General features: G+C 46.9%; 29 protein-coding genes (1 of these 29 cut by a window edge). 18 read left to right on the top strand and 11 right to left on the bottom strand.

The annotated features are described in order from the left end of the window. The 4 genes from G9G54_RS22850 to G9G54_RS22835 all read left to right on the top strand — a co-directional run. Positions 1-1,843 (top strand): condensation domain-containing protein (locus G9G54_RS22850; RefSeq protein ID WP_238808343.1); only part of this gene is annotated, 1,843 nt, incomplete at its 5' end. A 166-nt stretch (positions 1,844-2,009) separates the two neighbouring features. Next, positions 2,010-13,223, top strand: coding sequence for a non-ribosomal peptide synthetase (locus G9G54_RS22845; RefSeq protein WP_165179740.1), 11,214 nt, complete (start codon positions 2,010-2,012; stop codon positions 13,221-13,223). A gap of 264 nt (positions 13,224-13,487) precedes the next feature. Beyond that, entirely contained in the window at positions 13,488-15,389 is a 1,902-nt protein-coding gene (locus tag G9G54_RS22840; RefSeq protein WP_165179739.1) for a serine hydrolase domain-containing protein, read from the top strand. Positions 15,390-15,488: 99 nt separating this feature from the next. Beyond that, positions 15,489-18,524 carry a chitinase N-terminal domain-containing protein gene (locus G9G54_RS22835; protein ID WP_165179738.1) on the top strand — a complete coding sequence of 1,012 codons (3,036 nt, stop codon included), beginning with the start codon at positions 15,489-15,491 and terminating at the stop codon, positions 18,522-18,524. 242 nt (positions 18,525-18,766) lie between these two features. Here G9G54_RS22835 and G9G54_RS22830 read toward each other — a convergent pair whose 3' ends face one another. Continuing rightward, positions 18,767-19,114, bottom strand: a complete 348-nt coding sequence (locus G9G54_RS22830) for a hypothetical protein (protein ID WP_025721144.1) — start codon at positions 19,112-19,114, stop codon at positions 18,767-18,769. Positions 19,115-19,480: 366 nt separating this feature from the next. On the opposite strand from G9G54_RS22830, the gene greA reads away from it, so the two are divergent. After that, on the top strand, positions 19,481-19,960 hold the full coding sequence (greA, locus tag G9G54_RS22825) for a transcription elongation factor GreA (protein WP_013310174.1): 480 nt from the start codon (positions 19,481-19,483) through the stop codon (positions 19,958-19,960). A gap of 131 nt (positions 19,961-20,091) precedes the next feature. Here the strand turns inward: greA and G9G54_RS22820 are convergent, their stop codons facing one another. After that, positions 20,092-20,631 (bottom strand): transcription repressor NadR, encoded by a 540-nt coding sequence (locus tag G9G54_RS22820; RefSeq protein WP_039274627.1) that lies wholly within the window; start codon positions 20,629-20,631, stop codon positions 20,092-20,094. Then, the gene (locus G9G54_RS22815; protein WP_165179737.1) at positions 20,628-21,782 is read right to left on the bottom strand and encodes an IscS subfamily cysteine desulfurase; all 1,155 of its coding nucleotides are present in this window, start codon (positions 21,780-21,782) and stop codon (positions 20,628-20,630) included. The genes G9G54_RS22820 and G9G54_RS22815 overlap by 4 nt, the downstream gene beginning before the upstream one ends. 165 nt (positions 21,783-21,947) lie before the next feature. Between G9G54_RS22815 and nadA the strand changes: the two genes are divergently transcribed. Beyond that, positions 21,948-23,054, top strand: coding sequence for a quinolinate synthase NadA (nadA, locus tag G9G54_RS22810; RefSeq protein WP_165179736.1), 1,107 nt, complete (start codon positions 21,948-21,950; stop codon positions 23,052-23,054). Between the two features lie 43 nt (positions 23,055-23,097). Here nadA and G9G54_RS22805 read toward each other — a convergent pair whose 3' ends face one another. After that, positions 23,098-24,453 carry an outer membrane protein assembly factor BamB family protein gene (locus tag G9G54_RS22805; RefSeq protein WP_165179735.1) on the bottom strand — a complete coding sequence of 452 codons (1,356 nt, stop codon included), beginning with the start codon at positions 24,451-24,453 and terminating at the stop codon, positions 23,098-23,100. Between the two features lie 231 nt (positions 24,454-24,684). On the opposite strand from G9G54_RS22805, the gene G9G54_RS22800 reads away from it, so the two are divergent. From G9G54_RS22800 to G9G54_RS22790, 3 genes are all read left to right on the top strand, one after another. Next, positions 24,685-25,005 (top strand): hypothetical protein, encoded by a 321-nt coding sequence (locus tag G9G54_RS22800; RefSeq protein ID WP_013310179.1) that lies wholly within the window; start codon positions 24,685-24,687, stop codon positions 25,003-25,005. Further along, positions 24,971-25,804: a membrane protein insertase YidC gene (gene yidC, locus G9G54_RS22795; RefSeq protein ID WP_165179734.1), complete on the top strand. Its 834-nt coding sequence runs from the start codon at positions 24,971-24,973 to the stop codon at positions 25,802-25,804. Before G9G54_RS22800 ends, yidC begins: the two co-directional genes overlap by 35 nt. A 469-nt stretch (positions 25,805-26,273) precedes the next feature. Then, on the top strand, positions 26,274-26,948 hold the full coding sequence (locus tag G9G54_RS22790) for a phosphatase PAP2 family protein (RefSeq protein ID WP_165179733.1): 675 nt from the start codon (positions 26,274-26,276) through the stop codon (positions 26,946-26,948). 42 nt (positions 26,949-26,990) lie between these two features. Here G9G54_RS22790 and G9G54_RS22785 read toward each other — a convergent pair whose 3' ends face one another. Beyond that, entirely contained in the window at positions 26,991-27,641 is a 651-nt protein-coding gene (locus G9G54_RS22785) for an undecaprenyl-diphosphatase (protein ID WP_165179732.1), read from the bottom strand. 147 nt (positions 27,642-27,788) lie between these two features. On the opposite strand from G9G54_RS22785, the gene G9G54_RS22780 reads away from it, so the two are divergent. After that, complete coding sequence (locus G9G54_RS22780) at positions 27,789-28,502, top strand: response regulator transcription factor (protein WP_165179731.1); 714 nt, start codon at positions 27,789-27,791, stop codon at positions 28,500-28,502. Beyond that, positions 28,499-29,875 carry a sensor histidine kinase gene (locus G9G54_RS22775; RefSeq protein WP_165179730.1) on the top strand — a complete coding sequence of 459 codons (1,377 nt, stop codon included), beginning with the start codon at positions 28,499-28,501 and terminating at the stop codon, positions 29,873-29,875. The genes G9G54_RS22780 and G9G54_RS22775 overlap by 4 nt, the downstream gene beginning before the upstream one ends. Positions 29,876-29,956: 81 nt before the next feature. On the opposite strand, the gene G9G54_RS22770 is transcribed toward G9G54_RS22775, so the two are convergent. Next, on the bottom strand, positions 29,957-30,430 hold the full coding sequence (locus tag G9G54_RS22770; protein WP_165179729.1) for a C40 family peptidase: 474 nt from the start codon (positions 30,428-30,430) through the stop codon (positions 29,957-29,959). Between the two features lie 353 nt (positions 30,431-30,783). Here G9G54_RS22770 and G9G54_RS22765 point away from each other — a divergent pair, with 353 nt between their 5' ends. Both G9G54_RS22765 and G9G54_RS22760 read left to right on the top strand, forming a co-directional pair. After that, positions 30,784-31,818, top strand: a complete 1,035-nt coding sequence (locus G9G54_RS22765; RefSeq protein WP_165179728.1) for a glycosyltransferase family 4 protein — start codon at positions 30,784-30,786, stop codon at positions 31,816-31,818. A gap of 5 nt (positions 31,819-31,823) precedes the next feature. Next, positions 31,824-32,567: a succinylglutamate desuccinylase/aspartoacylase domain-containing protein gene (locus G9G54_RS22760; RefSeq protein WP_165179727.1), complete on the top strand. Its 744-nt coding sequence runs from the start codon at positions 31,824-31,826 to the stop codon at positions 32,565-32,567. Positions 32,568-32,669: 102 nt separating this feature from the next. Here G9G54_RS22760 and G9G54_RS22755 read toward each other — a convergent pair whose 3' ends face one another. Both G9G54_RS22755 and G9G54_RS22750 read right to left on the bottom strand, forming a co-directional pair. After that, a complete protein-coding gene (locus tag G9G54_RS22755) occupies positions 32,670-34,013 on the bottom strand; it encodes a sugar phosphate nucleotidyltransferase (protein ID WP_165179726.1) in 1,344 nt (447 codons plus the stop codon). A gap of 62 nt (positions 34,014-34,075) precedes the next feature. After that, complete coding sequence (locus G9G54_RS22750; RefSeq protein ID WP_165179725.1) at positions 34,076-34,912, bottom strand: DUF6492 family protein; 837 nt, start codon at positions 34,910-34,912, stop codon at positions 34,076-34,078. 207 nt (positions 34,913-35,119) lie between these two features. Here G9G54_RS22750 and G9G54_RS22745 point away from each other — a divergent pair, with 207 nt between their 5' ends. Continuing rightward, positions 35,120-35,983 (top strand): YheC/YheD family protein, encoded by an 864-nt coding sequence (locus tag G9G54_RS22745; RefSeq protein WP_165179724.1) that lies wholly within the window; start codon positions 35,120-35,122, stop codon positions 35,981-35,983. A gap of 86 nt (positions 35,984-36,069) precedes the next feature. Here the strand turns inward: G9G54_RS22745 and G9G54_RS22740 are convergent, their stop codons facing one another. Then, positions 36,070-36,552, bottom strand: coding sequence for a DinB family protein (locus G9G54_RS22740; RefSeq protein WP_165179723.1), 483 nt, complete (start codon positions 36,550-36,552; stop codon positions 36,070-36,072). A 137-nt stretch (positions 36,553-36,689) separates the two neighbouring features. Here G9G54_RS22740 and G9G54_RS22735 point away from each other — a divergent pair, with 137 nt between their 5' ends. Continuing rightward, positions 36,690-37,238, top strand: coding sequence for a CGNR zinc finger domain-containing protein (locus G9G54_RS22735; RefSeq protein WP_165179722.1), 549 nt, complete (start codon positions 36,690-36,692; stop codon positions 37,236-37,238). Between the two features lie 195 nt (positions 37,239-37,433). After that, the gene (locus G9G54_RS22730; RefSeq protein WP_165179721.1) at positions 37,434-38,213 is read left to right on the top strand and encodes an ABC transporter ATP-binding protein; all 780 of its coding nucleotides are present in this window, start codon (positions 37,434-37,436) and stop codon (positions 38,211-38,213) included. A gap of 17 nt (positions 38,214-38,230) precedes the next feature. Here G9G54_RS22730 and G9G54_RS22725 read toward each other — a convergent pair whose 3' ends face one another. Beyond that, positions 38,231-39,151, bottom strand: a complete 921-nt coding sequence (locus G9G54_RS22725) for an AEC family transporter (RefSeq protein WP_165179720.1) — start codon at positions 39,149-39,151, stop codon at positions 38,231-38,233. A gap of 209 nt (positions 39,152-39,360) precedes the next feature. Then, positions 39,361-40,254 (bottom strand): oxygen-dependent tRNA uridine(34) hydroxylase TrhO, encoded by an 894-nt coding sequence (gene trhO, locus G9G54_RS22720; RefSeq protein ID WP_165179719.1) that lies wholly within the window; start codon positions 40,252-40,254, stop codon positions 39,361-39,363. A gap of 210 nt (positions 40,255-40,464) precedes the next feature. On the opposite strand from trhO, the gene G9G54_RS22715 reads away from it, so the two are divergent. Further along, entirely contained in the window at positions 40,465-41,754 is a 1,290-nt protein-coding gene (locus tag G9G54_RS22715) for a glycoside hydrolase family 27 protein (RefSeq protein WP_165179718.1), read from the top strand. Between the two features lie 227 nt (positions 41,755-41,981). Continuing rightward, positions 41,982-42,423 carry the beginning of a carbohydrate kinase family protein gene (locus G9G54_RS22710; RefSeq protein ID WP_061830151.1) on the top strand. Its footprint extends 602 nt past the window's final position, so the window shows 442 of its 1,044 coding nt (coding positions 1-442); its start codon is at positions 41,982-41,984; its stop codon lies off the right edge, out of view.

Here is a 42,423-nt window from a genome sequence, read left to right as displayed (position 1 = left end):
CATTCAGAAAGCCGTGGTCACAGCATGGGAAAACGAAGACGGACACAAGGACCTGTGTGCCTACATCATAGCTTCAGCGTCCCTGAGTTTGCCGGAGCTGCGGAATGCGCTGCAGCCGAAGCTGCCGGATTACATGATCCCGACGTATGTGGTACAACTGGATCGTTTCCCGCTGACACCGAATGGGAAAATCGATCGCAAGGCATTGCCGGCACCGGAAGCACGTCTCGAAGGAGGCCAGGAGTACGTTGCACCGCGGACGCCGCTGGAAGCCAAGCTAGCCCAAATCTGGCAGGATGTCTTGAAACTGTCCAGCGTAGGAGTCACCGACTCATTCTTTGACGTGGGTGGGCACTCCCTGCGGGCAACGACGCTAGTGGCCAAAATCCATCAGGAGCTGGACAGCCGGATTACGCTGCGTGAGGTGTTCCAACACTTTACGATTGAGCAGCAAGCTCAGCTCATAGCTACGCACGGCACAGACACCTATACGGTGATCCCTGCGGCGGCGCAACAGGCGTACTACCCGGTTTCCTCGGCTCAAAAACGACTGTACATTTTGAGCCATCTGGAAGGTGGGGATCTCAGCTACAATATGCCGGGTGTATTAACCGTGGAGGGACCGCTTCAGGCCGATCGGCTGGAGGATGCGTTCCGTCAGTTAATAGCTCGCCATGAAACGCTGCGGACTTCCTTTGAAATGGTGGAAGGCGAGGTCGTTCAGCGGGTTTACGATCAAGTGGAGTTTGCAGTAGAGCACCTGCAGGCCAGGGAATCCGAAGCCGAAGCTTATATCGAGTCCTTTGTACGCAGCTTTGATCTTCGCCAGGCACCCCTGCTGCGTGTCCGTCTCATTCAAACCGGACCAGAGCGCCACCTCCTGATGTACGACATGCACCATATTATTTCAGACGGTGTATCGTCTAACAATATCGTGCAGGAGCTGGTACAACTGTACGAAGGGCAGGAATTGGAGCCGTTGCAAATTCAGTACAAGGACTACGCCGTGTGGCAGCAACAGGAGATGCAGCGTGAGTCATACCAACGCCGGGAACACTTCTGGCTGGAGCATTTAGCCGGAGAATTGCCGGTACTGGATTTGCCAATTGCTTATCCTAGACCTGCTGTTCGCAGCTTCGAGGGTGCGATGTATGAATTTACAGTGGACGCAAATGTATCCGAGCAACTGCACCGAATTGCGGCACAGACCGGAAGCACGCTGTACATGGTGCTGTTGAGCGCCTACACCGTTCTGCTGTCCAAATACAGCGGTCAGGACGATTTGATCATCGGTACGCCGGTAGCAGGCCGCTTGTTGCCTGAACTGGAGCCACTAATCGGAATGTTCGTCAACACGCTAGCCATCCGGCATCAGCCGAGGGGCAACCAAGCGTTCCACAGCTACTTGCAGGAAGCCAGAGATCGTACGCTGCAAGCCTTCGAGCATCAGGATTATCCACTGGAAGAATTGGTGGAAAAGCTGGATGTAGCACGGGATGCAAGCCGTAACCCGTTGTTTGACACCATGTTTGTACTGGAAAATACAGAGTCGCCGGAAGCGAAGCTGGAGACGCTGTCCTTCAGTCCGTATGCTCAGGAGCATCGTATTTCCAAATTCGATTTGACCTTGTCCATGAGTGATGAAGAAGGGGAAATCAAGGGTTCGTTTGAATATTGCACGAAGCTATTTGGGGCCGACGCTATTGAGAGATTAACCAGAGATTTGATAGCGATCCTGTCCCAGATTGGAATCCATCCAGATTTGCTGTTAAGCGATATTCAGGTGAACTCGTACGAGCAACCGGAAGGCTTCTCGCCGGATTCCATCGACTTTGTTTTCTAAATCCGTTTTCTAAAATGCAATGATTTCACTTTGCGTGTGCAGAGGGCGGCGGCTTGTCCGACTGCCCTTGCCTGCAAAGTATTATTTTTCCGATACAACACTCATGTACGTAATAACGCACCATTCCAACCGGGGTAACAGGCCCCATGAAGCAGGAGGGATGTCATTGAAAGCCTTATTTGAGAAGGAAAAAAATTACTGGAGTCATAAACTGGAATCCGAGGATCATATCATCTGCCTACCATACACCAACCAGGTGTCCAAAAGTACAACTGTAACGAGTTTAAATTCCCATACGTATACGCTCACATTTCCAACTGAAATTTCCCAAAGAATATCATCTATAACAGGTGGTGCTCCATGGGCCGTGTTTATGGTCCTGCTTGCTGGAGTAGAGAGCTTATTGCATAAATACACAGGTGAGGAATGTGTGCTGCTGGGCATTCCGGTAGCCAAGTCTAGCAACGGTGCTACAAAGCCAATCAACCATCTGCTTTTATTGAAAAATGCGCTGGATTCCAGCACAACCTTCAAAGCCTTGCTGTCTCAAATCAAAACCTCTGTCGGCGAAGCTATTGAACATCAAAACATTCCTTTTTGGAACTATTCTGAATTACTTGACATTCAACGTAATGAGGATGGGAAGCCTCTTATTCACACCACAGTATCCTTGCAAAATATTCATATTTCTGATTTTTTGAATCACATACAATCTGAACTAGATTTCCAGTTTCAATGGGAAAATGAAGCGGTCTCCCTGAACGTAAAGTATAGTAGCGACCGTTATAGCGAAACGACGATTGAGCACTTTGTTGAGCAGCTGCTGCGGCTGTACACTATTGTTTTGCAGCAGCCAGAGTTGGCGATTTCCACAGCACAAGTACTGTCAGAGCAAGAAGTAGAGCAACTGGTCCATACCTTCAACGATACAACGGTGGATTATCCACATCATGCGTCTATTCATGAATTGTTCGAGAAACAGGCGAAGCAGGCACCACAGCAGGTGGCGGTAGTGTGTGGGCAAGATAGCCTAACCTATGCAGAATTGAATGAAAAGGCCAACCGACTGGCTCATTCTTTACGTAAGCAGGGAATACACACTGAGCAGACGGTCGGCATTGTAGCTGAACGCTCGATTGAGATGATTGTCGGTATGCTCGGAATTCTCAAAGCAGGTGGAGCGTATGTACCTATTGATTCTGATTACCCGGATGAGCGTGTACGCTATTTGCTGAAGGATTCCGGTGCGGACATACTGCTCGTGCAGCGAATGGAACATCGGCCCACTGATTTTAAGGGAATGGTGCTTGACCTTAGCGATGCTGCAATTTATGGACTGGATGATGCTGATCGTTACGATCCCAGTTTGCCGAATGATCACGGGACGAATACTGATCCGGGATACGTGGACTGCTTAGATCCGTTCTACTCCATTTCTACCAGTCTCGAACTTGCTTCTACGACAACCATGCAACCAGAAAACATGCAACCAAAAGCTACGCAATCAGAACAAGCAAAACAAATACAGCAGGCTTATGCAGCTGAAGAACAACCGAAAGCGAGCGCAGCTGGTCGCTTGGCCTATATTATGTACACCTCAGGGACTACAGGCCAGCCCAAAGGGGTTATGGTGGAGCACCGTAATGTCGTGCGTTTGGTGAAAAATACAAATTATGCACGCTTGAATGCCGACACGCGCATTTTGCAGACCGGGTCTGTTGTCTTTGACGCGTCCACCTTCGAAATTTGGGGTGCGCTATTGAACGGTGGACAGCTGGTGCTGGTGAGTCAGGATGTTATTTTGGACGCGCCCAAGCTCAAGGAAGTTGTCCGCAATCACGGCATTACCACGATGTGGCTGACCGCACCACTCTTTAATCAGCTATCCCAGCAGGACTTGGAACTATTTGAGGGGATGCGGGAGCTATTAGTTGGTGGTGATGTGCTGTCCGTACCGCATATTAACCGGGTATTGGAGGCCCATCCGAATCTACATATCATTAACGGCTACGGTCCGACGGAAAATACGACCTTTTCCACCACACATGCCATTACCGGCGTTCAATCGGCATCTGTGCCCATTGGTAGCCCGATCCATAACTCGACGGCATATGTCGTGGACGGTTCGATGCAGCTCCAGCCTGTTGGAGCGTGGGGAGAACTGATCGTCGGCGGTGACGGGGTGGCTCGCGGATACCGCAACCGCCCAGAACTGACGACCGAAAAGTTCATTGACAGTCCGTTCCGTGGCGGCGAACGCTGCTATCGAACAGGGGACCTGGTGCGTTGGAATGCGGACGGGACGCTGGAATATAAGGGACGAATCGACGCGCAGGTGAAAATTCGAGGCTACCGGATTGAGCTGGGCGAGGTGGAAGCACAGCTGTTGAAGCTGGAGGCAGTCCGAGAAGCTGTTGTAATTGCACATGAAGATGAGCAGGGGCAAAAGCTGCTCTGCGCATATGTGGTCACCCATGCGGAAGTAGCGACAAGTGAGCTGCGTAGTGCTTTGAGCCAGGAGCTACCGGGCTACATGGTACCGTCGTATTTTGTGCGCCTGGAGCAATTGCCACTGACGCCCAATGGCAAGGTGGATCGCCGAGCGTTGCCACAACCAGAGGGAGGTGTAAGCTCAGGCGCAGAATATGTACCTCCTCAAAATCAATTACAAGCACAACTGGCTAGCATCTGGAAAGATGTGCTGGAGCTTGAGCGCATTGGGATTAAGGATAACTTTTTTGAGGCAGGAGGACATTCCCTGCGGGCGACACATGTCATATCACTCATCTATAAGAAATTGCATAAAAATGTGCAGCTAAAGGATCTGTTCCAGCATCCGACAATTGAACAGCTGGCGCAGGTTATTGAAGCACTGGAGCAAACCACCTATGAATCCATCCCTGTTACGGAGAATAAGCCATTTTATGCGGTTTCTTCAGCTCAGAAACGGATGTATATCCTCAATCAGCTTGATGGAGCGGGAATTAGCTATAACATACCTGGTGCCCTGACTCTGACCGGTTCACTTGATCACAAGGCACTGGATAACGCGTTCCGTCAGCTTATTGACCGCCATGAAACATTGCGCACAAGTTTTGAGACCATGAACGGTGAACCTGTCCAGCGAGTACATGACGAGGTTCCTTTTTGCATGGAATTGACCTATGCTCACGGAGCTGCCCCAAAGGAAACGGATGAGCTGGTACGTAACTTTGTCCAACCATTCGATCTGGGGCAGGCCCCGTTATTCCGAGTTGGTTTGATTGAAACAGACCCAGAGCATCATATTTTGCTCATGGATATGCATCATATCATTTCGGACGGCACCTCTATAAATGTACTAATTCAGGACTTCATTCATTTATACGCAGGCGACACGCTGCCATCGCTACGCATTCAATATAAAGACTACGCCGCTTGGCAACAGAAGCAGCAGCAAAGTGAACGCTACCGGGAACAGGAAAACTACTGGCTCAATACCTTCGCAGGAGAGCTACCTGTGCTTGATCTACCGACTGATTATCCACGCCCAGCGGTGAGAAGCTTTGAAGGAGATGTGCTGGAATTTACGCTTGACCAACGACAAAGCGAAGGCTTAAAAAGCATTGCGGTGCAGACGGAATCGACATTATATATGGTTCTGTTGGCTGCCTATTCGGCTTTGCTTAGCCACTATAGCGGGCAAGAGGATATTATTGTCGGTTCGCCAATTGCAGGGCGGCCCCATGCGGATCTTGGCAGTCTGATCGGGATGTTCGTGAATACACTGGCAATCCGTAATTATCCAGAAGGCGGGAAAACGTTCCGTGATTATGTGTTGGAGGTCAAGGAAAACGCGTTAAAGGCTTTTGAACATCAGGATTATCCGTTTGAAGAGCTGGTGGAGAAGCTGGACGTAGATCGAGATTTAAGCCGTAATCCGTTATTTGATACCATGTTTGCACTACAAAACATAGAGCAAAAAGAGCAGCAGCTGGCGGGGTTGCAATTGGCATCTTATCCAAGTGAACAAACGACGGCCAAATTTGATTTGAGTCTGTTCGCAGTGGAGGATGGAGAACAAATTTCCTGTGCTCTTCAATACGGAACTCGGCTGTACAAACGGGAAACCATTGAACGACTGACTGAACATTTGCAGCAGCTTATCAATGCGGTTATAAATCAGCCGGATATCGCTCTTTCGGCTATAGAAATGGTTTCGGCCCAAGAAAAAGAGCTGCTTGTGCAGAGATTCAATGATACGGTAGCAGACTATCCGTATCCACGAGATCAAGCACTGCATGTGCTGTTCGAGGAACAGGTAGCGCAATCACCAGATCGGCTGGCCATCACCTTTGCGGACATGCAGCTTACCTACCGCGAGCTGAATGAACGTGCCGACCGTCTGGCACGCATACTCGCTTCCCATGGGATACAGCGCGGGTCCGAGCCAGAGACACAGCGAGTAGGGATTATGGCTGAACGCTCCATTGAAATGGTCGTCGGTATGCTGGCGATTTTGAAGGTCGGAGGGGCTTACGTTCCCATTGATCCTGATTATCCTGAAGAGCGTATCCGTTATTTACTGGAGGATTCCAGTGCGGGGCTGTTACTGTTACAGCGACGTGAGCAGATTCCTTTTGAACCCGGCATTCCGGTCATCGATTTGAGTGATGAACAGCGATGCAATAGCAAATCTGAATGTGATGCTCAGACGGATGGAACCATTGCGATTACAACAGGGGGATCTTCCTCCGATCTTGCGTATGTGATCTACACCTCTGGTACGACAGGCAAGCCGAAGGGCGTGATGATTGAGCACCGTAATGTCGTGCGGCTAGTGAAAAACAAAAGCTATGCCATGCTTGATGAAAATACACGTATGCTGCAATTGGGCGCAGTTGTGTTCGATGCCTCCACATTTGAAATCTGGGGAACGCTGCTGAACGGGGGACAACTGTATGTGGTAAGCCATGACACTATTCTGGATGCCTCCAAGCTCAAGCAGGCGATTGACAAGTATCGTGTTAACACGATGTTCATGACCACGGCTTTATTCAATCAGTATTCGCAGCAAGAAATCGGAGTGTTTGCGTCCTTGAAGGAGTTGCTCGTGGGTGGTGATGTGTTGTCTGTACCACACGTCAATCGTGTGTTGAAGGAGTACCCGCAGCTTCGCCTGGCCAATATTTATGGGCCGACGGAGAACACCACCTTTTCCACCATCTATGACATTACAGAACCGCAAACCCAGGCTATTCCCATTGGACGTCCAATTGATCACTCGACCGCTTATGTGGTCAATCGTTCGTTGAAGCTGCAACCTATCGGAGCCTGGGGAGAGTTGATCGTCGGTGGCGACGGTGTTGGGCGAGGATATCTGAATCGGCCCGAGCTTACGGCGGAAAAATTTATTGAAAGTCCATTCCGGTCTGGAGAATATTGCTATCGTACAGGAGACTTAGTGCGTTGGCGTGCTGATGGTGTACTGGAGTACAAGGGAAGAATGGATGAACAGGTCAAAATTCGCGGCTACCGCATTGAACTGGGTGAAATTGAAACCCGATTGTCCACAATTCCAGGTGTGAAGGAATCGGTTGTTACCGTGCGGCAGGATGATCACGGACAAAAACAGCTGTGTGCCTATTTTGCAACAGACAGTGAATTGAGCGCCAGCGACTTACGTAACATTTTGTCGCAGGATCTGCCTGGCTATATGGTGCCGTCCTACTTTGTGCAGCTCTCCAGACTGCCTTTGACGCTGAATGGCAAAGTAGACCGTAGGGCACTGCCCGCACCTGAGCACAATTTCGATACAGGTATGGATTATGTGGCACCCGAGACGGATGTCCAACAGGCACTGGCTACGGCTTGGGGAGCCATTCTTGGTATCCCGAAAGTCGGAATACAGGATAACTTTTTCCATTTGGGTGGTGACTCCATCAAGGCCATCCAAGTATCGTCCCGCTTGTTTCAGGCTGGATACAAGCTGGAAATGAAGGATTTGTTCAAATACCCGACAATTGCGGGACTAAGCACATATATTCAGCCTGTTAACCGAATAGCCGAGCAGGGCGAGGTTACAGGAAATGTAGTGCTTACACCGATTCAGCGCTGGTTTTTTGAACAGCCAACGGAAGAACCACACTATTTTAACCAATCTGTCATGCTCTATCGTCAGGAAGGCTATGACGAACAGGCACTACGGCGGGCGCTCCATCAGATTACTTCGCACCATGATGCATTGCGTATGGTTTTTAGTTTGTCGGAGAACGGATGTACAGCATGGAACCGCAGTGTAGAGGAAGGCGAACCGTACCATCTGGAGTGCTTTGACTATAATGACAGCGATGTAAACAAGCAAGATTTGGCGAAGATAATTGAAGCGAAATGTAATGAAATTCAATCTGGTATTTCCCTAAGCGAAGGTCCGCTGATGAGACTGGGGCTGTTCCGTTGCCCGGATGGAGATCATCTGCTGGTCGTGATTCATCATTTGGCGGTGGACGGAGTATCCTGGCGCATTTTATTCGAGGATTTGGCGACTGCCTATGATCAAGCCTCCAAGGGTGAACAGGTGATTCAGCTGCCTCATAAAACAGATTCGTTCCAAACATGGGCCGAGCAGCTGCACGCTTATGCCAACAGTCCAGCTATGGAACGTGAGCGAGCGTATTGGGGGAAACTTGCACAAGCGGATCCGGCTACTTTGCCGCAGGATTACGGGCATAACGAGCACGAAAAGCCATTGATTGGCGATAGTGAGTCGGTTACTGCTTTGTGGACACATGCAGAGACAGAGCAACTGCTCAAGCAGGCCAATCGTGCCTACCGTACAGAAATTAATGACCTGTTGTTGACGGCGGTAGGAATGGCATTGCAAGCATGGAGTGGAAATGATCGTTTCCTGATAAATCTAGAGGGACATGGACGTGAAGCCATTTTACCAGAGGTGGACATTACTCGAACGATAGGGTGGTTTACAAGCCAATATCCTGTTTTGCTCGATATGCCGGAAGAACTGGCACTTTCGCAACGGATTAAGCGTGTGAAGGAAGGACTGCGCGGCATTCCGCAAAAAGGGATTGGCTACGGTGTACTGAAATATTTAGCCGACCGTCAGACACAGGCACCGGAGGCATCTCCAGCCATATTTACGACAGATCCCGAAATCAGCTTTAACTATTTGGGACAGTTCGATCAGGATATGAAAGGGAACGACTTGCAATCATCCTCATATGAGGGTGGGATGCCGTTGAGCCCGACCATGGCTCGAACGTATACGCTGGATTTTGGCGGCATTATTTCGGGGGGCCAACTGGGTCTGACGATTAGCTATAGTCGTACCAGCTATAGACCGGAGACCATCGAGCGATTGGCGAAATTCCTGGAATCGAGCCTGCGTGAAATTTTGGCGCATTGCATCCATAAAGAACACCCGGAGCTTACCCCAAGTGATATTTCTTATAAAGGAATGAGTGTGGAGGGCTTGGACAGCCTGTTATCTGAAATGGGTGCTGCGGGTGAGATCGACAATGTATATGCACTGACCCCCATGCAGAAAGGGATGCTGTTTCACAGTCAGCTAGATAGTCAAGCAGCTGCGAATGACGCGTATTTTGAGCAGGTTTCTTATGATATGCGAGGTCAGATGGACATTCGGGCTTTTGCAGAAAGCCTGAATATTCTGGTTCGGCGACATGAGGCGTTGCGTACACATTTTTATTTTGGCAGAGATACGGAACCGTTGCAGGTGGTGTATCGAAATCGGGATTGCGGCTTTCAATATGAAGATTTACACCATCTGGATGAGGATGAAATAGATACCTGGGTGAAAAATTTCAAGCTACAAGATAAAGCACGAGGCTTTGATCTGCGTCGGGATGTCCTGCTGCGTGTAGCGATTTTACGTACCCGAGAAGACAGCTATCATTTTGTATGGAGCTTCCATCATATCGTCATGGACGGCTGGTGCCTGTCCCTTATAAATAAAGAAGTGTTTGAAAGCTATGCAGCACTTCAGGAGGGCAGAGTACCAGAGCTGGCACCGGCAGTGCCGTACAGCCGCTTTATTGAATGGCTGGAAGCACAGGATGCCAAGGCGGCAACCGACTACTGGAGCAGCTATTTATCCGGATATGAGCAGCAAACAGCATTACCAGCTGTAAAATCCGGTCGCAAGAGTGGAGGCAACACGGCAAGTGATTGGGTGACGGTTTTGGAACGTGAGTTGACCCTCCGGGTGGAGGAGACGGCTAAGCGATATCAGGTGACCATGAATACGTTATTACAAACCGTCTGGGGGATTGTGCTGCAAAAATATAACAACCACAGTGATGTCGTATTTGGTAGTGTCGTCTCAGGCCGTCCATCGGATATTATCGGGGTAGAGGATATTATCGGCTTGTTCATTAATACCATTCCCGTTCGCATTCTTAGTGAGGCAGGGGAATCTTTTGCAGAAGTTATGAAGAAAACACAGGAGCAGGCGCTGGCTTCTCATGCGTATGATACGTATCCACTGTTTGAGATTCAGGCATTGACCGACCAGAAACAGGATTTAGTTAACCATATTATGGTGTTTGAAAATTATCCGGTAGATGAGCAGGTCGAAGAACTGGGAAGTGACGGGCAGGATACATTCCCGATTTCCAACGTGGTGGCTGCAGAGCAGACTAACTATGATCTGAGCTTAGTCGTTATGCCGGGAGAATGCATCAAGATTCGTTTTATGTATAATGCGTTAAGTTATGATCAAACAGGCATTGAGCGTCTGCATGGGCATTTTGTGAATCTGTTGGAGCAAGTTTTGCTTAACCCGAATGTTTGCGTAGAAGAGCTGGAACTCGTTACAGCGGCGGAAAAACAACAAATTACAGGAGAGTTTAATGACACTGCCTCTGCATATCCAAGCAATCACACGATCCAAAAACTGTTTGAGGAGCAGGCAGAGCGCACGCCGGATCATATTGCTGTAGCTTTGGGTCATCAATCATTGACCTATCGGGAACTCAATGAGACAGCCAACCGTTTAGCGCATACGCTACGTGATGCAGGGGTGAAATCCGATGAACCTGTTGGCATTTTGACGGAGCGCTCACTGGACATGATTACGGGAACACTCGCTATTTTGAAGGCTGGAGGCGCGTATGTGCCGGTAGACCCTCAATATCCGGAGGACCGTATCCGTTATATGCTGGAGGACTCGGGAGCTAGGCTGCTGCTGGCTCAGCGGGATTTACTGGATCGTTGCTATTTTGACGGACAGATTGTCAATCTGAGTGAGGATACGTCCTACAGTGCAGATGCTTCCAATCTGGGTATAGATGGAGCGGGTAATCATGCTGCTTATGTCATTTATACCTCAGGTTCAACAGGTAAGCCTAAGGGTGTCGTTGTTGAGCATCAAAGTGTCGTGCGACTTGTCCGCAATACGGATTATGTGCCATTTGATGAATCGACCCGAATGCTGCAGACTTGCGCGTTTGTATTTGATGTATCTACGTTTGAAATTTGGGGCGCGTTGCTGAACGGCGGTCAGCTTGTTCTTGTGCATAAGGATGATCTATTGGATGCGGTCAAACTTAAAGAGACGATACGGGATCATCGCGTCACCATGATGTGGCTGACCACACCGTTATTTAATCAGCTTTCACAGCAGGATAGTAAACTTTTCGGCGATGTGAAGTATTTGCTGGTTGGTGGTGATGTTTTGTCTGCACCCCATATTAACCGGGTCCTGCGTGATAATCCGGACATGAACATCATTAACGGCTATGGACCAACGGAAAATACAACTTTTTCGACGACGTATCACATTACGGAAGAACAGCTGGATTCTGTACCGATCGGACGCCCTATCCGCAATTCGACGGCGTATGTTGTGGATTCGTCATTTAACCTGCAACCGGTCGGAGCTTGGGGTGAGCTGGTTGTCGGCGGAGACGGAGTTGCACGTGGTTATCTAAATCGTCCTGAGCTGACGGCTGAGAGATTTCTTGCTAACCCGTGGGTGGACGGAGATCGCCTGTACTGTACGGGAGACCTTGTTCGCTGGCGTGAAGACGGCATACTGGAATACGCTGGACGGATTGATCAACAGGTTAAAATTCGCGGTTACCGGATTGAGCTGGGTGAGGTGGAGGCGAGGCTGGCAAGTGTACCGTCCGTGCGGGATAGCGTGGTTATTGCTTTGCGGGATGGAGCAGGTCAGCAGCAATTATGTGCTTACTTTACTGCCGATGAACAGCTGACCATCCGTGAGATTCGAGCTGCGATGTCGGCCAGTCTGCCGAGCTATATGATTCCATCCGCATTTGTACAGCTGGATCGGTTTCCGCTGACGACAAACGGCAAAATCGACCGCAAAGCTTTACCTGTGCCGGACAAAGGGCTGCACACGGGTATAGAATATGTCGCACCGCGAACCGATGTGGAGCAGTTGCTGGCATCCATTTGGCAGGAAGTGCTTGAAATTCCACAAGTGGGTATCCATGATGACTTTTTCACGTTGGGTGGACATTCCTTGAAAGTACTGGAGCTTATACGCAAAGTTCACCTTGCCACAGACATTGAGCTTCCCATCCGTAGTGTAATGGACTTCCCGACTATAGAAGAGCAGGCGCTCACATTATTGAAAGCCGATCTGGAATACAAGGCCGATAGTCCAATCATTCGGTTGAATGAACACGGTCCGATCTCCATCTTCTGCTTTCCTCCTATGCTTGGATACGGGCTGTCGTTCGCGGAGCTGGCGAAACAACTGGATCAGGACGCAGTCGTGTATGGATTGGAGTTCGTGGATGATGCTGCGGATGAGCAGGCCATGCTGGCACGTTACGTTGATTTGATCGTCAGCACGCAAGCGCAAGGTCCGTATGTGCTGCTTGGTTATTCCATAGGTGGTAATCTGGCGCATAAGGTTGCTGACACACTGGAACGTCAAGGCCATACTGTATCCGACATTTTTATGCTCGATTCGGTCAAAAGGGCGCAAGCCCTGCCCTTCACAGCTGAAGAAACAGAGCATGAAATTCATGACATGCTGGAACAGGTTCCCGACTCCTACCGTGAGCTGTTGAATGAAACGTACCAACGTAAAATGATCGCTTACGCGGTGTATGGCAACCAGCTTGTGAATACAGAGAGCGTTCAGGCGAATATTCACGGCTTTGTCGCCGTTGGATCGGAAACGGTGAGGGGTACAGGAGATAATCGACTTTTATGGAAAGACGCTACACAAGGTAGCTATGAAGAGCATAGCTTGATTGGTAATCATTATGAACTACTGGAACCCGGATTTATCGAGGAAAATGTAAAAAGTATCCGTTCCACCATACAAAAGATAACTCGGAACACGGACAAAGACATGACACAAGATTTGGCACATCATAAATCTTGAAAATCTATGGTCGATGATGTAACGAACTGAATCACTAATTTTTAATCTGTAACACATGAATCCTGATCGACAGGTAAGAAGCCTTCTGCTTACGCGACTCGATCAGGATTCGCTTTATTTGTGCACTCCCGCGATGGGAAGTGCGATGATTCCATAGCGCCATGCTGATGGCTTCCATACGGAGTATAAATATCTGCTCGCTATGCAATCACCGCACGGTTCAAATCATTAAATCAACTTCATACGTAAGGATGGTACTTCAATATGAAGAATAAAGGCATTTGCTACCTATCCGCATTTTTAGCAGCGTTGTTTCTCTGGAACCTGCTCATTGCTTCAGCATGGGCAACAGACAGCATAACACCTGATTCATTGGAAAAAACAGTGGACGATATCATGAATACAGAATTGGAAAAATTGCATATTCCGGGGGCTGCGGTCGTCGTGACCCAAGAAAACCAAATCCTTTTTAGTAAAGGCTATGGATATGCAGATCTGGAGCGGAAAGTGGCATTCGATCCAGCGAAGACCATTGTTCGTGTCGGCTCTCTAACCAAATCATTTAGTGCAAGCGCCACGATGCAGCTGGTTGAGCAAAACAAGCTTGATTTGAATGAAGACGTGAACAGCTATCTCCACAGCTATAAAACTACGCAATACCAAAATCAGCCTTTCAATTTGCATCAGCTTTTGACACATACCTCAGGATTGGATGAAGCGCTGTACGACATTAACAGCTCGAATCGGGCAGGCGTTTTGCCCACAGAGCAGTATCTCAGCGCGTATTTTCAAAATCAGCCTCCCATCCGCAAACCTGGAATTCAGTATGATTACAGCAATGTCGCCTACGGTCTGATCGGTAATATCGTGGAGCAAGTAAGCGGTCAGGGACTGAACGATTACCTCCGTACACATCTGTTCCAGCCGATGAATATGCCCAGCGCGACGCTGGAATTGCCGTTAAATCATCCGGCATTGGCCCAATCGTATCAGTGGAAGGATGGAGCGTATTTGAAACAGCCTTTGTCATATATCAATCTGCCGGGAGCAGGAGCGTTGAACGTCACACCCAACGAGTTTTCCCATTATCTGATCACTCATTTAAACCAGGGCAAGTATGAGGGCAAAGTGGCGCTCCAGCCACATACGGTAAAAGTGATGCATGCGCAGCAATTTGCAGTCGATGCACGCCTGGATGGCGTAGGCTACGGATTTTTCCGTGGTCATTTGGAGACGGGAGTACCTATGCTGTGGGCTACCGGGGAAATTGATGATTTTATTTCGGAAATGGTACTGATTCCGTCGCAAAAGATCGGTATTTTTGTGATCATTAATTCAGCTGACACGGACACCCTGCTTCATGGAAAAGTCATCCATGCGATAGCCCAAATGCTGCCCTCAGAGCCGCAGGCCGTTTCGCAGTCACTAGCTCGTTCTTCCACCCAAGTGAAGCTTTCGCCAGAGATTGAGGGCGTATATCAGGTGGATTCTAATCCTGTTCATGGGTGGGGAAAATGGATTCGGATACTGGGAAACATTACATACACCGTGCGAATTCAAGATGATCATACGTTAATTGTTAAAGGAAAATACCCAAATGAGAATGAAGCAACAGACAAAGTTTTTCAAGCAGCAGGCGATGGATTGTTTGTGGAAAAGGGGGGCCAGCTTAAAATTTTGCTGTATCTGGAAAACGGTACGTGGATGATGGTTGCCCCGGATAGTAAGACCATGAAGCAGACGACACTTTGGCACCGTACCTGGACTCTGCTTGTCAGCTACGCTGCCGCCTCCTTATTTTTCATCACGACCTTGCTGATTTGGATCGTAAGATATGTGATCAGAGATATCCGTAAAACGAATAATCACATTTCGTCCAACCTTGCATTCATTGCGTCACTAAATACGATTTTTCTCGGGGTGCAGGTCATCTATGGTAACAATCAGATCGTGTATGGCTATTCCGCATGGTATATCTGGGGAATTTGCACGCTGCCACTCATTTCAGCACTCATTGCCGTGTGGGTATTAATCGTGAATGGCGCAAAGCTGATTACAGGGGAAAGAAGAACCCGGGCTGCCGGGAAAATCCTATTTGCGGTACTCACATTGCTGCATACGGTGTATCTTTTTTATTGGAATTTCCTTCCTATTCATTATTCCTAAAGATTTACAAAACCATGCATATTCGAACATAAATGAATGCTAAAATTTGTATCTGATGCCCCCCAGAGGGGCTTTAAACCAACAAACAGGAGGGAAAGAATGGGAATCTTTCGTCGTTTTACATCCCGTAGCTTCAAATACGCAACTGCTATGGTTTTCACTTTATCGTTGTACGCTGGTGTTGCGGGCAGCATGCAACCGGCACGGGCAGAAGGTCCGGCGGACCCAGCCCCCTTCATTGCAGCGAAAGTGGTCAATGAGAACGCTGGTAAAAAAGTGCTGTTTGATAATACACATGGACAGACAGCTGGCGCAGCAGATTGGGTGATTGATGGTGGATTTTCAGACTTCGGCCAAGCCCTCGCGAGTAATGGCTATGATGTACACGAGCTTCGCCAATCTACGCCTATTACTTACAATGATCTAAAGAATTATGATGTATTTGTTACGGCAGAGCCGAATATTCCTTTTAAACAGAGCGAACAGGCTGCAATGGAGCAGTATGTAAAAGCAGGCAATAGTATTTTTTTCATTGGAGATCATTATAACGCGGACCGCAACAAGAATCGCTGGGACGGATCGGAGAGCATTAATGGCTATCGTCGTGGTGCATGGGAAGACCCTGCGAAGGGAATGAGTGCGGAAGAAAAAAGCTCGGCAGCAATGCAGGGCGTAGTCAGCTCAGATTGGCTGGGCAGCCAGTTTGGTGTGCGCTTTCGCTACAATGCATTAGGCGATATCACGGCCAATCAGATTGTTGAGCCAGCGCAGGCGTTCGGCATTACAGCTGGAGTGAGTAATGTCGCAATGCATGCAGGATCAACACTCGCGATTATCGACCCAGCGAAAGCCAAGGGAATCGTATATCTTCCTAAAACCAATCAGGCTTGGGGCAACGCGGTAGATCAGGGCGTTTATAACGGAGGCGGCATTCCGGAAGGACCTTATGCAGCTGTATCGAAATTAGGGCTAGGCAAAGCTGCTTTCATTGGGGACTCGTCTCCTGTCGAAGATGCAACGCCAAAATATTTGCGCGAAGAGACAGGAACCAAGAAGACAACGTATGACGGCTTTAAGGAGCAGGATGACGCTGTGTTACTGGTCAATATCGTAGACTGGTTGTCCAAGAAGGAGGAGTATACCAGCCTGACGGAAGTGAAAAGCTTACAGCTGGACCAGCCGACGGCATTACTGCCTTTTGAAGAGCCGCAGACTTCCACGGAACCACAAGCCGAGCCTTGGTCCGCTCCCGCAGCCGGCTACAAATGGTGGGATCAGCGAACATTCAAAGCAGGGTCCTATGGCGGATCTACAGCCAGTGCGCAACCAGTGTACAGCATTGTTCGTCAAGAGCAGCTGCCCAATGCACAGCCTTTTCAAATTCGGGTTACTGCCGACCAACTGGCTCCTAACAGCACGATTAGCGGATTCAGCACAGGTATTTATGTTGCAGGCGGCAATCAAGTAGCCCAAATTCAAAATCCGGATGGAAGCTGGCCAACCTCTTACGGCTATAGCGGAACATTTAGCCTGGAGTCCAACGGCAAAGGCCACGCCTATAAGGACTTGACGGTGCGAATCAAGCCGGGAACCAGTGGTTCAGCTAATCTTAGACTGAGGCAAAACGGCAGCAATCTGCTGACCCAATCCGTCGTGCTGGCTGATGTTCCGGCCCAGCCGTTGCCCGAGGAAGGCAATACGGTTCCAGCTCGTATCAGTGTCGCAGAAGCACGGAGTTTCCCGGCTGGCAAAGTCGTGACCTTAGAGGGTGTTGTGACGACAGAACCAGGTGCATTTGGTGGTCAAGCCTTTTACATGCAGGATGAAAGTGGCGGTATTTATGTATATCAGAACCAAAGCGGCTTTCACCAAGGGGATCGAGTAAAGCTTACAGCAAGCTTGGCACTGTATAATAGTGAGCTAGAGTTAACCGATCCAGTGGCAATTGAAAAAACGGGAGAAGGACAACTTCCGGAAGCTGTACAAGTCACCGAACTCAGTGATGCGAACCAAGGGCAGTTGGTTGAGCTTCCTACGACAATGATTCGTAATGTGATAGACGCCACTCCCGTAGGTTCGTTTGAATTTGATGCAGTATCTGGTGAAGTAAGTCACCATGTGCGCGTCGATGCACGGACAGGCTTAACTCGGACATCTTTTCCATATCAAGAAGGACAGCAAGTGAAGCTGAAGGGAATTTCGGCGATTTTCAAAGGGAATTATCAGTTAAAACCGCGTGGACTGGATGATTTTTCAGCTCAGGCAGGCGCAGCTTTGCAGGAAGTAGAGCTTTCACTGGATCAAACGACCCTCAATATTGGGGATACGGCAGCGACACATCTCAAGGGTACGCTGACAGATGGCAGCGAAGCTGATTTAAGCCGCGCTTCTGTTCAGTATATCAGCAGTCATGAATCCGTTTCGCTGGATACGTATGGAGAACTTAAGGCCCTAAAAGAAGGGACCGCGGAGATTACAGCCAGCGTTACTTTGGGCGGTCAAACAGTGGTGTCCAATCCTGTAACCGTTAGAGTCGAAAAGACTGCTGTAGGTGAAGTGCCGGGTAAACCTGTGCTGTCGCATGATAACGGGCAGGACACCGGGCTGAAGGATGGCAACTACAACATCACCATGAATCTGTGGTGGGGTACGAATGGTGATGAACTCAAGTTGTACGAAAACGACAAGCTGATTGGCACCCAATCGTTGCAAGCCGCTTCCCCTGGAGCACAGCATGCAGTCATTCCTGTTACAGGTAAGACCAACGGTACCTACACGTATACTGTAGAATTGATTAACGCTTCTGGTAAAACGACCAGCGACCCATTAACTGTCGAAGTGACCGATGCTTCCCCTGGCATTCCAGTGCTGTCTCATGACAATTGGGACGGTGACGGCACCTACACCCTTACAATGAACATGTGGTGGGGCACGAATGCGACAAAATACAACTTATATGAAAATGGAGAACTGATCGATGCCCAGGATCTGCCAAGCCAAAGCCCGCAGGCCCAAAGTGCAGTCACCAACATCCAAAATCAAAAGCCGGGTACATATGAGTATCGGGCCGAGTTAGTCAATGCTTCAGGAGAAGTTTCTAGTCAAACGATAAGTGTAGAAGTAAAGGGGCATTAAGTAGAAACGATGGGCCGTTAAAAAGTAAGAGCATCTATTGACCTCGTGAGAGTCTATAGATGCTTTTTTATTTTTTTTCGAAGCGGGAATTATCATTTTAGGATTGGGTTGGCGAAGCGGAAAGTCCCTCTATATCTGAGGAGCCATAGAAGAACATGGCAACTAGAATCACAATAATGACAACCTCTGCAAAATATTCTCCATCAAACTCACTCACCGCATAAGTCTCCTTTCGCCACTTGTTAATTATTTATTTTCTGTGAAAAGGCTTGTATCACCTGGTCCAGTGTCATATTCCCGTTATCATTTAAAAATTTCACCATATTATCGACATTGGATGGAGTGGATGCTAGTGTTTTGTATTTTCCTGTGAGTCCTAAAAACAATGTTGCTTGTCTGTATAAAGTCACGGAATCGACGTTTAGTTTTCCTGTTAGTAGGAGGGCTGCCACGAGGACCTCCACATTTTTTCCTTGAAGCGCAGAAAAGATAGCCGAATTACTGTTTAATCCATTTTTCTTTTGACCGTTGAGGGGGGATTTGGATTTACGATTCCCGTTCCCATTACCATTCTTTCCTAAGGAAGCCATTGAATCTTCCTCCCGCCATATACTGCTCCTGCCTGACTTTCACAAAATTCGAGACAAGGACAGCGGCACTCCATGTGCTCATCAATATACGTTATGATCATACGATATGCGAATAAGAGAGCATTGGTTACTATAAGAATCACCCTGGCTGAAGGCAGTTGGCTACTGTTATCCAGTAATTTATTTCGCATGTTGGTCCGATTTAGAGTAAACTACAATAAAGCAAGCCAAATGAGCACTTGCATAAATCCCAGGAGCGTTTTCAATCAGCAATGTTTAGACTGAAACGGTTTAGTTCGTTTATTGTATTTTTGAGCGTTGAATTGGAATTAAGCAAAATGCTGAAATAGGAGTTGTAGATAAAATATGTCGAATGAAGAAGTATTGTTAACTAAAGAGGGATTGGCCAAGCTGGAGGATGAGCTCAAGGAACTGAAGACGGTAAAACGCAAGGAGCTAGCCGAACGCCTTAAGTTGGCTATCAGCTACGGCGATTTGAAAGAAAATAGTGAGTATCACTCAGCCAAGGACGACCAAGCGTTTATGGAAACCCGCATTCTCATATTGGAGAAGATGCTGACCAAAGCCCGGGTCGTGGACGAGAGTAATTTAGACCTTAGAACCGTTAGTATCGGATCGACTGTCATTCTGAATGACATCGAATTTTCGGAGAAGATGGAATACAAAATTGTAAGTCCTGCTGAGGCGGATGTTCTTGATAACAAAATTTCCTATGAGAGTCCTTTAGGCAAGGCACTTTTGGGAAAAGAAGTGGGCAGTATCATTCATGTGGATGCACCCATGGCTGTAATTAAATATGAGCTGCTTGAAATTAAGCTCACATAGTTCATTCCCGATTCCCTTATATGAGGGGGCCGGGATTTTTATTTCTCGCTGCTTACATACCGTCCATGTGGAGCACAGTTGCACTCCACATACAGGACAGGATTTTCTTTACTCCGCTATAGCGCACTAAGTTAGTCCGTCATCAGGAAGCCCGCTTGCTCCAATGCAGCGCAGGCATCATTAATTTTATCTTCGTCCGAGGCATTCAAGGTGTGCAGGTGGATGCCTCCCGTCAGCTGGGACAAATAAGTGGCCTGGGTGGAGCTGATTTTACGGATAAAATCGTCCACTTCCTTGCGAGTTCCAACCCGTATCGGAGCAGTCAGATCCCCGTATACCGGATGCTCAACAATAACATCCTGCACACTTACACCGTAGTCCACAATCAGCTTTAGTTCCTCTTCTGTCTGTTCAGGTCGATGTTTACACACAATAATACGTGAGGCTAAGGGAGTTGCCTGACTCGCAGGCTCCATATAAATGTATCCTTGACTTGTTGCAAGGATAGGCTCTTGGCTTGCTTTTAACAGGGAAATATCCTGTACAATTACTTGTCGGGAGACGGAGGATCTGCGTGCCAGTTCGCTCCCGGTCAGTGGTGATTCGCTCTTGAGCCACAATAGTAGCTGTTCGCGGCGATCCGTACCTGACCGTTTTAAAGATTCAGTCAACGGGATAAGCTCCTTTCTTTTCGATGCGTCAGGTCTGTCAAAATATCTACCAATACATTCAATTCCTCGATGGTGGTCGTTCTTCCGAAAGAAACACGGATAAATTGTAACGCTTCACGGCCGGATGCTCCAAGCGCCTGTAAAGCAGGCGAAGGATCGTGGTGTCCGGCAGCACATGCGCTTCCAGTTGATATACAGACACCTCTGCGATTACATTCCAGCATAACATATTGTCCCTCGTAACCGTGAAAAAAACATCCTACTATATGATGAAGCACTGCTTTATTCTCGCTTTCCTGTACGGCCCAACGTAACGGAATGGATCTTTCCTGGATTTTCGTAATAAAGTGTCTTCTCAGGGTAGTATATCGCTCCCGATGCGACTCCATCTGTTCGGTCATCATTTCTGCCGCCGCGACAAAGGCTGCAATCCCGGGAACATTAACCGTTCCAGGACGAAATCCGTTTTCATGTAGTGTATCAGGGTACACGGGACGCCATGGGGTTCCGGGTTTGAGATATGCAGCACCGACACCTTTGGGGCCATACACTTTATGGCTTGATACAGAGAGTGCATCTACTCCCATGGATTCTACATCTACGCGAATATTCCCAAATGTCTGTACCGCATCACTATGCAACAAAATACCCCGTTCGCGTAGCAGGGGAGATAAGGCAGCAAGGTCCTGAACCAGTCCCGTTTCCGAATTAGCGTGTTGTACGGAGACAAGTCCGGTGTCTTCTCTCAGGTGAGGTAAAAGAGTTTCGCGAGTCATTCGTCCTTCCCGATCCGGTCGCACAATGGTCAGTTCATAGCCCTGACGTTCCAGCAAAGTAGCAAGGTTGTACATCGAGTGGTGTTCCAAAGCGCTCATGATCCAATGCTTTTTATGCTGAGGCAACCCGTTCAGGATCGATTGCACAATCAACATATTGGATTCTGTTCCCCCGGTTGTAAAATAGATGCCTTCCTTTTGCCCGCCAATCATATTTGCTATTCGTTGCCTGCTGTAATCTAGCGTATAGGCTGCTTGACCGCCCGCATCATGGAGACTGCTGGAATTTCCGAACATTTCCTTATTTAATACGTTATACATATTTAAAGCTTCGCCACACATAGGTGTGGAAGCGGCATAGTCCAGATAAATCACACCAAATCCTCCCTGCTTAAAATAATTCCATTCAAAAACTCTTGAGATTATTGTAGGCATGTGTAAATATAAGTGTCAAGACACTTGTAAATATGTATGTACACAGAGCGGTTATCTGTTCGTGAGAGCGGGAACGATCAGCCGCATCGATATGGAGGGATTCTAATGTCTATGCTTGACGTTTTACAAGGAAATCGAGGGCTTATGCCAGAGCATTATAAGACACTGACGGTTGCTGACATGGAGCAGCGAGTGGCCGAGCTGAAACAAAAATGGGGACCCAAGCTGCTCATACCGGGCCATCACTATCAGAAGGACGAGGTTATTCAATTTGCTGATATAACAGGAGACTCTCTACAGCTTGCTCAATTGGCTGCACAAAATCAGGAAGCGGAGTTTATTGTATTTTGTGGGGTACATTTTATGGCGGAGACAGCGGATATGCTGACTACTGATCGACAGACTGTTGTCCTGCCGGATATGCGTGCAGGCTGCTCGATGGCAGATATGGCGAATGTGGAGCAGACAGAACGAGCATGGAAGCATTTACAGGAGTTGGTAGGAGATACGATCATTCCGTTAACGTATGTAAATTCCACAGCAGAGATCAAAGCCTTTGTAGGACGGCATGGCGGGGCTACCGTGACTTCTTCGAATGCTAAGCAAGTGCTGGAGTGGGCGCTGAAGCAAAAGGAACGTATTTTGTTTCTGCCGGATCAGCATTTAGGTCGCAATACAGCTTACGATCTTGGAATTCCGCTAAATGAAATGGCCGTGTGGAATCCAATGACCGATCAGCTTGAGACTGAACAGGACCCGGCAACTGTAAAAATTATTTTATGGAAAGGACATTGCTCTGTTCATGAAAAGTTTACAGTAGATTATATTCGCAATGTCCGCGAGCGTGATAAGAACATCCGGGTCATCGTTCACCCCGAATGCTCTTATGAGGTCGTACAGCTCGCAGATTGCGCGGGCTCCACAAAATTCATCATCGATACCATTCGCGCGGCAGAGCCGGGAACCCAATGGGCTGTTGGCACAGAAATGAATCTCGTGCAACGAATCAAGCAGCAGTACCCTGAACAGCAGATTGAATCGCTCAATCCCGATATGTGTCCCTGTCTGACCATGAACCGGATCGATCTTCCCCATTTGCTGTGGGCAATGGAGCAGTTTGATCGGGGTGAGCCTGTGGGTGTGATTCGTGTGGATGCTCAGATCAGACAGGATGCTGTACTAGCATTGAATCGTATGCTTGCTATCCGTTAACCTTTTGCTGTTCCAACGAGAATGCTGCTTGAAATCTTTGGCCTTATTTTAAAGAAGCAGGGAGCTTGACGCCAAGCAGACGGTTTCCGCTTTGAATAAATATCATTCCACCGGATTTGAGCGTTGGACCGAAGGAGCGTGAGCCTGTGTTGACAGTAAACACGGGCTTTAAGCTCATCAAATCATAGCCATGAAATACGCCATCTGATTGACCGACATAGACTCCTTTACCGAATACGTCAGCTTGAACGGTCGGATTATCGCCGTCGTAATGAATGAATTGACCTGAGGACAGCTTCATAGCAGTCAGTCTGGATGTACTAAAATCTTGGTAGAACATGCGACCTTCATGAATAGCCAATAAAGGAACAAGTTGATCATAGCCATTTTGCGCCCACTTGCGAGCAGGTTTGCTGTCTGGCTTGTAGTTCCAAAAATCATAGGAAGCTAGTGTCTCTCCCTGAAAGACATAAAGATCTTTGCCGTACAAAAAAGCAGAACCATATACACCTCCAGATCGGTAGACACCGTCTTTATTTTCAGGCTCGGTCCAGCGATACTGACGATCTCCTTTGGATTTACCTGTCTTGAGGTCGTACTGTGCGATCGTAACTTTATGGTTTACCGGGTCATCATCAATCATAAACGTGTTGGCTACAGAGTATACGATTCCGTCTTTAACCGCCAGTGGAAAGGAAGTTCTAAAGCTGTCCCAAAGCTTTTTGCCGGTTTTAGCGTCATAGGCATTAATCTGTTCAAAGGTCAGGCTGCCCTGTACATTATAGTTGCGGATAAGCACACCGTCAGTTTCCATTATTTCGCCCAAACCACTGTATGAGTTCTTATCCTCACTGATTTTCCACTTCACCTTGCCACTGACAGCATCAATGGCAGCCGTTTGCACCGATTGCATAATATATATAGTTGGACCAATGCGCTGAATACGATATGCTTCAGTAAATCCCAGCGGAGTGGACCACACTTTCTTGCCAGCTTCTGTAACGGCATAGATAGAACCGCTTCGTGTCATTCCGTAGATGATACCTTTGTTGTACGTTAAAACAGGGGTAAGCTGATCACCATATTGCCACAATTTCCGACCCGAACTGGCCTCAAGGGCAACCAGTCTATGGTTCGAGTCAACCGCGAATACCTTACCGTTTTCCGCTATTGTTACCGCCTGATCTGGATATCGGTTTCTATCGATTGGGATAACGGGAAAAGACCAGGAAGGTTTGATCACAGGTACTTGGATTGAGGTGCTATAAGCGCCGTTACTCATGGAGACCGCAGACGGCTCTGCACTTGCCTTTTCAGCGAATCCACCGCTGATCAAGGGCAGCCCAATGCTGGCTACCGCCAATCCTGTAAACAATGTGCTATGTATCGTTTTTCTCATACGCGCTGGCTCCTTTAATGGTTAATAGGGGAGTAAGGATTTCAGAAAGTCACCTTTGATTAGACTGTAAAAAAAACCAAAAGTTTCATGTTGTATTTGCATTTTGGTTGTTTTGAGCATAAATCCTTAAATTCAGTTGCTTGTGTCGAACCTGTATCTCTAATTAAAGATTAGTCTCTTGTCTAGTTTTCGTGATATAATTGTGGCAACAAACCGAAGGAGGTGAATCCCTTGTTTGAGCTTCAGGACCTACTCCCTTATTTATTTACAATCGGCTTGCTGTGCACAGTGACTTATACGTATCTCGCTCATTTGCACGGCAATGTACCCGAATGCTGGGTAGAAGGCGGGCCCGTGCGGTCTCATGCTTCTCCACAGATGCCAATGTCTGCCCGTGGACAGGACATGCCTGTCCGGTTGGCCCGACATATCCGGCGTAAGGAAGCGCCGGATGAAGATGCATCCGATTGTTCTCCCTCGTTGAACGATGGCACAGCCAATCAACGAGGAGGAACATATGAAACGATTCAAGGGATTCACCTTTTGGGGTAAAAAAGAACGGATATTTGGATTAATGGTAGTATTGGCGGTGGTCATGCTGCTGTCTGGTTGTGGTGCTAATGCTGCGGAGATAAATGCACAGACACCCGGATTTTTTAATCATTACGTGGTGTTCCCGCTTTCTTGGCTTATTCAGCAATTGGCGCAATGGTTTGGTGGAAGCTTTGGTCTGGCGATTATGTCTTTGACATTCATTGTCCGTCTGGCCTTACTGCCGCTTATGATGCGTCAAACGCGTGCCCAGCAGGGGATGAAGCGTAAGATGAGCGCCATGCAGCCCGACTTGGACCGAATTAAGAAGAAGTATGAAAACAAGAAAGATACCATCAGCCAGCAGAGTATGCAGCAGGAAATGATGTCGCTTTACAAAGAGCATCAATTCAATCCGTTTAATATCGGTTGTCTGCCTATTCTCATTCAGCTCCCGATCTTGAGCGGTATGTACACTGCAATCCGCTTAACCCCGGAGCTGGCGTCTCACTCCTTCCTATGGTTCCGGCTCGGACAGCCAGACTGGATTTTGGCAATCGTCGTCGCAGTTGTATACTTGGCACAGGCCAAGCTTTCTCAGCTTCAGATGACGCCTGACCAGCGCAAGCAATTTGCGATCATGGGCTATCTTTCACCGATTATGATGGCGGTATTTTCCTTTAATGCCCCTTCTGCCATGCCATTATATTGGACAGTAAGCGGCACCTTTTTGTTGCTTCAGTCGCTGTGGTTCCGTAGACGCTATCCAATAGAGGAAGCAGAGAGTAAGGTTAAACTTGGAGAAGTCACACCAACCTAATAGAAGATGATGTTTGTTTAACTTGGGAATTGCACTTGTAGTATGCCACGTGTAATCATAGGATGTCATTCGAGCCGTTTATAAGGCTTGAATGGCGTCCTTTTTTGTTGCTTTTTCGCTACATTCCGCTTGCGATTTTGTAGTCAATATGAAATCCTTATATTATAAAGTGATACTAAAGTTGGGAGAGGCTAGTATGAGAAGTCCAACCACATCCATAGAATGGAATGATAATCAAATAAGGGAGACGGATGCTATTGCATGAGAAGATTAGGCTCTCAACTCATTCAACGTTGCATCGAAGACGCTGTTACGTTGGGTAAAAGGGAGTGGAAGTGATTACCAACAGGGATGCACCTAGTCTTTGAATGAAATGATAAGAGAAAAGTGGGCAAAGTAAGACCTATATCTAAGCTAATGCTGGACTTTGTTTTATCACGTAATGAATATTATGGAGGAACTACAGAATATGAAGCAAACATCAACAAAGCTGCCTATTTCCTTGGCTCTGCTCACATGTATAGTATGTGCATTCGGTTTTGGCTTAGTCGCATTATGGGTGAGTGACCATCAAGTTCGGCGTTTTGACCAGGAAATTATTTCGGCTATTGGACAACTGGAGTCGCCCGACATGACCCGTCTAATGAAATTTTTTACCATGATCGGCAGTGGGATTCCAGTTGTGATCATCATTTTAATTGCCATGTTCGTGCTCTATAGAGTATTGGGACACCGCAGAGAACTGCTTTTTTTGGCGGCGGGTGTATTGGGATCGGTAATGCTGAACACGATACTAAAATTGCTTTTTCAGCGTGCGAGACCGGAGATTAACCGTATTATTGAAGAGAATGGATACAGCTTTCCGAGCGGACATTCCATGACCGCTTTCAGCATGTACGCAGCGCTGACATTCTTAGTGTGGAAGCATGTTCCTTCTAGGATGGGGCGTATCCTTCTTATTGTACTCAGCAGCCTGCTGATTGTAGCAATCGGGACGAGCCGCATTTATTTGGGCGTACATTATCCGAGCGACGTTGTGGGTGGCTATTTTATGAGTGGCTGCTGGATGGCGGCTTGTATTTGGTTTTATCAGCGGTACGAAAAACGACGAATGCTGCCACTTCGATCCAAATCGACAGCATAACGGGTAGCATAAATAATAAAAGCTTATAAAAAAGCAGACGCTTTAGCGTCTGCTTTTCATTTGGACAGAGGAAGTGTGTTCAGTCATCTTAGTTCTGGCCTGGTTACCAGGCATGAGCCCCAGCTTCTGCTCCCATTTTTCATAAAATATAATAGCCGCCTGCATGAAGATGCCAGGAAGCTTCCGGCTTCGAATGAATTGATGAACGCCGACGGCACAACCTGCACCAATAAGCGCACCTGCCAAAATATCCGAGGGATAATGCACTCCGGTCCACACGCGGGATACTGCGATGAGTACAGCCAAGATAACCCAGAGGACACGAAATTTTTGATGATGAAGCCATAAAATGGCAGCCAGAGCAAACGCTCCAAGTGCATGGTTACTCGGGAAAGAAGCATTGGGATCATGATGAATAAGCTGAATGACTGAATGTCCGACAAAAGGCCGATCTCTGTAAAACAAATGTCCAAGGCCCCAACTAATTACAAAGCCGATACAAACCGTTATAACGGCTTCTAAAACTATCATCCGATGCGGCATTTTAAAGGTGAACCAGTAAATCAGCAAAGCCACTCCGAATAAATATGGTGCATATTGCGCCAAGAAAAGCATGGTTCCATTCAAAAAGGCGAGGGAATTAGCCAGTTCATTGATCCAGTGAAATAAAGCATAGTCTACATTAATTAACATGAATAAATTACTCCTTAACATCAAAAAATTGAATAACAAAGTTATATTATAGAGCGACTACACGGATAAAAGCTTAAAATCAAATAAAAAATGAATGTCATTCCCATTACTCATTTGTTTTTTCTTTAGAAAATAGGTGGTTTTGCGATGGAAAAATCGGTGCTGGTCATTGATGATGAAGAGAAGATATCCAGATTGCTTCAGTTGGAGTTATCCCATGAAGGATATGCAGTTGAAATCGCACAGACGGGCAGAGAAGGATTGGAAAAAGCCCTAGCAGGTACATGGGATATCATCATACTGGATGTAATGCTGCCGGAGATGAATGGGGTCGAGGTACTAAAGCAGATTCGAAAAGAGGACAATCATACACCAGTAATTATGGTCACTGCACGTAACTCGACTCCTGATAAGGTTTCAGGTCTGGATGAAGGCGCCAATGATTACATTACGAAGCCTTTTGAGATCGAGGAGTTATTAGCGCGGATGCGGGCCAGCATGAGGCATCAAATGGAGCCAACAGCTACCGCTTCACAAGAAGAGGACAAGCCGCCGTCTAGGCTCCAAGTGGATAGCTTGGTGTTGGAACGCAAGACTAGGTCAGTGGTGCGGGAGGGTAATCGAATCGAACTGACGCCAAAAGAGTATGATCTGCTTCTCTATCTGATGGAGCACAAAAATCAGGTATTGCAGCGGGATCAAATGATTCAGGACGTATGGGGATTTGATTTTGTCGGTGATACGAATGTCGTAGATGTGTATATCCGGTATGTTCGTAAAAAAATTGATCATGGATACAAAAAGAAATTGATAAAAACCGTGCGCGGCGTTGGGTACTGCATTCGGGAGGAAGACTATTGAAGCTTCGGACCAAAATAACCCTGCTCAGTTCTATTTTAGTGATGTCGATACTCCTGTTTGTGGATGTTACAGTTCACCTATTGTTCGTCAAAATCGCTACGCGAAATGAAAGAGAAGTGCTGCAAAATAAATGGACTGAAATCATTGCCGAAACAGGACCCACGATGATTCTAAAGAATGCATGGGGCCCCAAACTGAAAGATGAGCTTTCTGGAGACACCACTCTGAGAGTGTTTGATCAGCAATCCCGACTTCTGTATGAAGTAAGTCGCCAGTCCCGATTTAAGCTGGGCGATATACGTTTTAACACTTCACAAAGTTCTCAACTGACAGATGTACAGGGTCATAAAATTCTGGTAATCCATCTCCCTGTGCTTTCTCCAGAGGGTCATCAGAAGGGGACCCTGGAGATTGTAGAAAAATGGGATGCACTCGAAACCAATCTCGATATTTTAAATACGATCCTAATCACATCCACTGTAGGGGCTATGTTGCTAAGTTTGGTAGGGAGCACGATTTTGGCGAATGCGATATTGCTGCCGATTTCAAGTAGTATTCAAACGATGCAGGAAATTGAAAGAAGCTTGAAATTCAAAAAAATCCCCGCTGGCAGTCACAATCAAGATGAATTATCTCAAATGACCGCTACTTTTAACCGAATGATGGAGAGATTAGAAGAAAGCTTTCAGAGTCAGCAGCAGTTTGTTTCAGATGCCTCACATGAGCTGAATACGACACTTATGATTATTGAGGGCTACGCCAACATGCTGCGGCGGTGGGGCACGCGCGATGAGGACATTCGTAAGGAATCCATTGAATCGATCTATGAAGAAACTCAGCGAATGCGTACGATGACACAGCAGTTGCTGACTCTTGCCTCCTCACAGCAGAAAGACCCTGAGCCGCATGAGCGGATCGAAATGATCGGTTGTTGTCAACAGGTAGTAGCGCATCTCAAGCCTGTACATGATCGTCAAATTTCCATTTTAACAGAAGAGAAAGAAATTTGGTTGGATGCCAACCTGACAAAAATGAAGCAGTTGCTAGTGATCCTGCTGGATAATGCATTAAAATACAGCTCGGATGAGATCGAAATAGGGTTATCTACAGATGAAAAGGATGTCTATATCCAAGTTAAGGATTATGGGATCGGAATACCTGAGGGCGAGATCAAGCGGGTCTTTGAACGATTTTATCGGGTAGATAGCTCCAGGCATCGTAAAACCGGAGGAACCGGGCTAGGGTTGCCAATTGCCAAGGCAATTACAGATGCCCATCAGGGTACGATACGCATGGAGAGCGTAGAAGGAGAAGGAACGGTAGTCATCGTCACGCTGCCTCAAAGACAACAGGAAAGGCTGTCCCTCCAGTAGAAATATCTACTCGCGGAACAGCCTTTTTATTGTTACTTGTAAGTTAAGCATTCGGTGGATGGAAATCATCTAAAATTTATGCTAAAGGACACGACGTGCTGTTGTGTAATTGCGACTCCACCATCCCGAATTTAGATCTGTAACCGTTACGCCGCCTTTACCATACGTATGCAGAATTTTGCCGTTTCCCATGTAAATGGCTACATGATGAATTGGTGCATAGAAAAAGACCAAATCGCCTTTTTTCAGCTGACTACGTGGTACGAAAGTGCCAACGGTTGATTGCTGTCTGGACGAACGTGGAAGCTTGATACCATTTTGTCCAAATACATATTGAGTGAATGAAGAGCAGTCAAAAGAGCTTGTATTGCCAGCTGGGGCTCCATGCTCATAACGCACGCCCATAAACTGGGAGCCTGTAGAAATAATCTGATCAGCTTTACTTGACGAAGCAGCATGAGTAGTGGCTGGTCCAACGACGAAGCTCCCTGCGCTCAATGCCAAAGTCATAGTAAAGCAAATACCCATCCACAATTTTTTAGAAGTACGTTTCATATATAAATTCCTCCGTTATTCGTATTGTGTTGATGTCCTGAAATGACAATAACACAAATAAAATGCCCGGAATTTACCACACATGGTTACAAACCTGTTACCCCAACGCTTTGTTCTCAATTATTAGAAAACGATGAGAATTTTCTCCTTAATTTTGGCTTGACAAATTGTATAGACTCCACTTATAGATAGGCTCGTATGACAAAAATCCACTTGCAGACGATTGGCACAAGCAATCACGCAAAATATACATACCTATATACTACAATTTATAACCTGTACGGGAGTATGCTCTGATTCCCGTTGACATTGTAAGGATCACACCGTATTTCCGGTCAGGAAGGGGAATTCGTATGGCTTCAAAGCAGAATAAAGCACTCAAAAAACGGCGTCTAACCATTGTTCAGGTCATTTCCAACTATCCCGATGCACAGCCGGTACCCTCCAACAAGGGCGGAACAGAAAAGGTCGTGCATGAATTAACGGAGGAATTGGTGAGACGAGGGCATCATGTATCTCTTTTTGCCGCCCTTGGGAGCAGGAGCAGTGCGCGGTTGATTTCCTATCCCAAGGGTTTGAAACATAGTCAGATCCCCCAATATGTACTCCGGCATATGCCTTCCGACACACATATCATTCATGACCATACCTTTCGTTCTGCTGTAGGGCGTAGGAAGCTGCCTTGTCCATCAGTATGCACCGTTCATCTTCCAGTGAAGAGACACGGTAAAAACCCTGTATATGTCAGTAAACGAGCACGTCAGCTGATGGGCGGAGGTAAAGGGTTTTATATCTATAACGGTATCAACACACATGAATACGAGTTCAGCAGTGAGAAGCGCGGCTACTTGCTGTTCATGGGCAGAATTATACGAAATAAAGGTGTATTGCAGGCCATTCAGGTTGCAGAACGAACTGGAAAAAAACTGCTTATTGCAGGTCCTATCAAAGCACCAGAATTTTTCCGTAAAGAAATTCAGAAACGAATTCAGCGCAATCCGAATATACGCTATGTAGGGGCAGTTGGAGGCGATCAGAAACAGAAATTGCTGAAACATGCAGAGTGTCTGTTGTTTCCGACACTGTGGGAAGAGCCATTTGGACTCGTTATGGTTGAGGCCATGGCTTGTGGAACACCGGTGCTGGCATTAAAAAATGGCTCCGTTCCCGAGGTGCTCTCGGGCTTTCCGCAGTTGATTTGCAAATCGGTTAGCCAAATGGCACGAAAAGCACAGCAAAAAAACTACCCGTCACCAGCGAAGCTGCGTTTGTATGTGACTCAAAGATTTACCAATAAACAGATGACCAGTAACTACTTAAGACTATACCGTGAAATCATCCGTCGGCGAGAACAAAAGAGAGGACAACGGCAGCCTATACGGAGGTGAAGGGGATGCAGGTCAAACGTTATATGCTCGGAAAGGGCTCTTGGGCAACTCCTTATTATATAGCCACAGGGGGACAGAAAGGTCCGTGTGTGATGGTGGTGGCGGGGATACATGGTAAAGAAATAGCAAGCATACGCGCTGCCGAGAAACTGGTGAAGCTTTTGAATCAGCAAAAACTGCGATTTAGCCAGGGTAAGCTTATAATTGTACCGATTGTAAATCAAGAGGCTTACCGCAAACGGATTAGAGGAATACCTGATCTTAATCGAACCTTTCCGCGCAAAAAAAAGCAGCTGGCAACACAACCACTTTCCGCTGATCTATTCAAATTAACACAAAAGCATCAACCAGAATGGTATCTCGACTTGCATGAGGCCAATGGATTGTCACAGAAGGATGCCAAGGTGCTTGGTCAAACGCTAATCACCAACAAGGCCAATCTGGTGGTTCCTACGGTTCGTCGGATTATTAAGCGAATGAATCGCTCCATCCAGGTGAGCGACCGACATTTCAATATTCGGCTGCATGAGCTTCCAGGTTCCTCCCGCACTGCTGCAGCCCGTATTTTAGGTGCACGTGCGGTTACGGTGGAAACGGGTTGGAGCCTGCCCAAGAAAGTACGCATACACTATCAGTTGGAGATCGTCCAGCATTTTTTAAAAGAAGCCGGAATAGTCAAAGGCAACGAGGTTTATTTATCTGCTAAGGTTAGAACGGTTACCTCAAGAAAATATTGCATTACAAAATAAAATCGCTTCTGGAGCAAGGATTTTTCACCTTGCTCAGGAGCGATTTTTATGTGCGACCTTCGTTCAGAATCCGTGGCGTGCTGATATTATATCTATGTGTTGTCAGGCCTCGGATTTATAGAAGGCGTTCACCAAGCTGTTCCCCAGACGTACCTCAATCAGCTCCAGTGGTGTATCCAGATCGGCACGGATCGTGTGATACGTATCGACCGGAATGCTAAATACAGAACCGCTTGCCGCAGCAAAACGTTCTCCGTTCAGCATGACCTCTCCCCGGCCGGACACGATCGTCCATACTTTAAGTCCACTGCCGTGAAGACGGCCATTCAAGCGGTGATCTGGCAGTACCGTCAGCCGTATGGCCAGTATATCATTCAGACTTCGATGATCAAATTCGTCCAGCACCCGGTAACTGCCCCAAGAAGTTTCGCCATGCTTGGGATGTAGTTGAAGTTTGCCTAGCTGCTCCTTGATTACGTGGGCATGGCTCTTGGACGCAATGAGAATGCCGTCGGGACTCGCAGCTGCAATAATATCTTCCACGCCAATGACATGAAGTGGATAGGGCAGCTCATTAACGATGTGCGTGCCATGAGTCTGCCCACTAATCTTTCCACGCCCGATCACTTGGCTGCTTAGCTGCTCTGTTAGGGCCTGCCAGTTGCCGATGTCGTGCCATTCGCCATCGTAGGGCAGGACGATGGCATGTTCGGCACGCTCTGCAATCTCCTCGTCGAAACTGCGAACGGGGAGGCTATCATACATTGCGCATAATGCTTTATCGTTCAGCGGCAAATAACTTCGCTCCATACAGGACAGCATATACCGTAATGTAAAAGCGTAAATACCACAGTTCCACAGCGCACCCTGATGAATAAGCTGCTGTGCCCCGGAATGATCCGGCTTTTCTGTGAAGCGAGCAACTTGCGCATAAGAAGGTTTCCCTTCCCGTATCATTTGCAGACCCGGAACGACATAGCCGTATTGATCGGAGGGATGAGTGGGCCTTGTCCCAAGCATAGCCAGATCGGCTCCACTCTCAAGCAATAAGTCGGAGAGCGCTGCTATGCTATGGAAGAAATCCTCTCCTGCAAACATGTCCGCTGGAGCGATGCAGAGAACTTCATCCAGCCCCATGCCTCTGGTGTGAAAATAAGCAGCCGCCAGTGCAGCAGCGGTGAAGGTTCCCCGTTTGGCAGGTTCGCCTAGAACGGGCAGACGACCTTCTGTATGGCGAAAGGCTAGATTTACCTGACTCCGATGAGCCAGAAGCAGGGCAGAGGAATCTAGCCCGGCTAAGGTAAGCTGACGGTACACCCGGCCGAGCATAGATTCCTTTCGCCCGTCAGGAGCGGACAACAACCGGAGAAACAGCTTCGACCGGATTTCGTTGGATAGTGGCCATAGCCGTTTTCCGGCACCACCGCATAACAATACGATGCGCACGGACGTTTCCTCCTTCAATGCAGATCCATTTTGGACTGCATCATTTTGCAGGATTTTAAGAACTATTTTAGCGATGATTCAATCTTTGTTTTTGGAGCAAGCTGATACACCTTGCGTTGATGAAAAGATAAGGAGCGATAGCTCTTGGCCAAGACATCCAATTGTTTTTGCGACAGGGAAGAAGCCCGACGATGAAGCGCTTTATTCAATGACTTGCGCAAAATCATCCGAGAGGGTTGATTGCTGTATAAATAATTGGCATACGTTTCATATTCGGAAAACCCAAACTGTTTTGTCCGGTCTATACTGTGGATAATTGCGTTGTACCAAGGTTTCCTATGTCGTGCCTCGATAACTTGCTTGAGCTGGGTAAGCCGAGCTTTTTCAAAAAGCATATAGTGAGTAACAAAGGACTTTGGTGAGGGCGCTTTAACGCCCATCAAATTGTGATAGGTGCGAAAATACTCAGGCTGGCTCCAGCTGCGGTAGTAAAAAATTGTTTTTCCGTCTTTACGGAACGTATGTGGACGAATCAAAATCGTGTCTGCGTCAATGACGAGAAAAAAAGAGGCTTTACTGATTTTGTCGCCATTCATTTTGAGTAATTGTTGATACAGCCAGCCTGAACGGTCCCAGCGCGTTGTCCCGTAATGAATATGTTTTTTGGTGATGGGCAGCACCGTTTTTTCGTCTATAAATGTACATTTCTTGTTTGCGCACAGACGGCGAATCCCGGTGCTTTGTGGTGAAACGATATAAATAGTTCCAATTCGGTGCTGCACGTGACGGCGCAGACTGTCAATCACCAGCGGTAGTGTGGCAATATCTTTATCAATTGCTGGAATCAGAACATCGATTGTAAGGGAACCCTTCCGTGGCCCATCCGATTGCGCTGACATGTTATTCACTCCCTATATGTGCAATATACGCTCCCAGCGTCTCCCAATATCTTATGCTTGGACAGGCGCTTTCGACCGGGCAAGGTCAAACGTCCATTTCTATGCAGGACAGGGCTGATGAAGCTTCGAATGAGGAGTTAGCGCATACGATAGATTGATCTTTTTTAACAGGAGCGTTCTACCTGAGAGTAGAGAGGAGAGGGGTAAGTGAATTCTTCACAAGCGCAGGCGTTGCGCAGCAAATGGCATAAAACCCAATTGTTGCTCCAGCATGGCAGCATCAAACCTTATATACCTGAAACTCGCAAATATAACAAAGCAAATTTGAAGTCAATGCTGGAGAAGTACGGTATGGTCTATGTAAAACCCGAGCGAGGTACCTTTGGCAAAGGTGTAATGAGAGTAGAGCAGGAGGCCGGCCAGCGTTTCGCCTATCAATATGAGGAAACGCGTCAGGAATTTAAACATTTGGATGCACTATATACCAGCATATCGAAGCATACAGGAAAGAAGAGCTATCTCATTCAAAAGGGAATCCATTTGCTACGCCATCAAATGCGTTATTTTGATATCCGGGTCATGGTGCAGCGTAATGAAAAAGGGCTATGGGAGTCTACCGGAATTATTGGACGTCTTGGTCATCCCCGTAAAATCGTGACCAACTATCATAGTGGTGGTAAGCCGATGGCCTTGGAGCAGTTACTAAAATCCCATTTATCGCAAGGCAAGCAGGGGGAGCTGGTTAAGAAACTAAATGAACTGGGTCTTACCATCGCCAAACAACTACAAAAAACATATCCGAAATTCCGGCAAATTGGTGTGGACATTGGACTGGATCATCGCTTTATCCCGTGGATTATTGAGGTGAATACGAAGCCGGACCCATATATTTTTAACCAATTAACAGATAAGTCCATGTACCGTAAAGTGTTAAGCTATTGGCGACTAGCTAATGAAAAAAGGAAGGTCTCCGTCCCAAGCAAAGATACAAATAAAGATAAGAATAAAGACAAGAGTAAAGATAAAAATAAGAATGTAATTAAAGATTCAAAAAAAGAAAAAATATCTTGACTAGTGGATTGCTTCATTGCCAGCAGTTCATACAGAAAAAAGGATGAATTTTTCATAATTCATCCTTTTTATTTAAGATTACATTTTTAAGCTCGCCAAGTCCCCAATTGTTTGCGTATAAGTACGATTTGTCCGCTATGATATGCATCGTGCAGCGTCCACCGCGATAATTCAGCACCGAGAGTGTCGGAGCCGAGAGGCTTATCTAGATCAGCATCATTCAGAGCAGTAATGGCGACAAGCAGTTGGTTTACAAGAGCCTCCGCTTCTTTCAGCGTCTCGTGCCATCCTTTATGGTCTTCAGCATCCCCTGGCGGACCGAATGTCTCATCGTTGCTTATTCCAGTTGAACTTATAGGTCGGTCAGTTAAACGTCTCAAAATACGCTCATTGTAATAATTAATGTGACGAACCGTTTGCCAAATCGTGTTTCCTCCACCTGGTGGTGTCCAAGTGGCCTCCTGTGTATTCACACCGTGAAGTGCTGCGGCAAGAGGAACAATCCATTCTTCCTTATCCCATGAATTTTCTCGTTGCAATACCAGCATATTTACTCGATCTCGGCTCACCTAACCCAACTCCTTTTGTAGGGATGTAACTAGCTAAACATAGGATAAATCGTTACAATTAACAATGTAGCATGACAAATTAAGATTTGCAACCAGTTAAAGTTATTTTAGTGGTTACAGATGGTGGAGGAACTCTTTTGAATACACTTTGGACTGATTTTGTAAACAGCGAATGGCACGATTGGAGGGGGAGCGGACGTTCAGAAGATCGTTTGTTGAAGCCCGAATGGCAAAATGAATTTCTTATGCGGTGGCAATTTACCGCTTCGGTCCCAGCCAGTGCGGAAGATATCGAAGAAATGCAAATTCTCCGGCGGGAATTACGTAGCCTCGCTGAGCACCTGACTTCTGGCGGACAAATGACAACTGATCTGGTGGATATGATTAACCGAAAGATGATGGAAGGGGGGCCGGTCACTCGCTTATTAAAGCAACAGGATGAGCATTTCAGCATTGTGCTGGAACCCGTGGCAAATGGTTGGAAAAAAGTGCTGGCAGAGGTTGTAGCCGATTTTGCCCAGGCACTTGTCAATAGCGGCGGCTCTAGAATTCGTATTTGCGATAATACCGATTGCCGATGGGTATTTTACGATGATACCCGAAATCGGTCAAAGCGATTTTGCGACGATAAGATGTGCGGGAATTTGATGAAGGTACGCCGTTTTCGCGAGCGTAAGAAAAAGTAGATGAAGCGAGAGAATTTACATGAGCAGTACATGTTGAGCCCACTCCTACATGAACAATGGAGTGGGCTATTTAAAATTGAACAACCTGTGACCCTGTGCTATGCTTACATGAAAGAGAAGCTAGACGTACTAACGATGATCTTTACTATGCGTATAAACATCTGATGATACGACGAATAGAAAGGATGTACAGCCATGAATTCTGTCATTGAACTTAATAATGTAAGCTGGAAGAGAGATAACCGCACCATATTGGACCAAATCAATTGGCAGGTAGCTGAGGGAGAGCACTGGGCTGTACTCGGCTTGAATGGGTCAGGTAAAACAACGATGCTCAATATGATTAACGGTTACATATGGCCAACCACAGGTAGTGTCGGTGTATTGGGCCATACCTTTGGGGATGTGGATCTGAGGGAGCTGCGCAAATCTATTGGTTGGGTCAGTTCCTCTTTACAGGAAAGAATTAATGGGAGTCAGCGTACGCAGGATGTTGTCATTAGCGGCAAATTTGCCTCCATTGGACTTTATGATCAGACGACGGATACAGAGTATGAACAGGCCGTTCAGCTTATGACGCAACTGGGGTGTGCTCATCTCGTGGATCGGTTGTATCAGGGATGCTCACAGGGAGAAAAGCAAAAAGTGCTTATCGCCCGCGCATTAATGGCCTCGCCCAAGCTACTTATTTTGGACGAGGCGTGTAATGGTTTGGACTTTTTCTCCCGGGAAGCATTGCTGGATAGCATTCGTCAGCTGTCCGAGACGCCGACTTCGCCGAATTTACTGTATGTTACACATCATATCGAAGAAATTCTACCGATGTACACGCATACGATTCTAATCCGCCGGGGCACGGTATTTGCCAAAGGTAAAACGACTGATATTCTGAGCAGTGACACGCTTAGTGCTTTTTTTGAAACGCCTGTACAAGTAGAATGGAGACAGGATCGTGCATGGCTCTCTATGGTGTAGAGAGTCTTTTTTTCTCGCTAACCTGCTACCAACATAATAGGCAATATCAGGAATGAGGCAAGCGTACTCCACAGGATGCAGGTGGAAACCAGTTTTGGCGATGCATTAAATTTTTCTGCTAAAATGACAGCATTCACAGCAACTGGCATCGAGGCCAGAATGAAGAGAACGGAGAACAAAAGGCCTGAAATTCCGAGTATCAGCATAGCAAGACAAGCCGCAAGCGGAGAGAGAAGTAGCCGAATTGTTAGTCCGGCGTAGCTGGCTTTTTTAATAGACGACTCCAGTTTGAATATTTTTACATAAGCCATCTGGGTACCAAGGATCGCCAGCACGACTGGAGAATAGGCGGCAGCAATCATCGAGACGCCCGACTGAATGCCAGAGGGAAGATGCCAGTCCAGCAGCCGCAGTCCCATGGCGAGTAGAGCTGCATAGATCGCAGGAAGTGAAAATACCGACTTAACAGCACTTTGAACAGAAAATTCAGAGCGGGCTGCAAAGTAAACGCCAATGGTATTGACCATAATCATCTGGATGACGACATACACGGAGGCTTTATCCAAACCGAGCTGCCCAAAGGCAAGTAAAATAAGGGGCAGGCCATAATTTGCACTATTGGTCAGCGTGGAGATTAAGGTAAGTCCAGCCGTTTCCGGAGTGCTCAGTCTAAAGATTTTCCCCGCTAATTGTGCAATTCCCCACAACAGCAGCAGGTTCAGTATTGAAAAAGCGGCAGTCTGCGCTACATCATGCCAAGAAAGCTGTGCTTTGAGTAGCGTGTCCAGAATCATGGCGGGGCTTAAAAAATATAAATACAAAGTCGAGAGCGGTTTCGTTTCCAGCTTCATGAATTTTCCGAGTAAAAATCCGGCGATCACTGGAATGGACAGCGGAACGATAACGGATAATAGAGTTGAAAGTACGATTTGTATCATGAATTCCACCCATCCTTTCTGTAATGACATTTTCCATTATAAGGCGCTACTTTCGAGCCCGTCCAAGATGAAAACACAATCAAGGTCATAGGTATATACTATGAAGCCTTCGACACTTATTGTGAAAACAATAAAAGGGATGCCCTATTAGCCGTTTATCATGGCTGTGGGCATCCCTTTTATTATAATGAACCAATGATACTGCCGATTTATGCAGTAGCGACGGTTTCCGCTTTGGTTCGGCAATCATCAGAGCAATAGTGCTGATGCTGTTCTTCGCAATCCGGACACACGATATGCTGGAGATTGCACACCGGGCAGTTGATATAATGATCGCTTGGCGTTTCACAATGGAAGCACTTGCCGACAATGACGTCTTCATCCGTATGATTGATCGGAATGGAGATTCGTTCGTCAAATACGTAGCATTTACCGTCAAACAAACGTCCTTGTACTTCCGGGTCCTTGCTGTAAGTCACAATGCCGCCATCCAACTGGCCTACATCGTTAAACCCTTCTTTGATCAGAAGACCGGACAACTTTTCGCAACGGATACCTCCGGTGCAGTACGTCAGGATTTTCTTGTCTTTGAACTGAGTCATATTGTCGCGAATCCATTGTGGAAATTCACGGAACGATTCGACTTCAGGGCGAATAGCCCCGCGGAAATGACCGATGTCATATTCATAGTCATTACGTCCGTCCAGAACAACTACATCTTCAGCTTGAAGCTGTTCATAAAACTCCTTTGGTGACAGCCGCTTACCGCTAATTACATTAGGGTCCAGTTCATCCTCATGACGCAGCGTAACTAGCTCCTGACGATGGCGTACAAATATTTTCTTGAACGCATGACCGTCAGACTCATCTATTTTAATAACAATATCGTGGAATTTCGGATTGGCGCGCAAATCACGCATATATTGCTCCGTTTGCTCTACTGTACCAGACAGTGTTCCGTTGATTCCTTCTGCAGCAATCAAGATTCTTCCCTTGATACCCAGCTCCTTGCAGTAAGCCAGATGCTCTGCCGTAAAGGTGGCAGGGTCTTCTATGTTGACATATTTGTAAAACAACAAAATTCGATAAGCATGTTTACACACGTAAAATCACCCTCTGATTCAAGTCAAAGTTTTTTAACAAGCAATTTTAAATGTACCACATTCTTTAAGTTAGTCAACTTAAATGTATAAAAAGTGGAAATGGAAAAGATGACGAGCGACAAAAGTAAGGGTTTACATTATAATAGTAACGTAGTAATGAGGGGATTTCTGGTAGCAGGATGAGTTTTACAAGGTGAAAGGATGAATGAAATGAAACATCATTTGACAGCGCATACACCACCTATGGGGTGGAATAGCTGGGATTGCTACGGTGCAGCAGTACGGGAAGAGGAAGTACGGGGAAATGCTCAATATATGGCGGAGCACCTGAAGGAATATGGTTGGGAATATGTCGTGGTGGATATTCAGTGGTATGAGTCAGGAGCAGTTTCTTCACAGTATCGCCCGTTCGTCCCATTGGAAATGGATTCATTTTCACGTCTTATTCCAGCGGTGAATCGTTTTCCTTCGGCAGCAGATGGACGAGGCTTCCAAGCTCTTGCGGAATATGTACACAGTCTGGGATTGAAATTTGGTATACATATTATGAGAGGCATCTCCCGTCAGGCGGTGCACCGGGATACCCCAATTTTGGGAACCACATCCACGGCGAGACAAATTGCGCATCCCAACTCTATTTGTCCCTGGAACACAGATATGTATGGGGTAGATGCATCCAAGGAAGGCGCACAGGAGTACTATAATTCGTTGTTTGACCTGTATGCGGAATGGGGTGTGGATTTTGTCAAAGTAGATGACATTGCTGCATCACGTCTCTATGGTATTCATTTGGCGGAAATTGAATTGATTAGGCGGGCTATCGCCCAATGCGGACGTCCGATGGTGCTGAGTCTATCACCTGGTCCTGCACCGCTGGAGCATGCATCTGATTTAATTGCAAACGCGAATATGTGGCGTATGACTGATGACTTCTGGGATGTATGGCCTTTACTGTATGGTATGTTTGAGCGCTGCGAGAAGTGGGCGGAACATGTAGGTCCGGGTCACTGGCCGGATTGCGACATGCTGCCACTAGGTCATCTGGGTATTCGTTCGGTAGATTCGGTGGATTCCGGCAGCCATGACCGATGGACACGCTTTACGAAGGATGAGCAGCTAACGATGATGACCTTGTGGAGCATTTTCCGGTCTCCACTGATGTTCGGGGGAGAACTGCGGGATAATGATGCATGGACCCTTTCCTTGCTAACGAATGAAGAAGTGTTAAATGCTCATCGCAACGGTTTGAATGCGCGGCAGGTGTACAGAAAGGATGAACATATCGTTTGGACTTCACATAACGGGGAAGGTCATGTATACGCAGCTTTGTTTAATGCTGGAGATGAAGCTTCAAAGGTGCGTGTATCCTTAAAAGACCTTGGTATTGAAGGAAAGGCAAATGCCAGAGATTTGTGGAACCATGTGAATTTAGGTGTTTTAACACAAGAACTGTCCGCAGATTTACCTCCTCACGGAGCAGCTCTATTTATTTTGAAATAATGTAAGGAAGAACTATGCGCAGTTCCAACCCAATCACCCTATCGTAAAAGTGGAAGGTAAACTTTACAATAGGGTGATTTTTTTGCATGTGTAACTTTAGGATATTTTAACGAACTCGACATTATTCTTGGGAATATGACATTTGGAACGTGTTAATTTTATATAGTGCCTATTTCTGTACAAATTTAAATCATTCTAACGAATAGACTCGAGAAAGGAGTCAAATGATGAAATTAAAAAAAATCCACAAAAATGAACAGGACGAGCCTTGGCCCTCTAGCAAACCAATATTATGTATCGGGGGGGCCAATCTGGATCGTAAAATCATGATTAAAGGTACATTTCAGCTTCATACCTCCAATCCAAGCAGTACAAGGCTGCAATCTTGCGGTGGGGTAGCACGAAATGTAGCCGAAAATTTAGGGAGGTTGAGCCAACGGGTCAGCCTGCTAACTGCGGTTGGGGACGATGCGGAAGGTGAATTTATTATTGAACAGTCCAGCCGTTACATGCACGTGGTTCCTCTGCAAGTCAAAGGTGAACCGTCAACTGGGGTTTATACTGCCTTGCTGAATGAGCGTGGTGAACTGATTGTAGCGACAGCAGAAATGGAGATTTATGATCAGATTCGTCCTTCAGTAATTTATGAAAATACTCCTTTAATCGCCT

The organism is Paenibacillus sp. EKM212P (genome assembly GCF_011066115.1).
GTDB classification, from domain to species: Bacteria; Bacillota; Bacilli; order Paenibacillales; family Paenibacillaceae; genus Paenibacillus; species Paenibacillus polymyxa_B.
The sequence above is the reverse complement of the archived record's forward strand: the minus strand, read 5'-3'. Positions and strand labels throughout refer to the sequence as shown.

Coding starts and splice junctions, on each gene's coding strand:
- G9G54_RS22715 (WP_165179718.1), top strand. CDS start 40,465: ATGAAACATCATTTGACAGCGCATACACCACCTATGGGGTGGAATAGC.
- nadA (WP_165179736.1), top strand. CDS start 21,948: ATGTCTATGCTTGACGTTTTACAAGGAAATCGAGGGCTTATGCCAGAG.
- G9G54_RS22780 (WP_165179731.1), top strand. CDS start 27,789: ATGGAAAAATCGGTGCTGGTCATTGATGATGAAGAGAAGATATCCAGA.
- G9G54_RS22840 (WP_165179739.1), top strand. CDS start 13,488: ATGAAGAATAAAGGCATTTGCTACCTATCCGCATTTTTAGCAGCGTTG.
- G9G54_RS22730 (WP_165179721.1), top strand. CDS start 37,434: ATGAATTCTGTCATTGAACTTAATAATGTAAGCTGGAAGAGAGATAAC.
- G9G54_RS22770 (WP_165179729.1), bottom strand. CDS start 30,430: ATGAAACGTACTTCTAAAAAATTGTGGATGGGTATTTGCTTTACTATG.
- G9G54_RS22790 (WP_165179733.1), top strand. CDS start 26,274: ATGAAGCAAACATCAACAAAGCTGCCTATTTCCTTGGCTCTGCTCACA.
- yidC (WP_165179734.1), top strand. CDS start 24,971: ATGAAACGATTCAAGGGATTCACCTTTTGGGGTAAAAAAGAACGGATA.
- G9G54_RS22805 (WP_165179735.1), bottom strand. CDS start 24,453: ATGAGAAAAACGATACATAGCACATTGTTTACAGGATTGGCGGTAGCC.
- G9G54_RS22725 (WP_165179720.1), bottom strand. CDS start 39,151: ATGATACAAATCGTACTTTCAACTCTATTATCCGTTATCGTTCCGCTG.
- G9G54_RS22835 (WP_165179738.1), top strand. CDS start 15,489: ATGGGAATCTTTCGTCGTTTTACATCCCGTAGCTTCAAATACGCAACT.
- greA (WP_013310174.1), top strand. CDS start 19,481: ATGTCGAATGAAGAAGTATTGTTAACTAAAGAGGGATTGGCCAAGCTG.
- G9G54_RS22830 (WP_025721144.1), bottom strand. CDS start 19,114: ATGGCTTCCTTAGGAAAGAATGGTAATGGGAACGGGAATCGTAAATCC.
- G9G54_RS22785 (WP_165179732.1), bottom strand. CDS start 27,641: ATGTTAATTAATGTAGACTATGCTTTATTTCACTGGATCAATGAACTG.
- G9G54_RS22750 (WP_165179725.1), bottom strand. CDS start 34,912: ATGTCAGCGCAATCGGATGGGCCACGGAAGGGTTCCCTTACAATCGAT.
- G9G54_RS22760 (WP_165179727.1), top strand. CDS start 31,824: ATGCAGGTCAAACGTTATATGCTCGGAAAGGGCTCTTGGGCAACTCCT.
- G9G54_RS22765 (WP_165179728.1), top strand. CDS start 30,784: ATGGCTTCAAAGCAGAATAAAGCACTCAAAAAACGGCGTCTAACCATT.